Origin of the sequence: Clostridioides sp. GD02404 (genome assembly GCF_045898275.1) — a bacterium.
In the GTDB taxonomy this organism is placed as follows: Bacteria; Bacillota; Clostridia; order Peptostreptococcales; family Peptostreptococcaceae; genus Clostridioides; species Clostridioides difficile_A.
Genome location: NZ_JBJOCA010000007.1, coordinates 1 through 57,671 on the forward strand (window position 1 = coordinate 1; position 57,671 = coordinate 57,671).

At 28.0% G+C, this 57,671-nt stretch carries 46 protein-coding genes (1 of these 46 running past the window's edge); 5 read left to right on the forward strand and 41 right to left on the reverse strand.

Annotation, left to right across the window (positions count from 1 at the left end; translation table 11 throughout):
- Positions 1-224: 224 nt before the first annotated feature.
- Positions 225-1,094, forward strand: coding sequence for a LysR family transcriptional regulator (locus tag Q3287_RS05975; protein WP_054271311.1), 870 nt, complete (start codon positions 225-227; stop codon positions 1,092-1,094).
- A gap of 192 nt (positions 1,095-1,286) precedes the next feature.
- Here Q3287_RS05975 and aspS read toward each other — a convergent pair whose 3' ends face one another.
- The 14 genes from aspS to Q3287_RS06045 form a co-directional block, all read right to left on the reverse strand.
- The gene (gene aspS, locus Q3287_RS05980; RefSeq protein ID WP_054271313.1) at positions 1,287-3,074 is read right to left on the reverse strand and encodes an aspartate--tRNA ligase; all 1,788 of its coding nucleotides are present in this window, start codon (positions 3,072-3,074) and stop codon (positions 1,287-1,289) included.
- A gap of 73 nt (positions 3,075-3,147) precedes the next feature.
- Positions 3,148-4,410, reverse strand: a complete 1,263-nt coding sequence (gene hisS, locus Q3287_RS05985; protein WP_407963671.1) for a histidine--tRNA ligase — start codon at positions 4,408-4,410, stop codon at positions 3,148-3,150.
- Complete coding sequence (locus tag Q3287_RS05990; protein ID WP_223152577.1) at positions 4,400-5,959, reverse strand: coproporphyrinogen III oxidase; 1,560 nt, start codon at positions 5,957-5,959, stop codon at positions 4,400-4,402. Before Q3287_RS05990 ends, hisS begins: the two co-directional genes overlap by 11 nt.
- A 90-nt stretch (positions 5,960-6,049) precedes the next feature.
- Positions 6,050-6,664, reverse strand: coding sequence for an MBL fold metallo-hydrolase (locus Q3287_RS05995; protein ID WP_054271316.1), 615 nt, complete (start codon positions 6,662-6,664; stop codon positions 6,050-6,052).
- Positions 6,665-6,678: 14 nt separating this feature from the next.
- On the reverse strand, positions 6,679-7,128 hold the full coding sequence (dtd, locus tag Q3287_RS06000; protein ID WP_021385652.1) for a D-aminoacyl-tRNA deacylase: 450 nt from the start codon (positions 7,126-7,128) through the stop codon (positions 6,679-6,681).
- 24 nt (positions 7,129-7,152) lie between these two features.
- Positions 7,153-9,360 (reverse strand): bifunctional (p)ppGpp synthetase/guanosine-3',5'-bis(diphosphate) 3'-pyrophosphohydrolase, encoded by a 2,208-nt coding sequence (locus Q3287_RS06005; RefSeq protein ID WP_054271318.1) that lies wholly within the window; start codon positions 9,358-9,360, stop codon positions 7,153-7,155.
- A gap of 73 nt (positions 9,361-9,433) precedes the next feature.
- Positions 9,434-9,946: an adenine phosphoribosyltransferase gene (locus tag Q3287_RS06010; RefSeq protein ID WP_054271319.1), complete on the reverse strand. Its 513-nt coding sequence runs from the start codon at positions 9,944-9,946 to the stop codon at positions 9,434-9,436.
- Positions 9,947-9,958: 12 nt separating this feature from the next.
- Entirely contained in the window at positions 9,959-12,409 is a 2,451-nt protein-coding gene (gene recJ / locus Q3287_RS06015; protein WP_407963672.1) for a single-stranded-DNA-specific exonuclease RecJ, read from the reverse strand.
- 12 nt (positions 12,410-12,421) lie between these two features.
- Positions 12,422-14,086 (reverse strand): AarF/ABC1/UbiB kinase family protein, encoded by a 1,665-nt coding sequence (locus Q3287_RS06020; RefSeq protein ID WP_054271321.1) that lies wholly within the window; start codon positions 14,084-14,086, stop codon positions 12,422-12,424.
- 299 nt (positions 14,087-14,385) lie between these two features.
- On the reverse strand, positions 14,386-14,883 hold the full coding sequence (locus tag Q3287_RS06025; RefSeq protein ID WP_407811430.1) for a gamma carbonic anhydrase family protein: 498 nt from the start codon (positions 14,881-14,883) through the stop codon (positions 14,386-14,388).
- Between the two features lie 28 nt (positions 14,884-14,911).
- Positions 14,912-16,291 (reverse strand): thioether cross-link-forming SCIFF peptide maturase, encoded by a 1,380-nt coding sequence (scfB, locus tag Q3287_RS06030; RefSeq protein WP_407963673.1) that lies wholly within the window; start codon positions 16,289-16,291, stop codon positions 14,912-14,914.
- Between the two features lie 289 nt (positions 16,292-16,580).
- Positions 16,581-16,727, reverse strand: coding sequence for a cyclic lactone autoinducer peptide (locus Q3287_RS06035; protein ID WP_054271324.1), 147 nt, complete (start codon positions 16,725-16,727; stop codon positions 16,581-16,583).
- Positions 16,728-16,730: 3 nt separating this feature from the next.
- A complete protein-coding gene (locus Q3287_RS06040) occupies positions 16,731-17,336 on the reverse strand; it encodes an accessory gene regulator ArgB-like protein (protein WP_054277345.1) in 606 nt (201 codons plus the stop codon).
- Between the two features lie 243 nt (positions 17,337-17,579).
- On the reverse strand, positions 17,580-19,010 hold the full coding sequence (locus Q3287_RS06045; protein ID WP_407963674.1) for a DUF4116 domain-containing protein: 1,431 nt from the start codon (positions 19,008-19,010) through the stop codon (positions 17,580-17,582).
- A gap of 344 nt (positions 19,011-19,354) precedes the next feature.
- Between Q3287_RS06045 and Q3287_RS06050 the strand changes: the two genes are divergently transcribed.
- On the forward strand, positions 19,355-20,020 hold the full coding sequence (locus Q3287_RS06050; RefSeq protein WP_054271327.1) for a hypothetical protein: 666 nt from the start codon (positions 19,355-19,357) through the stop codon (positions 20,018-20,020).
- A 425-nt stretch (positions 20,021-20,445) separates the two neighbouring features.
- Here the strand turns inward: Q3287_RS06050 and Q3287_RS06055 are convergent, their stop codons facing one another.
- The 9 genes from Q3287_RS06055 to Q3287_RS06095 all read right to left on the reverse strand — a co-directional run bounded on the left by Q3287_RS06055 (position 20,446) and on the right by Q3287_RS06095 (position 31,433).
- Positions 20,446-21,711, reverse strand: coding sequence for a DUF4830 domain-containing protein (locus Q3287_RS06055; protein WP_407963675.1), 1,266 nt, complete (start codon positions 21,709-21,711; stop codon positions 20,446-20,448).
- A gap of 198 nt (positions 21,712-21,909) precedes the next feature.
- On the reverse strand, positions 21,910-23,622 hold the full coding sequence (gene ptsP / locus Q3287_RS06060) for a phosphoenolpyruvate--protein phosphotransferase (RefSeq protein ID WP_054271329.1): 1,713 nt from the start codon (positions 23,620-23,622) through the stop codon (positions 21,910-21,912).
- 258 nt (positions 23,623-23,880) lie between these two features.
- Positions 23,881-24,141: an HPr family phosphocarrier protein gene (locus Q3287_RS06065; RefSeq protein WP_003422895.1), complete on the reverse strand. Its 261-nt coding sequence runs from the start codon at positions 24,139-24,141 to the stop codon at positions 23,881-23,883.
- 191 nt (positions 24,142-24,332) lie between these two features.
- Positions 24,333-25,544, reverse strand: coding sequence for a patatin-like phospholipase family protein (locus tag Q3287_RS06070; protein WP_054271331.1), 1,212 nt, complete (start codon positions 25,542-25,544; stop codon positions 24,333-24,335).
- 231 nt (positions 25,545-25,775) lie between these two features.
- Positions 25,776-27,509, reverse strand: a complete 1,734-nt coding sequence (locus Q3287_RS06075) for an Eco57I restriction-modification methylase domain-containing protein (protein ID WP_407963676.1) — start codon at positions 27,507-27,509, stop codon at positions 25,776-25,778.
- A gap of 39 nt (positions 27,510-27,548) precedes the next feature.
- Complete coding sequence (locus Q3287_RS06080) at positions 27,549-27,947, reverse strand: Rrf2 family transcriptional regulator (protein WP_054271333.1); 399 nt, start codon at positions 27,945-27,947, stop codon at positions 27,549-27,551.
- Positions 27,944-29,497 (reverse strand): putative bifunctional diguanylate cyclase/phosphodiesterase, encoded by a 1,554-nt coding sequence (locus Q3287_RS06085; RefSeq protein ID WP_407963677.1) that lies wholly within the window; start codon positions 29,495-29,497, stop codon positions 27,944-27,946. Before Q3287_RS06085 ends, Q3287_RS06080 begins: the two co-directional genes overlap by 4 nt.
- 320 nt (positions 29,498-29,817) lie before the next feature.
- Positions 29,818-30,642: an N-acetylmuramoyl-L-alanine amidase gene (locus tag Q3287_RS06090; RefSeq protein WP_079740405.1), complete on the reverse strand. Its 825-nt coding sequence runs from the start codon at positions 30,640-30,642 to the stop codon at positions 29,818-29,820.
- Between the two features lie 146 nt (positions 30,643-30,788).
- Positions 30,789-31,433, reverse strand: coding sequence for an undecaprenyl diphosphate synthase family protein (locus Q3287_RS06095; protein ID WP_407963678.1), 645 nt, complete (start codon positions 31,431-31,433; stop codon positions 30,789-30,791).
- A gap of 138 nt (positions 31,434-31,571) precedes the next feature.
- On the opposite strand from Q3287_RS06095, the gene Q3287_RS06100 reads away from it, so the two are divergent.
- Entirely contained in the window at positions 31,572-32,042 is a 471-nt protein-coding gene (locus Q3287_RS06100) for a DUF4358 domain-containing protein (protein WP_054271336.1), read from the forward strand.
- Positions 32,043-32,146: 104 nt separating this feature from the next.
- On the opposite strand, the gene Q3287_RS06105 is transcribed toward Q3287_RS06100, so the two are convergent.
- From Q3287_RS06105 to Q3287_RS06120, 4 genes are all read right to left on the reverse strand, one after another.
- Positions 32,147-33,409, reverse strand: coding sequence for an MFS transporter (locus Q3287_RS06105; protein ID WP_407963679.1), 1,263 nt, complete (start codon positions 33,407-33,409; stop codon positions 32,147-32,149).
- A 74-nt stretch (positions 33,410-33,483) separates the two neighbouring features.
- Positions 33,484-34,857: a M20 family metallopeptidase gene (locus tag Q3287_RS06110; protein ID WP_407963680.1), complete on the reverse strand. Its 1,374-nt coding sequence runs from the start codon at positions 34,855-34,857 to the stop codon at positions 33,484-33,486.
- A gap of 213 nt (positions 34,858-35,070) precedes the next feature.
- Positions 35,071-37,194 (reverse strand): sigma-54 interaction domain-containing protein, encoded by a 2,124-nt coding sequence (locus tag Q3287_RS06115; RefSeq protein ID WP_407963681.1) that lies wholly within the window; start codon positions 37,192-37,194, stop codon positions 35,071-35,073.
- A 21-nt stretch (positions 37,195-37,215) separates the two neighbouring features.
- On the reverse strand, positions 37,216-38,004 hold the full coding sequence (locus Q3287_RS06120; RefSeq protein WP_054271341.1) for an HAD family hydrolase: 789 nt from the start codon (positions 38,002-38,004) through the stop codon (positions 37,216-37,218).
- 368 nt (positions 38,005-38,372) lie between these two features.
- On the opposite strand from Q3287_RS06120, the gene Q3287_RS06125 reads away from it, so the two are divergent.
- Positions 38,373-39,329, forward strand: a complete 957-nt coding sequence (locus tag Q3287_RS06125; RefSeq protein ID WP_054277355.1) for an LCP family protein — start codon at positions 38,373-38,375, stop codon at positions 39,327-39,329.
- 285 nt (positions 39,330-39,614) lie between these two features.
- Positions 39,615-40,580: an LCP family protein gene (locus Q3287_RS06130; protein ID WP_054277356.1), complete on the forward strand. Its 966-nt coding sequence runs from the start codon at positions 39,615-39,617 to the stop codon at positions 40,578-40,580.
- A gap of 191 nt (positions 40,581-40,771) precedes the next feature.
- Here the strand turns inward: Q3287_RS06130 and Q3287_RS06135 are convergent, their stop codons facing one another.
- The 14 genes from Q3287_RS06135 to Q3287_RS06200 form a co-directional block, all read right to left on the reverse strand.
- The gene (locus Q3287_RS06135) at positions 40,772-42,886 is read right to left on the reverse strand and encodes a cell wall-binding glycosyl-hydrolase Cwp19 (RefSeq protein ID WP_407963682.1); all 2,115 of its coding nucleotides are present in this window, start codon (positions 42,884-42,886) and stop codon (positions 40,772-40,774) included.
- A 300-nt stretch (positions 42,887-43,186) separates the two neighbouring features.
- Positions 43,187-43,891: a C40 family peptidase gene (locus Q3287_RS06140; protein ID WP_227832281.1), complete on the reverse strand. Its 705-nt coding sequence runs from the start codon at positions 43,889-43,891 to the stop codon at positions 43,187-43,189.
- Between the two features lie 201 nt (positions 43,892-44,092).
- On the reverse strand, positions 44,093-46,006 hold the full coding sequence (locus Q3287_RS06145; protein ID WP_407963683.1) for a polysaccharide biosynthesis protein: 1,914 nt from the start codon (positions 46,004-46,006) through the stop codon (positions 44,093-44,095).
- Between the two features lie 83 nt (positions 46,007-46,089).
- The gene (locus tag Q3287_RS06150; protein WP_407963684.1) at positions 46,090-47,181 is read right to left on the reverse strand and encodes a glycosyltransferase; all 1,092 of its coding nucleotides are present in this window, start codon (positions 47,179-47,181) and stop codon (positions 46,090-46,092) included.
- A 5-nt stretch (positions 47,182-47,186) separates the two neighbouring features.
- Positions 47,187-48,482 carry a UDP-glucose/GDP-mannose dehydrogenase family protein gene (locus Q3287_RS06155; RefSeq protein ID WP_054271348.1) on the reverse strand — a complete coding sequence of 432 codons (1,296 nt, stop codon included), beginning with the start codon at positions 48,480-48,482 and terminating at the stop codon, positions 47,187-47,189.
- Between the two features lie 26 nt (positions 48,483-48,508).
- Positions 48,509-49,261, reverse strand: a complete 753-nt coding sequence (locus Q3287_RS06160; protein WP_054271349.1) for a glycosyltransferase family 2 protein — start codon at positions 49,259-49,261, stop codon at positions 48,509-48,511.
- Positions 49,262-49,308: 47 nt separating this feature from the next.
- Complete coding sequence (locus tag Q3287_RS06165) at positions 49,309-50,217, reverse strand: glycosyltransferase family A protein (protein WP_407963685.1); 909 nt, start codon at positions 50,215-50,217, stop codon at positions 49,309-49,311.
- A 21-nt stretch (positions 50,218-50,238) separates the two neighbouring features.
- Positions 50,239-50,988: a glycosyltransferase family 2 protein gene (locus Q3287_RS06170; RefSeq protein WP_054271351.1), complete on the reverse strand. Its 750-nt coding sequence runs from the start codon at positions 50,986-50,988 to the stop codon at positions 50,239-50,241.
- Between the two features lie 28 nt (positions 50,989-51,016).
- Positions 51,017-52,192 carry a CDP-glycerol glycerophosphotransferase family protein gene (locus tag Q3287_RS06175; RefSeq protein ID WP_407963686.1) on the reverse strand — a complete coding sequence of 392 codons (1,176 nt, stop codon included), beginning with the start codon at positions 52,190-52,192 and terminating at the stop codon, positions 51,017-51,019.
- Positions 52,193-52,206: 14 nt separating this feature from the next.
- Positions 52,207-53,046, reverse strand: a complete 840-nt coding sequence (locus Q3287_RS06180) for a glycosyltransferase family 2 protein (RefSeq protein ID WP_074178800.1) — start codon at positions 53,044-53,046, stop codon at positions 52,207-52,209.
- Positions 53,047-53,048: 2 nt separating this feature from the next.
- On the reverse strand, positions 53,049-54,206 hold the full coding sequence (locus Q3287_RS06185; RefSeq protein ID WP_054277364.1) for a hypothetical protein: 1,158 nt from the start codon (positions 54,204-54,206) through the stop codon (positions 53,049-53,051).
- A gap of 15 nt (positions 54,207-54,221) precedes the next feature.
- Positions 54,222-54,944 (reverse strand): glycosyltransferase, encoded by a 723-nt coding sequence (locus Q3287_RS06190; RefSeq protein ID WP_054271355.1) that lies wholly within the window; start codon positions 54,942-54,944, stop codon positions 54,222-54,224.
- Between the two features lie 11 nt (positions 54,945-54,955).
- The gene (locus Q3287_RS06195) at positions 54,956-56,029 is read right to left on the reverse strand and encodes a mannose-1-phosphate guanylyltransferase (RefSeq protein WP_054271356.1); all 1,074 of its coding nucleotides are present in this window, start codon (positions 56,027-56,029) and stop codon (positions 54,956-54,958) included.
- Positions 56,030-56,050: 21 nt separating this feature from the next.
- Positions 56,051-57,671 carry the 3' portion of a phospho-sugar mutase gene (locus Q3287_RS06200; protein WP_407963687.1) on the reverse strand. It continues 86 nt past the right edge of the window, so only the last 1,621 of its 1,707 coding nucleotides appear in the window; its start codon lies beyond the right edge, outside the window; the stop codon is at positions 56,051-56,053.

Here is a 57,671-nt window from a genome sequence, read left to right on the forward strand (position 1 = left end):
ATATATTTTTATATAATTAAAATTTTCAGCATTATTTCTTTAATTAATTATATATTGGACTCATTTTTTTTAATTAGATTATGTATAATACATAAATAACTATGTGATTAACTTTTTGATATACTATAGTTTATTATACAAGCTTTATATTATAATGTATAATATATAGTTAATTATCAAATTGATATAACTCAAGTCATATTAAAAGAGGTGTATTTTATATTATGGATTTATTGCATCTTAAGTACTTTCAAACAGTTGCTAGAATGGAACACATAACAAAAGCATCACAAAAACTAAATATAGCACAACCAGCTTTAAGTAAGACCATATCTTCTTTAGAAAGAGAACTTGGAGTCAAGTTGTTTGATAGAAAAGGAAGATATATTGTATTAAATGAATATGGAAAATTATTTTTAAAAAGAGTGGATAGTATTTTAGATTTGGTAGAAATGTCAAAAAAGGAATTACGAGATACTTCTTTAGAGAACTCAGGAGAAGTAAAAATATTAGCTACTGCAGCAGCTAATGTACTACCTTCACTTTTAAGTAATTTTAGAAAACTATATCCTAACATTACTTTTAATGTCTCACATACTCTGCCATCTTCTTACAAGAAAAGTGATTTTGATTTGTATATATCTTCTTCATTTACAAAAATAAATTCAGAAAATAATATAACCTTAACTTGTGAAGAGATATTACTAGGTATTTCAATTAACCATAACTTATCTTTAAAAGATGAAGTCTACCTAAGTGAAGTTTCTGATGAAAACTTCATAGTTATAACTAAGGGTGAGAACTATAGAGAAATAATAGATATACTATGTGAATCTGCTAATTTTAAACCAAAAATAGCCTTTGAATGCGATTCACCATATACAATCTATGCACTCATAAAATCACTTCAAGGTGTTGGATTTATATGTGGAAAATCATGGGGATTATCTAAAGACCCAGAAATTAAACTATTACATATAAAAGATATTGAATTTAAAAGATACTTAAATCTATCATGGTTTAATGAAAATTACACATCTAAAGCTGTGTTATTATTTAAAGACTTTCTTATTAACTATTTTAAAAATCTTTAAATAAAAGCTATAATTATAGTCTTTTCATATTAAATAAAAATACAAGGGGGATGTATAAAAATATGGCTAGAAGACCAAAGATAAAGATAACCTTAATAGATAAAAAAGAAAAAATAGATTAACTAAAAAAGTCTGAATATAAATATGCTTTATATCCAGACTTTTTACATTTTAATTTCTTATAACTATATATTATTCGTTGTCTTTTATATCAACTTTTATACTTAATTCTTCTAATTGCTCATCTTCTGCTAATGTTGGAGCATTTGTCATAGGACAAACAGCATTTTGATTTTTAGGGAATGCAATAACCTCTCTTATATTGTCAGCTCCTGCAAGTAACATAACAAGTCTATCAAGACCAAAAGCTAAACCAGCATGAGGAGGAGTTCCATATTTAAATGCTTCTAATAAGTATCCAAACTTCTCATTAGCTCTTTCTTCTGTAAAACCAAGTGCTTTAAACATTTTTGATTGTACATCAGAATTTGATATTCTAACACTTCCTCCACCTATCTCATAACCATTCAATACGATGTCATAAGCTTTAGCTCTTAAAGATGCTTTATCACCTTCTTCTAACTTGTCTAAGTCTTCATCCATAGGTGATGTAAATGGGTGATGCATTGCTGAGAATTTTCCTGTTTCTTCATCTTCTTCAAAAACAGGGAATTCAGTTACCCATAATAGATTATATACATTTTTATCTAACATGTTAAGTCTATTAGCTACTTCAAGTCTAACTTGTCCTAAAGCATCAAATACTACTGAGTTTTTATCAGCTACAAATAAAAGCAAATCTCCTGCTTCAGCATTCATTCTTGTAAGTATAGCATTCATTTCTTCTTCATTAAAGAATTTTGCTATTGGAGAAGTTACTCCTTCTTGTCCTACTTTCATCCAAGCAAGACCTTTTGCTCTATATGTTTTAGCATGTTCCTCTAATGATGATATTTGCTTCCTAGTAAAATCATCAGCTTTACCCTTTACATTTATACCTCTAACACTTTTACCTGGCTGTGTAGCATCTGCAAACACTTTGAACCCACAGTTACAAACAACATCAGATATATCTGTTAATTCATATCCAAATCTAGTATCTGGCTTATCTGAACCATATCTAGACATAGCTTCTGCATAAGTCATCTTAGGAAGTGGAAGTGTTAATTCTACATCTAAAACTTCTTTAAATATAGCTTCAAGCAATCCTTCAATCATATTCATAACATCTTCTTGCTCAACAAAAGACATTTCACAGTCTATTTGTGTAAACTCTGGCTGTCTATCTGCTCTTAAATCTTCATCTCTAAAACATTTAACTATTTGGAAATATCTATCCATACCACTTACCATTAATAACTGTTTATATAATTGTGGTGATTGTGGTAATGCATAAAATTTACCTGGATTAACTCTACTTGGTACAAGGTAATCTCTTGCTCCTTCTGGAGTTGGTGCAATTAAAAATGGTGTTTCTATTTCGCAAAATCTATTATTCGATAAGTAATTTCTTGTAATATTCATTACTTTATGTCTTAATTTTAAGTTTCTTTGCATAGATGCTTTTCTTAAATCTAAGTATCTATATTTTAATCTTAATGCTTCTGAAACATCATCATCATCTTTTATATAAATAGGTGGAGTTTCTGACTTGTTTAAGATTCTAAGTTCAGTGGCAAATATTTCTATATCCCCAGTTGGCATATTAGGATTTTTAGATTGTCTTTCGCATACTTTTCCTTTTGCAGCTATTACAAATTCAGCTCCTAATTTTTCAGCTTTTTCAAAAGCTTCTTTATCTACATCTGTATCAAAAACTATTTGACATAATCCACTTGTATCTCTTAAATCAACAAATACAAGACCACCTAAGTTTCTTTTTTTCTGTACCCATCCCATAAGTACAACTTCTTCATTTATGTTCTTTTCTCTCAACTCTCCACAGTAGTGAGTTCTCTTTAGACCCTTTAAAGTTTCCAAGATACTACCTCCATTTTATTTAATTTTAATGCTATATTATTATCTAATATGCAAAACATCATACTTTCTTATTTTACAGCTTTTGTTTTAATTCTTCAACTAATGTACTTAATTTTACAGTAATTTGCTCTGATGTCTTCATATTTTTTAATGTTGCAGTATCATTTTTAAGCTCATCATCGCCAATTACTATTGTAAATTTAGAATTTATCTTATCTGAATATTTAAATTGTGCTTTGACACTTCTCTCTATATGGTCTTTATCTGCACTTATATGATTTTTTCTCAATTCTTTTAATAGGTTAAAGCTTTTTGTATTTGCTTCTTCTCCTATTGTTACTATAAATATGTCTGTAGACTGTGGATTTTCTATTTCAATACCATTGTTTTCAAGTGTAAGTAAAAGTCTTTCAATTCCTAATCCAAATCCAATCCCACTTATACCTTTTGGTCCTCCTAGTTGCTCAACAAGACCATCATATCTACCTCCACCACATACAGTACTTTGCGCTCCTATATCATTAGATATAATTTCAAAGGCAGTTTTTCTGTAATAGTCTAGTCCTCTAACTATTGTTTTATCAACTACAAAGTTTATATCCATTTCATTTAAATATTCTTGTAATTTCGTAAAGTGAGTCTTGCAATCATCACATAAATGGTCTGCAATAAATGGTATATCCTTAATATTTTCCTTACATGTAGGATTTTTGCAATCTATAACCCTCATTGGATTTTTTTCTCTTCTTTCATTACAAGTTTCGCATAATACATCTGCTTTTGAATCAAGATATTCTTTTAATAAAGCATTGTATTCTTTTCTACAAGCTGGACAACCAACTGAATTTATGCTTACTATTAAATCCTTTAGCCCAACTTCATTAAAAAATTGAACAGCTAATGCTATTATTTCAGCATCCATTGAAGGAGTGTCACTTCCAAGTGCTTCTATACCAAATTGATGAAATTGTCTTTGTCTTCCAGCTTGAGGTCTTTCGTATCTAAAACAAGGTGTAACATAAAATAACTTAGTTGGCTGAGTATCTGCATACAATTTATTTTCTATAAATGCCCTTACTACACCTGCTGTTCCCTCTGGCTTTAATGTAATTTCTCTGTCTCCTTTATCTTTAAAAGAATACATTTCTTTTTGAACTATATCTGTAGTATCTCCAACACTTCTTTTAAAAAGTTCTGTATGTTCAAATATAGGTGTTACCATTTCTTCATATCCATATAAAGCACATATTTCTCTAAATTTATTTTCTACATAACTCCATTTATAAGCCTCTTTTGGAGTTATGTCTTTAGTTCCTCTAGGAGCTTTAGTCAACATTTTTATATACCTCTTCTTTCTTCCTTTTTATCATTTCATCTACTCTTGCAATGTATTGTTCAACGTTTTTTACATTTTCTACTCTTTCAATTCTATCTTCATCTACATAAACAAATTTTGATATAGCACCTGCACCTAATGCATAGTTACTTTGCTTTTCCTCCATAATTTGTATATTATAAATGCACTCATATCCTTCTTTAGCATAACCTATATTTTCTAAATTGCCTAACATATGTTTTTGTCTGTACATATAATATGGGTTTAATCCCATATCTTTTGCATACTTCATTGATAAATCTATCATTTTTACCATTTCTTCATACTGTGTTAGGTGTTCTTTATACATATCCATATTTATATTCAAGTTAGATGCTCTCTTTATAGCTAATGTGTGAACTGTAAGACTTTCAGGAGAAAGTTTTTTTATTTCTTCCAATGTATTCCTTACCATATTTAAGTCCTCATCTATAAGACCTAAAATTATATCCATGTTTATATTATCAAATCCCATTCTACGAGCCATATTAAAGCAGTCTACTAAGTCAGAAACCTTGTGTTCTCTTCCAATTTTAACTAAAGTCTCATCATTCATAGTCTGAGGATTTATGCTAATTCTACTTACATTGTGTTTTTTTAATACTTTTAGTTTTTGCTCTGTAATGGTATCTGGTCTACCTGCTTCTACAGTGAATTCCTTGATTTTAGTTAAATCTAATTCACTAAACAATGAATTTATAAGCAAATCTAACTCTTCCTCATCCAATGTAGTAGGAGTTCCTCCACCAATATATAAAGTTTCAATTTCTTTATTAGTATCCTTAATAAGCTTGGCAAATCCCTTGATTTCTTCAATCAATTTATAAACATATTCTCTTTTCAAATGCCCAAATTGCTTTAATGAGTTTGAAGGAAATGAACAATATACACATCTAGTTGGACAAAATGGAATACTTACATAAAGAGAAATTTTATTTTTATCTATAGGATACATAAATACTCGCTCTCTTTTGGCTATTTCAAGAGCTAAATCTATTTTCTCATCTATTATAAAATAATTATCTTTTAGAATGGTTCTTATGCTATTATCATCTAGGTTTTTATCCATTAGATTGTGGACAATTTTGACTGGTCTAATACCAGTCAAAATTCCCCATGGAACATAAGAATTAAATATTTGCTTAAGCACTATAAACATGCTTTTTTTGATGCTTTCTTTACATAGTTTTTTAAAGTTTCTCTTACTTTCATTATCTAACTTATTCAAAAACTCTTCAATTGATTTGCTATTATCAAATCCATTTAAAAATTCAAGATTTATATTTTCTATATTTTGTATTGATTCATACTTCAAGTTTTCATCTTCATAATACTCAGTACTTGAAAACAAGACTCCATTTTCATAAATCAACCTATTTATTAAATACATTGACTCCATGTTATTACCACATTTATCAGAGTCATTAAATTTAAATTCATTAGTAAACAATTTTATAAGTTCTGCTACTTCATACTTATAATCATGTCCTTTTAAAAAAACATATAACATCAACTTAACTCCTTCTATTTAACAGTAGAAGAACCCCATCTCTAATACAGTTATTAAATATTTGATACATTATTTAATACTAATATAAAATTACATATAAGGATTTGTCTTCTTCTCAACCCCTAGAGTACTAGCTGGTCCATGACCAGGATATACTCTAACAGCATCTTCATATTTACATAATTTCTTAAGCGATTTTTCCATTTGATGAAAATCTCCACTATACAAATCAGTTCTACCAATACTTCCAGCAAATAAAGTATCTCCTGTAAACAATTCATCTTCAACTCTTATACACATACACCCTTGTGTGTGTCCTGGAGTGTGTAAGAAAGTCATTTTTAATTCACCAAGTTCAAGCTTGTCTTTATCATTTACATATATATCTGCATCAAACTCTTGTGCTCCACATCTCATTGTATAACTTAGATTTTTATTTTTATCATTTAATAATTCTTTTTCATCAATATGTGCAACTACCTTAGCACCAGTTTTATCTTTAATATCTTTAACATATCCTATATGGTCTCCATGTCCATGAGTAAGAATTATATATTCGATATTTAATTCATTTTCTTTTACAAAACTTAGAGTATCTACTAAACTTCCACCTGGGTCTATAACTGCACATTTTTTAGTTTTTTCATCACCTAATACATAAGTATTTACTCCAAAATAACTATCTACAAATTTTTTTATAACCATTAAAGTTTTCCCCCTTAAAAAGATTTACTTGAGTCTAATAGTATTGTTACTGGACCATCATTAGTTAATTCTACCATCATATGAGCCGCAAATTGACCTGTACCAACTGTTACACCTTTATCTTTTGCTTTTTTTATAAACTCTTCATACAGATTATTTGCAAGTTCTGGTTTGGCCGCATTACTAAATCCAGGTCTTCTTCCTTTTCTACAATCTCCATATAAAGTAAATTGAGATACTACTAAAAGCTCTCCACCTATATCCATTAGAGATAAATTCATTTTGTCATCTTCATCTTCAAAAATTCTCAGATTCAATATCTTGTCAATCATATAATCTACATCACTTGATTTATCATCATGAGTCACTCCTAATAATACTAGTAACCCTTTATTTATTTGACCTATAGTGTTTTCATCTACGGTAACTTTAGATGAAGATACTCTTTGTACTACTGCTCTCATAGTTTCCTCCCTATTATTTTAACTCTAATTTGTCATTCTATAAATACTTTCTACACCAGGAATTGCTTTTAATTTTTTCATTAGAATTTTTAATTCCTCTGTGTCATTAACTTCTACAAGTAAGTTTATACTTACAATGCTATCTTTACCTTTTCTTGCATTTATTCCATTTAAACTAAGTTTATCCATTGCAACAATATGAGTTATTTCATTAACAATTCCTCTTCTGTCAACAGCCTTTATTTGAATCTCTGCTTCAAACTTACCTTTGCCTGCTGAACTCCATGAAACTTCTACCAATCTATTTTGGAAGAAATCCCCATTATTATTTGCATTTGGACAATCAGCTCTGTGTATAGCTACTCCCCTACCCTTAGTAATATATCCTACAATTTCATCTCCTGGAAGAGGATTACAACACTTAGCAAATCTTACTAAGATATTATCAAGCCCTTTTACTATAATTCCTTGTGATGCGTTTTTCTTTCTCTTTTTACTGTATTCTGTTTCACTTATATTGTGTTTATTTAAATCTTCTTCTTGTATTTGTTGTTCTTTTTTAACTTTTTTAACTTCTTTTAAATATAAGTCTTTTACTTTAGATACAACTTGAGATGACATTATACCACCATAACCTACAGTAGCAACTAAATCCTCAACACTTGGCTGATTAAATTTCTTAGCAACTAATGCCATATATTTTTCAACAAGAGGGTCTTTCTGTGGTATATCATGCTTCTTAAATTCTCTTTCTAATATTGTATTTCCACGGTCGACATTTTCTTCTCTTCTTTCTTTCTTGAAAAATTGTCTAATTCTACTTTTAGCATTTGGTGTCTTTACTATATTAAGCCAATCTCTACTTGGCCCATTAGAATTAGATGATGTAAGTACCTCTACAATATTACCATTTTGAAGCTTATAATCAATAGGAACTATTCTTCCATCAATTTTAGCTCCTACACACTTATTCCCTACATTTGTATGAACTCTATATGCAAAATCTATAGGTGTTGATTCTGCTGGTAATTCAATTACATCTCCTTTTGGAGTAAATACGTAAACTTGACTATTAAATACATCTTCTTTAAGTGCATCCATAAACTCTTGTGGGTCTTTCAAGTCTTTTTCCCACTCCATCATTTGTCTCAACCACTGAAGTTTCTCTTCAACTTTTGATTCTTTACTAGAAATACCTTCTTTGTATTTCCAATGGGCTGCGATACCATTTTCAGCTATGTTATGCATTTCATGAGTCCTTATCTGTATTTCTAAAGGCTCTCCATCAGGACCTACAACAGTAGTATGCAACGATTGGTAGAGATTTGGCTTTGGCATTGCTATATAGTCCTTAAATCTGCCTGGAATAGGTCTCCATAATGTGTGAACTATACCAAGAACTGCATAACAATCCTTTACATTATCTACTAGTATTCTTACAGCTGTTAAATCAAAAATTTCTTCAAAAGTCTTGTGTTTTTTTTGCATCTTTCTATAAATACTATAAAAATGCTTTGGTCTACCATATACATCACATGGTATACTTAAATCTTTAAACTTATCTTTAAGAAGTTCAACAATTCCATGTATATAATCTTCTCTTTGACTTCTCTTCATTGATACTCTATCAACTAAATCATAATACCCTTCTGGGTCCATAAATCTCAGTGCTCTGTCTTCTAATTCCCACTTTATCTTAGAAATCCCTAATCTATGAGCTATACCTCCATAAATTTCAAGTGTCTCTTTTGCCTTATATTTAGCTTTCTCTGGAGGCATATATTTTAAGGTTCTCATATTGTGCAATCTATCAGCAAGTTTTATAAGTATAACCCTTATATCTTTCGCCATTGCCAAAAACATTTTTCTTAGGTTTTCAGATTGAGTTTCTTCTTTTGAACGATATTTTATTTGACCAAGTTTTGTTACTCCATCAACTAAATCTGCTACTTCTTTGCCAAATTCTTTTGTTATGTCTTCATAGGTATATTCCGTATCTTCTACAACATCATGAAGTAAACCAGCTGTTATAGTTTCAATATCTAATTCCATCTCTATCAAAATGTTTGCCACTGCTAATGGATGAATAAAGTATGGTTCCCCAGATTTTCTATATTGTCCTTCATGCGCTTTTTTTGCAAGATTATAGGCTTTTTCAACCATCTCAAAATTTGCATTAGGTGCATAAACTTTTATTTTTTCAATTATTTCTTGTAATTCTTTATCATGCATATAACCACCTATTTTGTATAAAATTTTAATATATATGAAAATAGTTGGTGCTATACCAACTATTGTAAAAGTACTAGTATTTTATAAGAGAATTAACATTATAGTTAGATAATTTTTCTCTCCCATTTAAGAATTCTAGCTCAATTAAAAATTGCATAGAAACTACTTCTCCACCTAATTTTTCTACAAGCTTAGCAGCAGCTTCCATAGTTCCACCAGTAGCCAATAAATCGTCTACTATTGCTACTTTTTGACCTTTTTTAATTGCATCTTTATGTATTTCTAAAGTATCCGTACCATACTCTAAGCCATACTCATAACTTTCAACTTCTCCTGGTAACTTTCCAGGTTTTCTAATTGGAACAAATCCTACTCCTAAAGCATACGCTACAGGTGTACCCATCAAAAAACCTCTTGCTTCTGGCCCTATTACTAAATCTACACCTTTATTTTTTAGTTCTTCAACTATAGAATCTACTGCATATCTAAATGCCTCTCCATCTTTAAATAGAGTAGTAACATCTTTAAAATCTATACCTGGTTTTGGGAAATCATCAATATTCCTTATAAAGTTTTTTAAATCCATGGGAAACGCCTCCTAATAACTGCTATTATATTGTTTTTCTAAATTTTTTAGATTATTGAGTATTAAACTCTCATTTAAATCTAATTTTTTCTGTGGTTTTGGCAATATTCTTATGAGTACAGAATTTTTTTCATAATTTAAATTAAAGTCAAGTAAATTTAATTCTCTAAACACATTCAATATCGTAAAAAACTTTAATGGAATTACATTAAAAGTTCCCTTTATATTTACCATATCCAAATCAATTTCTTTTTTTGTGAGTGCTTGTTTATAAATTGTTATAAATTCATCTCTTGATGGAACTATATTACTAACTACATTCTTTAAATATAATAGGTCTGTTTTATTATAATATTTTATAATTTCACTTTCTTCTCTTTTATTCTCATATATATACGAATATTCGCCTTTATTGTATAAATAATCATAAAGAATAATATTATTATATCTTTTTAAGTCTATTTTATCAATATTAGGAGAAAATATAAGCTCTAATTTATCAGTATTTTTGCTAATATCTTCAATAATATTGTAATTTATCTTAAAATCTAAATCTACAAGTGATATATCCGAAACTGCTCTATAAAATCCATTTATGGAATTAGATATTATTAATGTACCTTTTTCAAAATAATCAAATATATTTATATCAGTATTTCCATCGAATAAATCAAAATCAGATACAGATATATTATACAAGCTTTGTGTATCTTTGGGTATTATTTTTGACATTAATTTCAGTGAAAGTTTGTCACTACTTGCACTTTTAGGTCGAGCTAATCTTATATCTTTAAGTAAAAACTGTACTTTTCTATTTCCCATATAGTTATTTTCATCTAACTGAAACAATACATCTACTTTATCTCCTACCTTATACAATGATTTTAAATGACTCATGTTAAATCCTATACATTCATAGCTTTTTTCTTTTTCTATACTTAATTTTAGATGTTGTTGGTTTTTTCCTATAACCTTTAAATCTTTTAAAATATAATTTCTAACTATAAATCTAGGATTTGGATTATTTAATCCAAAAGGCTCTAACTTATGTAATTCTTCTACAAGATTTAGATTTATTACATTTTCTTGTAGTTCAAATTCAACATTCACATTCTCTATCATATCATCTTCAGTTAAATTATAATTTGCAAATTTGTTTATTTCATTTGCTAAAGCTTCCACATTATCTGAATTTAAAGATAGCCCTGCTGCTTGCTCATGACCACCAAACTTAGTCATTAAGTCCTTACACTTTACGAGAGCTTCAAATACATTAAATCCTTTTATAGACCTTGCTGAACCAGTAGCTTCTCCATTTTCTATACCTAAAAGAATTGTAGGTTTATAGTATTTTTCAGTTAGCTTAGATGCTACAATTCCTATTATTCCATGTTGCCAACCTTCTTTAGCTAAAACTAAAACTTTATCATCATTATATCTGCTATTAGACTTTAACATTTCTTCAGCTTCATGATACATCTTAGCCTCTATCATCTGTCTTTCATTATTTTTCTCTTCTAATATATTGGCTATTTCTACAGCTTCTTCTTTAGATTGAGTGGTAAACAACTCAACACCTAAATAAGAATATCCTAATCTACCTGAAGCATTTATTCTAGGTCCTATTGCAAAACCTATATGAGAAGAACCTATTTTATCACTTTCTACACCGCAAACTTTTATAAGCTCTCTTAATCCAATATTTTTGCCTTCTTTCATTGATTTTAAACCATTTTTTACAATTATTCTATTTTCGTCTATAAGTGGTACAATATCACAAATAGTTGCCAATGTTACTATTTCTAAATAATCATACATACTAGTTTTAAATTCTTCTTTTGGAGTTAATGCTTGAATCATTTTAAATGCTACACCACATCCACATAATGAATCGAATGGATAATTACAGTCTTCTTGTTTTGGATTTATTACTGCAAAAGCTGGTGGAATCTCGTTTTGACATTCATGATGGTCTGTTATTATAACATCTATACCCAAATCATTCGCTATATTAACCTCAGATACCGATGTAATCCCACAGTCAACACTTATAATCAAGTCACAACCTCTAGAGCTTATAAGCTTAATAGCTTCTTCATTTATACCATATCCTTCTTCTAATCTATTTGGGATATAGTAATCCACATGATACTCTATACTTTTAAAATATATACATAAAATAGAAGTAGATGACACACCATCAACATCATAATCTCCATAAATCCAAATTTTTTCGTTATTTTCAATAGCTGATTTTATCCTATCAACAGCTTTCTGCATATCTTTCATTAAGAAAGGGTCCCTTAAATAATCCAAAGATGGATTCATAAATATTTCTGAATCTTTTTCAGTACATATTCCTCTATTTTTTAAAATTTGGCAGATTTCCGGGGAAATATTAATTTTTTTGCTAAATTCACTTTCCTCTATCTTACCTTTATATTTCAATATCCATTTTTTCAAATTCAACTCCCCCTAATCCTTTTTATATTTTGACCTAACACTCCTTATAACTAGACAAAGTCCTATTATAAAAGATATAAAGAAACCTCCTATAGCAGTAAACTTTATCCAAATATTGTTTTCTATATTTGGAGATGCAATTATAAGGGAAGAACCCACTATAATTGATGCTAACACTAAACTTAGTGATATTTGAGACGTTAACTCTAATATACAATTTTCTAATTTTGTCATTTTTACGTCTTCAATTTGCATTTTTATATTATTTCTTTCTACATTCTTTAAGATTGCTTTTAGCTGTTTTGGAATAGTTTTTATATCGAGTAATATTTCTTCTACATTTTGTCTTGAACTTAAAACGACATTTTTAGGATTAAATTTACTCTTATAATGATGTTTCATAAACTCTTTTCCCATAGAACCAAAAGAAAAATCTGAATTTAAAGTTCTACTTGTTCCTTCTAATGTTATAACAGTCTTAGCAAGTGTCACAAACTGTGCAGGCATGACTATCTTATACTGCCTAAAAAATCTAAACAGTTCATTTAATATATCTGTTACATTTATTTTTTCTATAGAAATATCATAGTAATAATGTATTAGATAAAGTAAATCCTGTCTAAGACCTTTAATATCTGCCTCTCCATTTAACGCATCCATTTCTATTAACAAGTATATTATCTTGTCGACATTCTTTTCCACTCCTGCTAATGCAATTTCATTTAATTGATTCAGTGTTTTATTGTCAATAATTCCAATCATTCCAAAATCTATATATGCTATCTTGTTTTTAGCAACTACAAATATATTACCTGGATGTGGGTCTGCATGAAAAAATCCATGAGACAATACTTGTGTAAAAAAAGACCTTACTCCTATTTCAACAATGGTTTTTGTATTATAACCTAACCTATTTATTTTTTCTACATCACTTAATTTTGTACCATTGACCTTCTCCATTACTAAAATTTTCTTAGTATTATATTCTGGATATATTTTAGGTATATATACCTCATCACTATTTTTAAATATCCTAGAGAATTTAGTTGCATTTATAGCTTCAAAAGTATAGTCAAGCTCTCTCATTAATTGAGTTTGAAATTCTTCAATCATTTGTACTAAGTCTAAATTAAAATCCTTTTTTAAATCCTTTAGAGTATTTGCAATCGTTCTAAGAATTTCTAAATCAGATTTTATTATTTTCTCTATATTTGGTCTTTGAATTTTTACAATTACTTCTTCTCCAGTTCTAAGAACACCCTCATAAACTTGACCAATCGAGGCTGCTGCAATTGGTTCTTCTTTAAACTCTAAAAATATTTCTTCTATACTTAATCCTACTTCTTCTTTAAATATCTCAATAGCTATATTTGAATCAAATTTCTCTACATCATCTCTAAGTTTTGATATTTCATCAATTATATCTTGGTCTAATAAATCTTTTCTTGTACTTAATATCTGTCCTATTTTTATATATGTAGGCCCTAGCTCTTCTAAAACTCTTTTTATTCTCTCACCAGTTGTCATATTTTTTATTTCTTCTGGAGGGTCAAACAGTGGTATTTTATAAGCTATTCCTTCTATATTTAATCTTTCTACAATAAAACTAAAACCATACTTTATTAAAACATATCCAATTTCTCTATATCTTTTTAAGTTTCTATAACTTATTCTCAAATATTTTCACTCCTAAAATAGGTATACCCGAAAACTTACACCTTAATTTATCTTATATAAGACATTATTTTACCAATTTATATACTAATGTCTTATATCCTCTTTAATATTTAATTTTATCACATATACTAGTAATTTTATTAAAATTATTTAACTCAGTTAATTTTTATTTTTGACATTTTATACCTATCTTAATCAAATACTTTTTGAAAACTAAAATATCAGCTAACTTTAATAAAATAAATTAGTGGTTGCCTCAAAACAGATTTAAGTATGTTTTGAAACAACCACTCTTTAATTTAATATTTTTGATTTTGTGCTGCTTCTAGATACCATTTATATGATTCATCAATATATCTTTTATCTTCCTCTGTAAGTTCTCTAACAACCTTACCAGGAGAGCCCATTATTAAAACACCTGGCGGGAACTTCTTATTAGATGTAATTAGTGTACCTGCTCCTATCAAAGTATATTCTCCTATTTCAGCATTATCCAATATTATTGAACCCATACCAATCAAAACATTGTCACTAATTTTACAACCATGAACTATTGACCTATGTCCAACCGTTACATTGTTACCAATTATAGTATCTGCATCTCCATGTACTATAGAACAATCTTGTATATTAGTATTTTCTCCAATAGTTATTGAACCTTCATCTCCTCTAACTACTGCATTATACCATACACTTGAATCCTTACCTATTTTGACATTTCCAATTATGTCTGCTGATTTTGCCACAAATACACTTTCATCAATTAAAGGTTTATCTTCCAAATAATCTCTAATCATATATAAACAACTCCTTTAAAATATAAATTTAGTTAGTTGCTCCTTCTAACATTAACTTTGCTTGTATCATTATAGAGCACTCTGTACGTTTTCTTTGCATTTCACATCCTAATTCATATGGCTTTGATATGTCATTATTAAAGTTTATTGCATTTGCATGACATCCACCTGAACAGTAAAACTTATTCCAACATTGTTTACAATCTTCTTTAGTATATACATGAGCTTCTCTAAACATATTTTTTAAACTTTCTGGAAGTACAATTTCTTTATCAAATATATTTGCCATTTTAAATTCTTCATTTCCAACAAATTGATGACATGGATATATATCTCCATTTGGAGTTACAGAAAGATATTCATTTCCAGCTCCACATCCAGTTATTCTTTTTATTACACATGGTCCTTGATTTAAATCTATCATAAAATGGAAAAACTTAAATCCATCGCCTTGTAATTGTCTATCTGCATACTCTACAGCAAACTTTTCGTACTCTTCAAATATCTTAGGTAAATCCTCTTCTCTAAGTGCATATGGATTACTTTCATCTCCAACAACTGGCTCTACAGATGTTAATTTAAATCCTAAATCTGCAAAATGCATAACATCCTTAGCAAAATCCAGATTATCTCTTGTAAATGTTCCTCTTATATAGTAATATTTATCTTTTGCTCTTTTTTCCACAAGTTTTTTAAATCGTGGCAATGTAATATCATAACTTCCTTTGTCATTTAAAGTTGGTCTCATATTATCATTAATTTCTTTTCTTCCATCTAAACTCAAAACTACATTGTGCATATTTTCATTTATATAGTCTATAATCTCATCATTTAATAGTACACCATTTGTAGTTATTGTAAATCTTATATTTTTATTATAATCTTTTTCAATACTTCTACCATAATCAACTAACTGTTTTACAACTTCAAAATTCATCAAAGGCTCTCCACCAAAGAAATCTATCTCTAAGTTTTTTCTAGTGCCTGAGTTAGCAATCAAATAGTCTATTGCTGCCTTACCTACCTCAAAGCTCATAAGCTCTTTTTCTCCTCCAAAGTCACCTTGAGCTGCAAAACAATATTTACATTTTAAATTACAATCATGGGCTACATTTAAACATAAAGCTTTTACCACAGGTTCTCTATGTACAAAACTTGGATGATATTGATATGTATCTTCTGTATATAAAAGACCTTCTTTTTCTAAGTTTGATATTTCTTCATATGCTTCATTTATTTTTTCTTCTTGATATTTAGATTTTAATATATCTAATACTTCTTCTTTACTTTTTTCTTTATAAAAGTCTAATAAGTTGTATGCAACATCATCTAACACATGAACAGCTCCACCATTCACATCTAAAACGATATTATATCCATTCATAGAAAATTTATGTATCATACTCATAACCTACCTCCTAAATTACTATCTATACTAAAGTTTTTTATTGTTTTAATTAAACTTTACCCTTCATTATATCATAAGTTTATCTAAAATACATACAATACAAAAATGACTTACTACTCGTAAGTCATTTCATTGGATACACTACATCCCCCTAAATTGGCACAATAATACACCATCAAATGTATATTATATGCCTTAAAATAAAATTTATATCTAATCTTTATATAGTTTTAACCTTATTAAAATATAATAATTTCTTTTTATAATAATTTTATATAATTGCTTCTATTTAATTTATCTTCTTTAAATTCTTAATTTCTTTAGGAACTTTAGGTTGATGTATAATCCATGGACAAGTACTATTAGCTGACAAGATGGCAGTGCTAAGTGCTAATGAACTAGCAAACTTCATAAATTTTACAAAAAACTTCTTCATAACTTAATTCTCCCCCACACATATTTTACTTAAATTCTTAGCTTTTAATTTCCCTAATACCAACATTATAAAAATCCAAAACATAGCAAATGCGCTATATATGAAATAATCTACAAATACATTCAATAAAAAGCTTAAAACTGTCATTAATAATATTATTGTAGATACAAATACAGCAACTTTTTTGTAAGTTAACTTTTCTCTATCACTTATAGGATTACTTCTATGTTCTATTGGACAGAGAATACAAATCCCAACCCAACTAATGCTTGCAGTAACCATAATGATATTTTTAAATAAGTATAAATCTAGATTTTCTATAATTAATATTGTAGACAAAATTATAAAAACAAAAGTCAATAGGCACCTAAAATAATTGTCTGCATGATACCCACCTGAAAATTGTCTTATTGGACAGTAACACATTAAAAAAAACAATATATATGTAAATTTGCCAAATAAAAAACCTATGAGCAGCATGGTCGTTACATTAACTATAAAAGCTATCAATATTTCAAATCCATAAGAATAAACTTTTGATTCATTATTATCTATCATATTATTACAAATTAAAACAGATGTCATTTTATCAGCAGATTTCTTAAACATTTTTACCTCCAAAAAAATTTTACATACATAGAATACCTTCTTTTTTGAGAAAATTCAATATACTTTACAAAACTAGTTGCTAAAATTGTAAAACTGGTCAAAAAAAGACCTATATAAGTCTTTAGATATTCTTTATATAACAAAATAATTATAATAAAATACTTTTACTATTTTTTATATACATAAAAACACCTAACTTATTACTATAAGCTAGGTGCCTTTACATATATTTTTCTATATATTTCAACTTTGTTTTTGTTTTACATATTGTAGTGCTTTTCTATTCTGCTTTACTGCTTCCAAGCAAATTTTTTCTGTTTGATTATCAACAAATTCCAAAGCTCTATAGTTTTGTCTTACTGCTTCTAAACATACTTCTTCTGTTTGTTTATTTACATATTTCAACATTCTGTAATCTTGCTTCACTGCTTTTAAACAAATTTCTTCTGTCTGCTCTTTCACATATTTAAGAGCTTCATAACTTTGATTTACTGCTTCTAAGCAAACTTTTTCTGTTTGTTTACTTACATACTGTAAAGCATTATAATTTTCTCTTACTGCCTCTATACACATTAATTCTGTCTGATTTTCTATATATTTAAGAGCCTTTCCATTTTGTTTTACTGCTTCTACAAAAACTCTTTCTGTTGGAACTTTTACATAGCTTAATATTTCTTTTATTTTAAGTTCTTCAAATGAATCTTTTATTGCCTCTATACATATATCTTCTGTCTGTTTTTTTACATATTGCAGGACTTTCCCATTTTGTCTAACTGCTTCTATACATATATCTTCTGTCTGTTCTTTTACATATTGTAGTGCTCTTCCATCATTTCTAACTGCTTCCATACATATATCTTCTGTCTGTTTTTTTACATATTGTAGTGCCATATAACTTCTTCTAACTGCTTCTATACATATTTTTTCTGTCTGTTCATTTACATAATACAATGCAAAATCATTCTGTTTTACTGCTTCTATACATATTTCTTCGGTTTGTTCTTCCACACAAGGTAGAGCACTATAGTTTTCTTTTACTGCTTCTAAACATATAGTTGAAGTTTGTTCTTTAACATAAGCTAAAGATTTTCCATCTTTTTTTACTGCTTCCAAACATATAGTTGGAGTTTGCTCTTTTATGTCTTTAAGTATTTCTGCAACATCATTTTTTGATGCCATTTCTATAAATGCTAGACATACATCTTCAGTCTGCTCTTCTACAAATTTAAAAACTTCCATAACATCATGAGTAGATGCATGTTTTATAGCCTCAATTAGTACATTATCAGTCTTATCATTTATGTAATATAAAGCTCTGTAGTTCTGTTTAACGGCTTCTATACAAATATCCTCAGACTGATTTGTTATATACTTAAGAGCTTTGTATGTCTGTTTAACGGCTTCCATACATACCTTATAAGTCTTATTTTTTACAAACTCAATTATAGTCCCATCCTGTTTTACTGCTAGTAAACACATTTCTTCTGTCTGATTTTCTATGTCTTTTAATTCTCTGTAATCATTTTTTACTCTGCTTAAGTCATTTAAATGTACTTTATTGTCTTGCTTTAAACTCTCCTCATTATCCTCTATATCATCCTCAAATTCTTCATCATCTAAATAGTCATCTTTTTCTGGTAAAAATATAGATTTAATTTTATTTTTTATATCCATAAAATTAACCTCCTTTAATACGATTTTATCATTAAAGTAAATCGTTTTTAAGTATTTATTTAATTAATTTTATATTAAGTTCCTTTAAAAGTCTATTCATTGTCGACAGATTATATTTTACATTAATAAATTTATTTTACATATGTGGGGTAATAAAGTTAATAGTGGACATTTTCCATCCCATTAGTATACACTATTTATATTTATCACTCATTTATAGTGATTTTTTTCAATTTTTTTATCATTTACTATATCATAATTATCCAATTTATGATATTATTTAAATATAATATAAGTTTTATAAAGTATATTAAATATATTATAAAGATGGAGGTCGAGTAATTTTGAAAGGAAACATAGTACAATTTAATTTTGCAGATATAGAGGAAGAAGTATATTCGTTAGATTATGCCATAGCATGGAATACAGACGAGGAAAACGTAAGCATAATCCCATTTACAAATAAATTCTGTAAAGAATCTATAGAATCTTTTTGTCTAGGTAAGATTGACAACTTTGTTGAAATATTAAATGAAGGATTTGTTGAAAATCATCATTATGTGCATTTAGATAAAATAATCAATGTCCCTAAGAAAAAGGTTAATCTAGTTTATCAACAAGACACACATGGTTATCTTTTAAGAGATGATAATAATGACCTTATTCCTGCAAAAATAACTTCAGAACAATCTAAATCCATATCAAATAAGATGGAGTTATTCTGTGCTGGTGAAGAAAAATGTTTAATCAATATATTACTAAAGGCTGACCCATCATATATTCTAGATGTAGATAGTATAAAGGATAAGAACATTTTAAACTTAGGTTATGAGTCTATTGATAGATACAAAGAATACAATTTTGACGATGATAAAATTTTAATATTTTTTATAAATAAAAAGCGTTACTCAGTAATTATGAAAAAAACAAATAATTCTAATAATGATTTAACTGCTAGAAATAATGCTATTAAAGAATTATTTACTACTAATGCAGCAAGTCTTAACTAGAATTACAAGTTTAGCTCATATTACCAATTAAATTAATAATAGTATACAAAATGGGAGTAGATAATTCTACTCCCATTTATTTATAATAAACAAATAAATCCATAAACCCATTGAGTGATTATAATTTTTAGATTGTGTTATCTTGCATTTTTAAATTTAAGGTAACTTTCTATTCTAAACTTTAATCTCTATATCAATATCATCAACTGTAACCACTTACAATTAAATCTTTAATAATCAAACTTTAGACTATCTATATTAAAACTCAAATTAGATTCAGGATTTATTTGGATATCACATTTATTTTATTAACTTTTATTTAATTATCCTTTATTTATAAACTTAGTCTTCCCTTAATTCTATTATTAAATACTTTTAATTATTTTTCAATACAATATTAATTTTTAACAATATTTATTTTAGATTTATTTTGTAAAGCCAGACACTTTCCACACTCCCTTTTCATTTACAATATCAATATTGATATCTGAGAAAGTTCCTCTTCCAGTGTCACTCATTATATCATTACCCCCAAATATAACATTATAACATCTCTTATCATTTTCTTTTAAATCAATCTTTTCCATATATACAATTTTATCATTATTAATATAATCTGGTAAATTCATCCCAAACTTAGTATCATTAAAAAGCTTATGATTATCCAAATTAATGAAGAGAGTACTTATCTTACTTTCTACATCCATAGTAGTTAATAAAACCTTTGTATTATTTTCTTTTATAGCCTTTATATACATTTTTATTAAATCCTCATTACTTAACTTTGATACCTCTATATATAAAGAATTTGACTTATCTATACAATTATCATCTACCCATGTATTTAAGTCTTCTTTTGTCACTTCCTTAAAACTATGTCTTTTTAAGCTAATAGCATTCCCTTCATGCCTTCCAGAATCAATATACGCACCTACAATTTTTCCTTCATATCTTATTATTATACCTCTAGTACTTAATAGAGTATCTTCAAGTTCATCTGATAACGGTTCATTTAAATTGTATATCTCAGCAGTAATCTCTTTTGATTTTAAGTTTGAAAAATCTAACCCTATATCTTTAGATAGCTCTATATTATATGCCCAGTACATCTTCTCTACTGTATCTTCTGATGAATACTTAAAATTATTTGGAATTGTTTTTTGTTGAGATGATATTAGAAAACTTGGCGTCCAGTTATACTTTTTAAAAAGTTCATTTACATCATTAGGTACTTTTGAATATTGAGGTCTAAATTCTTCAAGTGATGATATTAACCTAAAAAAATCATGTGGTACATTAAATTTTTCATTATCATATTCAATCTTTCCAATATTATGTATACTATCATATGAGTAATTTATAATTTTTTGTTCTCCATCACCATTATAAAAATTTATACTCTGACTTTTTAATGTAATCTCATTCCTATCTTCCCCATCATAATACTCTACATTATTTAAATAGTTTAATATTTCATTTATTAAATGTTTATCTGAAATTAAAATTGGCTTATGCTCTTTTTCTTGGCTAATCTTATTGTAAATTTCTATTTTTTTTGTATCTTTTAAATCTAAATATACTTTTTTATCATGTTTGTTACTTATTAGGTTGTTTTGTGCATTTAAATATAATATTATAGAACTCAAAATAAGTATAGCTATGATAAATACCTTTGTGTTTTTACTTTTCAAATTGTATACCTCCATTAAATATTTATTAGATGCAGACTATATTATTAATACCAAACCATAAATATTATAATATCTTAAATTATACAATAAAAAAGCCATAGTATATAGGATAAACTATGGCTTTTACTTATTCATTAAATAATTTTTTACTATCTATAATCTACCTAAATAAGTATTTCTATAGATATAATTTAATAATTACATATTAAAACTAGTTTCAATATATTTCTTTATTTCTTCAGCAGTACCCATATTAAGTACCTCATCAGCTAATTTTTTCATATCGGCTTCTTTAACTGAAGTTATTAATTTTCTAGCAGGAAGTATTGATATTGGAGACATAGAGAACTCATCTAATCCCATACCTAAAAGTATTGGTATCATTTTTTGGTCTCCAGCAGATTCTCCACACATACCTGCCCATTTACCTTCTTTATGTGCATTGTCTATAACAGTCTTTATAAGTCTTAAAACAGCTGGATTAAATTGATTATAAAGATAGCTTATTTTTTGATTCATTCTATCAACTGCACAAGTATATTGAATTAAGTCATTAGTTCCTATAGAGAAGAAGTCTACATGTTTAGCTAGTACATCAGATATTACAGCAGCAGATGGCACTTCTATCATCATACCAATTTCTACATCTTTAGCATAAGTTATACCCTCAGAATCAAGTTCTGCTAAAACTTCTTTTACAACTTCTTTAGCTTGTAATAATTCTTCTAAAGAGGAAATCATAGGGAACATGATTCTTAGTTTTCCATGAACACTTGCTCTGTATAAAGCTCTTAATTGAGTCTTAAATATATCTTTTCTGTCTAAGCAAAGTCTTATTGCTCTATAACCTAAGAATGGATTCATTTCAGGTTCCATGCTTAAATAACTTAATTCTTTATCTCCACCTATATCCAATGTTCTTATAACTATAGGTTTTCCATCCATTCCTTCTAGTACAGCTTTGTAAGCTTCATATTGTATTTCTTCAGTTGGGAAAGAATCTCTATCCATGTATAAGAATTCTGTTCTATAAAGACCAACACCTTCAGCATCATTCTTTATTAGACCTTCTATATCATTAGGAGTTCCTATATTACCAGCTAATTCTACATGCTTTCCATCTAAAGTCACAGATGCTTTTCCTTTTAATAACTGTAATGCTTTTCTCTCTTCTTCATATTTAGCTTTTAACTCAGTATATTTATTTATAGTATCTTCATCTGGATTAACGATTACTTCACCAGTATCTCCATTGAAGACTACAAAATCTCCATCCTTAACATTTGAAGTTATATCACTTAATCCAACGATTGCAGCTATTTCTAAAGTTCTAGACATGATAGCTGTATGAGAAGTTCTTCCACCTATATCAGTTAAAAATCCTAAAACCATTTTTTTATTCATAGTTGCTGTATCTGATGGAGTTAAATCATGTGCTATTAATACTACTTCTTCACTTAAAGCAGATAAATCAACAACTTTAATTCCTAATATATGTCTAAGTATTCTATTTGTAACATCTTTTATATCTGCTGCTCTTTCTTTCATATATTCATTGTCCATAGACTCAAACATACTAACAAACATTTCTTTTATTTCATTTAAAGCGTACTCTGCATTTACATTTTCAGTTTTAATCTTGTCTATTGCAGAACCAATTAATTCTGGGTCTTCTAAAACTAATAAATGTGCTTCAAATATTTCTGCCTCTTCTGCTCCTAATTCTTCAGAAGCCTTTTCCTTAACCTTTATTAATTCTTCTTTAGAAACTGCAACTGCATTTTCTAATTTAGCAATTTCCGCTTCAACATTATCTATAGATTTTTTTTCAATTACTAATTCACTATGCTCAACTACTAACGCTTTCCCTAAAGCAACACCTGGAGAAGCACCTATTCCTTTGTAAGCCATAACCCTACCTCCTAAAAAATATCTTCTGTATTTTCATACTAAATTTATGATTAAAAATATCTTATTTCATATTCTAAAATATTTGTATTTTCATACCCAGTTAACAATAGTCTTAATCTTCTGATTAAATAAACATGAAAGTAACAAAGAAATTAAATATCTACAAATGTCAATCTGTATATGTTTAATGCTTCTCTGTTACTTTTACTTTAAGTAATGATTAGATTATAAATATCAAACTTAAAAAAATTATTATATCTACTCTCCAAATCCACTTTCAACTAATTCAACCATTGCAGCTAAAGCTACTTCTTCATCTTCTCCATTTACAACTAACTTTAATTCTTCTCCTTGAGCTAAACCTAAACTCATTATTCCCATTATTGATTTTGCATTTACAGTCTTGTCTTTTGCTACAACCTCTACTGTTGATTTGAACTCAGCAGCCTTCTTAACAAACATTCCTGCTGGTCTAGCATGTAATCCACTTGCATTTTTGATACTAACTACTTTTTCCATTTTTTAAATCCTCCTATAGACTTTACATTTTATATTTTTTAAAATTGTTTTCCTATTTTTTACTTTAATGGTACTTAGTGGTACTTTTTTGTCCTATGGTCATTTTTTGTTCCCACTAGTGCTACAAAAATATTATACTACTAATATACACTTTTTTCGAGTATAATTACAAATTTTTTTTTGTTTTTTATTTAACTTTGATTTTTTAAGTCTTTTATAATACAATTTGTCAATAATTTTGTATTTTTGTTCTTTTTAATACTAATTTTAGGTCTAATTTCAAAATTAGAAGCTAAATTTTTATTAGAATCAATATTTGTATTTACAACATCTATAACTTTGTTAAAATCATATAATTTTATTCTATTTATGCTATTTTCTTCAAGTTTTTTTTCATATATACAGTAAAATAAATCTTTGTATGAAAAATTTTTGGGTAAGCCAAGTACTTCACCAAGTTTTGGTATTACACTTTCCATAATAGTTCTTAAAGAAACATCTCTCTTTATATTTAATAAATTACAAATAAATTGCACAGTTTCATTACTCATACTTCTAAACTTATCAAAACAATATTCTTCATTGTATTTATATTCTACATCAAAATAATATTTAATCCCATTACATCTTTCATACGCTTTCATAGTATCTAAATAACCCAATCGAATATTTTTTTCTACATTGTCTCTGTCTTTATTTAGAGAACCTCCCAAATACTCTGATGGTATTATAGTTTTTATATTTATATTCTGATGTTTATTTAAATTCATTTTTCCAAGAAAATCATCAATCAGCCTAATTACAACAACATCTTCATACCCTTTGTCTTCTAAAAGTCCTATTGGCATATTGTCACAAAACATTCCATCAAGATATAATTTATCATCCATCATATTTGATTGAAAAATAGGCAAGCTAGAACTAGCAATTAAATAATCAATCAATCTCCCTTGTGGCATATCTTCTATATACATTGGATGTGGATTAATCTTTTTATCCCACCACACTGTAACAAGTCCAAAGTCTTTTTTTGATTTTCGTATTATATCTTCATTTAATGTAGTTTCCATTAGTTGTCTCATAGGGCTTATATCTATGCCTTCATTTTTTCTAGCCTTATTTATAAGTTCAATAAGTGCATTGATATTTTTAGTAGTGAAATCTACATTTTTAAATTTCTCATAAGTATCTTTATCCATATTCATAAAGTGAGTATAATCGTAGTTTAACCAAATATCTTCCATTACTTCAATATCATTTTGAATTATATATGCTCCATTTAAAGCACCAATTGATGTCCCAGTTACTCCTTGGAACTCTATTCCAAGCTCTCTTAAAGCCTTATATGCCCCTATTTGATAGGCACCTTTTGTTCCTCCACCTTCTAAAACTAATCCTTTCATATTATCACCTACTATATTAAAAACGTTTCTGATTTCTATTTCTCAGCAAATATTAATTCAAAAAACTATTTTTAGTTATTGGAGAAAAATAAAATTGTACAAATTTATTTTTATTTTATCAAAAAACCATTTAAAAGTATATATCTTTAATGTTTTTTATATGGTTAACTTTTTATTCAAAATTTAGATAAATAATTAACATTCCGTGATTTTCTTTATATCTACAGATGCTTATATACCCAAAGAATTCATTATTAAGTTATCCATTTTTATCTGCAATCTTTCTACCTTTTCTTTATCCACAGAGTTGTTTAATAAAATTGATATTATTTGTTTTGACAAACTTTCTATCTCTTCATAATTATTATCTCTAAAAATTCTTATCTTCATAACCTTATTAGGATAGTAATCGTATATGTTTTTACTCATCTTTTTAGCAGTTATTTTAAAGTATTTATCATAAATGCTAGAATTTAAGATTCCAACTAAATATTCATATGAAAATTTATCTAAATATTCTTCTTTTATGAAAAAAGAATATACATCTGCACTTGAAAAGTTATTATCATAATCTATAGCAAATCTATTTTCTTTTGATTTATAAGGATACATTATTTTTTTTCTTTCGAAGAAAAGCTTTTCTCTTCCCCATTGAAGTTCATACCATTTCCTTATTCCATTTTTACATTCTCTTCTGTTTTCTAGCTTTGACTTGTATATTCCTATAATCTCATCAAGTATTTTCTTATTTTTTTCTTCATCTTCTATATCATTTGAATATATTAACCTATATTCACTTTTATCTACTATATATTTATTTATATTTTTACTTTTTATCCAACACTTTAAAAATTTATCATCCACAAGGTTCAATTTTACATCATTTTTACTTAAAATAAATGCCTTATCACAACCTGTGATTATTCCTTGAAAACTTATTGCTATATCTTCCAAACTATAGTTGCATTTTTCTTGTATCTTATTATAAAAAACTCCATCAGCTTTATTTACAAGTATCCATTCATCAGACAACAAACTTTGATTTATACTAAAATAATCAAAGTTACTACTATTTAAAAGTTCTTCTAGTGTTTCAAATTTATTTATACATATATCCTCATTTTTTATTTTAAATACATCTATTGATTTCTCTTTTGATTTTTTCTTATCAAAAGTAAGTATACAACTAGATACCCCTATATTTTTAAATATATTTGCACCTAAAAAATCTACTACTTCTTTAACTCTAACATTTGATTTAATATATTCTCTTAAATCTTTACCCGATAGACTTTCTAAAAAATATCTTGGAGTTATAACGCTACCAGTTCCTCCTTGTTTCAAAATGTCTATAATCTTTTTATAGAAACAAAAATACAAATCAGCTTTATCTTTATAAACTTCACTGTATTTTTCTAGGAGAAATTTTTTATATTTCTTTTCAAGTTTTTTATGACCAATATATGGCGGATTACCAATTATATAATCAAACTTATATCGCCAGTTCTTTTTAAGGCTATCACAACAAAATAGATTAATCTTTATATCAGATTCCTCTAAGTCATTTACTGCCTTTTTGTTTATTAAGCTGTCTTTTAATATATTTATAGCTTTCTCATCAATATCAGCACCATATATACAATAATTTAATATATGACTGTGTATATTATCAACAGTCCAATAAGTCTCATCATACTTCTCTTTTAATTCATAGATATTTTCCTCGAATAAGTCATATAAAATATCGTATACTTCCAAAAGAAAATTTCCACATCCACAAGAAATATCGAGTATTCGTGGGTATGGATTTTTAATTATATCGTGATTTTTTAAAGTTTTTTTTACAATATAATCGACAATGATTTTAGGAGTATAGTATATTCCACTTGCTTTTTTAGTATCTACATCTAAACTATTCTCATACTCTTTAGACAGTAGAAAATTATCTTGAGATATATCATCCATAGCTGAAAACCTCCAATTATTATCATAGCTGAAAATTTATTATTCTAGTATTTGTCTTATAGATTTTCTTGATAAAAGTTTATAGATTTCTTTTTCTATTTCTAGTAACTCGCGATTTACTTTGCAACCTTTTAAGCAATTACTGCAATTGGATACATATCTCGTACATTTATTTATATATATTTTTCCATCAATTAATTCTACAATAGTTCTTAAACTTATTGTATCCAATGATACATTTAACATGTATTTCTTGCCATCTTCTTTATTAAGAGTAAGTACATTATTTGCACAAAGTTTTCTAAGAAGTTTATACAGTGTTAGTATTGGTATATCTTCACTTTTTAATATTGTTTTAACATCTATTGGATTATCTTCCCCATTATTAAATATAGCTCTTATAATTCTTATTGAATAATCTACATCTTCTGAAATCATTCTTCCGCCTCCTCAACTGCCATGTATCTATCTAAAAGAGTATCTTCTAGATTTACATAATTTCTGTCAGTAAGAATTCTTTTATAACTAATCTCATCTAAAGGTTTAAAATATATGTAACCTTGTATTAAATTGCATCCCATTTCGTTTAAAACTTTAACCTGCTCCATATCCTCTACACCTTCACATATAACAGTTAAGTTCAAATCTTGTGAAAGATTAACAATTGCTTTTACCATAAACTTTGTCTTTGTATTTGTAACTATATCCATTATAAGTGACCTATCAATTTTTATAACATCTAGTGGTATCCCCTTAAGATTAATAAAATTCGAGTTGCCTACTCCAAAATCATCTAATGATATGTCTATACCTAAAGATTTAATCTCATAAAGCCTCTCACTTATAAATTTTACATCTCTTAGTGCTGTTGTTTCTGTAACTTCTATTTCTATGAGTTCTTTAGGCACATTATATGTATTAAACATTGATTTAAAAAAATCTACTAAATCATTTTTGTATAGTTCCACCCTGGAAAGATTTATTGAAACTGGTAAGACATTTATACCTTCTGAAATCCAATTATCAATAGTAACAAATACTTCTTGAATTAGCCATCTACCAATATTATTTATCAGACCACTTCTTTCAGCTATAGGAATAAACTTATTTGGTCCAACCATACCTAAAGACGGATGTATCCATCTTATTAATGCCTCTGAACCTATAATTTTACCTGTACTCGAATCAACTTTGGGTTGATAATGGATTACAAATTCCTTGTTCTTTATAGCTAAGAATAAATCTTGCTCTATTTTCATAAGTGATTGTATTTCTTCTTCCATTGCAGAATCAAATTCTACATATTCTATATGCTTTAATCCTTTTGACTTAATCCTTGCCATATCAGCATTGTCCATAGCTTTTTTTATATCAATTTTATCATCATTAAATCTATAAATTCCAATTGATGCCTCAACATTTATATTCATTTTAAAACTATCAATCTGACTTAATGTCACAATTTTATTCCTAATGAGATTTACCAAATAAGGAATCTTTTGTTCTCTATCTTCAAGCTTTATTATTAATATAAAAACATCGCTTTTTAGTTTTCCATAAATAGCTTCTTCACCAAAATAACTTTTTAGATTGCTTGAAATATTATCTAATACTTCATCCCCTAACTCATAACCATATATATCATTTATAAGTTTAAGTCTACATAAATCAAAACAAGCCATAACACAGTTTTCTTTCTTATTGCTAATAATATAATTTTGAATATGTTTTAAAAAGTTCTCATCCTTAGTAATATTCATAATCTTATCTGAATTATTTACTATTTCTAAATTAATTTTATCCTCATATAGCTTGATTTTAAGATACGAAATAAATATATTTATAGTAAATAATATTAATAAAAGTAAAATTAATACCTTTATATATATCCCAACATGCCTTGTGAGTAAAACTATTCCCAAAATTCCGATTATGATAAAAATTATTTTATTTAAACTGCAAATTTTTGTCATACTATTCTTATTCATATAAATTCCCCTATATTATTTTTAAATTATCTTACAATCAAACTTTTTCTATATTAATTATAAAGCACAATTGATAGTAAATCAATGTAAGTTAACATCACAAATAAATAACTATGTTATATTAAATTTGCTTTCTTAAATTTCATAAATATTTACTTTTTTAACAAAAAAACTATGAGATTAGATATATGTAAGATAGTTTCTAATTTCATAGTTTTTCAATTCAAATAGTATTTTTTGATACAATTCAACAGAATAAATTTAATCCAAAGTATACAGTTCCATATTTAAGTAAATCCATACATAAACATGAACTTAATTTACTTTTTCCCTTTAGAATCTAAGTATGAAAGTATACCTTGAACAATACCCTCTGTAAGTTGGTCTTGATATTTTTCATTTATTATTTTTTGTTCTTCTGATGGTGTCGTTAAAAAACCACACTCTATCAATATAGCAGGCATATCTGATTCTCTAAGTACTTCAAAGTTGTTTTCAACTATACCCCTATCCTTTACTTTAACATAGGATGCTATAGTACTTTGCACTGACTGTGCAAGATCTTTTGAGCCATCTGTAGCTTTATTCCTATACCAGGTTTCTATACCTGTTGCTGTATTTCCATTTTTCTCTGCATTTAAATGGATAGAAACAAGTACATCAGCAGAACTATTTTTCGCTAGATTAACTCTATCCATCAGCGATACATATGTATCATCAGTTCTAGATACTACAACTTGAATATCTTTCTGTTTAGCTAATTTATTTGCTAATTTCTTTGAAATTTGTAAATTTAGGTCTTTTTCATATCTGTTACTAGTCTTACTTTGAGTCCCTTTATCATTTCCTCCATGACCTGGGTCTATGAATACAGTATATTTTTTATTTTTATTTTCTTCTTCATTGCCAAGGTCAAATTGCTCTGACTTAACGTTTTGTTGTTGGTTAGTTTTATTGCTTTTATCCATCCCTTTTACTAAAGCTACTACACCTTGAGTAACTTTAAATGCAATAAATAAAAATAACATCGTAAAGCAAACCAACACTACTAATTTTTTCTTATTTAATTTTCTTTTTTTTCTATTCAGATGGCTGGTATTTTTAGATTTGTTTCTTGAATTACTGTTATTATTGCTTTTTGACATTTTTTCACCCTTCTTGGTATAAATTTTCACATTTTTTTATAATATTAGTGTTATTTTTTCATAATATTAGTGTTATTTTACCACCAAGAAGGTTTTTTTTCAATAATTTAAAACATTCTACAACCTAAAACATCAAAATTCTCTAATTATCCACCTAAAGTAACATCTTGTGTATCATACCAGCTAAAGGCATCTTTTATATCATCACCTCTAAAATCTGGCCAATAATTATCTATAACATAAAAGTCTGCATAAATCGATTGCACAGGTAAAAAACCGCTTAATCTCCTTCTTCCACCCCATCTGATTATCAAATCTAATCTTGATACATCAAATGACTGTATGTAATCTTGTATGTTATTTTTATTTACATTTTCTACTCCTGATATATTATTCAGGTCCCAATACCAACCATAATTTACCAATAGATTTGCTTTTATCTGACCTTCCCTAGCTTGGATTCTATTAGTATATGGTAATAATTCTTTTGGAAACATTGGAGATTTCGTATTTCCAACAACTAATAAAGCTGCACCCTCATCTATTAATATATTTGCAGCATCAATACATGCTTTTGTAAAAGCTTTTGTCTGCACTGATGGACGTCTTGTATTATCAGTTGTAAATCCATAAAAAGTTACTTCTTCGCAACCTAAATCTCTACATAATCTATAAGATTCCAGTCCAGGATTTATTCCACTTTCATATCCTCTATCTTTTGTCATACCATTTTGACTCGCCCATCTTCTATTTCCATCTGGGATAATTCCTACATGTTTTGGTACTCTCATTTCTAATCACCTCTTAATAGGTATTATTATCAAAATATTACATTATTAATCAAAACTGTAACATTAAATACATTTATTTTTATATAATTATGTAGTAAACTAATTTAAGATAGAGTTTAAAAAACTTGGAGGTTTATCATGAAAAAAATTTTAATATTGTTTTTTTCGATAATCTTATCATTTGGAATGGTTAGTTGTTCTTCAAGTGGTGATTACAAAAACGTTTCTACATCGAAAATTGAAAAGTCATTAAAATCTTCTGATTTACTTGTAAAAGAATCAAAAGTCTTTGATGCAAAGGAATTTAACTATTTCAATGATGTGGAAGAGGACATCATTCAAGGTTTTGTAATTAATTCTTCTGAAAAATTATCTCTAGAAGATATTATCGTCATAAAAACTGACGATGTAGATAAAATCTATAAAACTCTAGAAAATTATAAAAAAGACATGATACAAGCACCTTTTGGAGAAGGACATGGAGAAAAAAGCAATTCTGAAATAGCAAATAATACTATAGTTGAGAAAGCAGGCAGATATGTTTATCTAATTTCTGCTGAAAATGCCTCTCAAATAGAAAACAAAATACTGAGTATAATAAAAAAATAAATATCATTATTGATGTTTATTAAATATCAATGTAATTTTTATATAAATAAATTTATTTTATTAAAAATTACATTGATATTTTTTATTTGTTTAATTAGTATAATTTAAACCTCTTTTAGCTTTTTCTTTTTTCCTAAAACTAGACTTATTAATATCAATCCAACCATAATTACAGTCAATACCAAGTATGTCATCCATGCTAATGTATATCCTCCAGACATATCATATAGTTTTCCAGTAACAGCTGAACCTAAGGCTGCTCCCAATAAAACTACTGCATTTACTACACCAACTATTGTTGAATAATCTCTTTTGCCAAATATCTCTGATGTGATAAGAGCAGGTACAATAGTTCCCATACAGTTTCCAATTCCCCAACATATAATAAATACTATTATAGCTGGATACTTACTAGCAAATAATAGAGCCAATACCCCTAGAAATACTTGTAATCCAACAAATATAACACCTTTTTCACATCCAACTTTATCAAATACATATCCTAGAAGTATTTTGCCTAATATAACTACTCCCATGTTTATAGATATAACACTTGCTGCAAAAGTTGGAGAATACCCTATATCAGTCAAATAAGATGCAATATGCATTTGTACTCCCATAGCTATTATTGTAATCAAAATTAATCCTACAACCATAATCCAAAATATTTTAGTTTTTACAGCATCTCTAAGCATGATTCCTTTTGCAGAATTGTCTAAAACGTTTTCAGAGGAATTGCTATATCCATATGGCAATAAACCTTTATCACTTGGTTTTTCAGACATAAATATCAAAACTGCTGGTATAGTTGTGACTAAGATTATTATTCCCAACACTAAGTAGGATTGTCTCCAACTGTAGTTTAATATTATATAGTTAGCTATAGGATTAAATATCATACCACCTACTCCACTTCCCATAAAAGTTAAACCTAATGCTAGACCTCTTTTTTCTACAAACCAATTGCTTATTATTATTGATAGAGGAGTTAGAGTTGTCATACCTAACCCCAAGCCTGAAAATATACTCATTAAATAAAAAACATATATACTGCTTGCATATGAATATCCTATATAACCAATTCCTGCTAACACACACCCTACAAGCATTATATTTTTTAGTTTAAATTTCTTTGCTAATTTCCCCATAAAGAGTGCTATTACCATGGTAGACAAAGCAATTACTGTATAATAAAGAGAAAACTCAGACCTAGAAAAACCTAGGTCTTCTGTTACAGGTTTTATAAATAAACTTGCACAATTATTTACTATTCCATAAACAGATATCATTAGTATTAAGCCAGCAAATACAACTAACCATCCTCTAAAAAACCCTTTTTGTGAATTAGATATATTATTTGATTCCATTTTTTACCCTCCAATTTTAGTGAATTTAAGATTAATTTATTATTTAAGGTATAGTTCTATTTTTAAAATAAAGATTATACCAATGGTTTATATTCAAATCCATCCAAAGATTTTGTAAACTCTTCTTTTGATTTTTCAAGCTTTTCTCTGTCCATCAAGATATCATATGCAGAACAAGCAAGCACTTTCGCTGCACTTAACATTGCTTCAAAACCTACATTAGAACCAGATGATGAACAAGCTTGCCAAGTATGGGCTGCTGTACCAATAGGCCATGCCGCCATAGCAAATTGTGCAGTTGGTACTATATAGCTTATATCTCCTACATCAGTTGAACCAGATACATTTTTGTATTTATAATCTTCAAAGTCAGCAATATCATCATGTAGATATTTTTCTACTATATTAAGATTTCCTTGAAATGAAGTTGCTACATTTCGTCTTTCTTCTTTTGTAATTGTATTTGCTAATTTGTGAGCAAAATCTAAATCTTCATCTTTAAAGTTCGGTGCTCCTACCAACCTCATATTCTCAGATACAACATCTGTCAAACTTTGATTAGGTAAATAATCATACATTGCATCTATAACTTCATATTCCATTTCTGTTTCTGTCATCATCGCTGCACCTTTAGCAACTTTTACCAATCTATCAAGAATACTCTTTACATCTGATGCTTTTTTACCTCTTAAGAAATACCATGACTCTGCATAACCAGGAACTATATTTGGTCTTTCCCCTCCATTAGTTATTACATAATGCATACGTATAGAGTCCAGTATGTGTTCTCTTAGATAATTAGCACCTACATTCATAAGTTCAACTGCATCAAGTGCACTTCTACCAGTATGTGGAGATTGTGCTGCATGAGAAGTAATTCCTTTAAATCTAAATTTCATAGAGAAATTTGATAAACTAGTTGGTCTCCAAGGACTATTTACATCAAAAGGATGCCAGCTAAAAGCACAATCTATATCTCTAAAACATCCTTTTTTATACATATTACATTTTCCTACTCCACCTTCTTCAGCTGGACATCCAAAATATTTTATAGTTCCTTTGATATTATCCCTCTCCATAACTTCTTTTAATGCTACTACTGCTCCTACTCCTCCTACTCCCAACAGATTATGACCACATCCATGACCTGGGGCAGATTCAGTTATAGCTTCTTTAATTAAAGATACTTTCTGAGATAATCCTGGTAAGGCATCATATTCTCCCAATATCCCTATGATAGGTCTACCTTCTCCAAACTCTGCTACAAAGGCAGTTTCTATTCCTTGAACAGTATTTACTCTAAATCCACTTTCTTCTAAGTACTTCTTTTGTACACCGCTTGCAAAATATTCTTCATATGAAGTCTCAGGATTTTCCCAGATTCCTTTTGCCATTTCTACTAAATCTTTTTTATGTTTATCAACACAACTAATTAAATCATTTTTCATATTTAAAACCCTCCTAGGAATAATTATTTTTTACTTGTGACTTACTATATAAGCAATGATTGTGCCAAGTAAGTAGATTTTAATCTCAGTAAGTCTTGTAAGACTTACAAACACTCTTTTTTAAAATTTTAATTATCCTGATTAAATAAATAATATTGTAAACAAAAAAAATAAATGGGATATCATTAAATCGATATCCCATTTACTTTCTATTTATAAGTTTTTAGTAACCCATTTCTCCCCTTTTTCTTCAAGATGACTCCCATTTCTCCCAATACTCTTTCCGATATATCCCTCTGACTCTAAAAAGTTCATAATTACTCTAACACTATGTTCACTTGAATTTACATTGTTTGATTGTAATTTCTTTACTATCATTCTTCTTCCACAATTTTCTTTATATAATATCCTCATAATCTCACATGCTATAAGATTATCTCGATGGCTTAAGTTCTCAAAATATACATTATAAGATTTTTCTATATTATCATTAACTTCAGAATCTGTATCATTAAGCATGTTATTTTCATATGCTCTGTTTTGATTATTGTCATATGTATTTAAAGTAAATTCTTTATCTTCAATATACTTATTTTGGTAAGAATCTTTATATATCATAGGCAAATCATCTATTGTAAGTAATTCACCACCAAAGTTTCCAACATATTCAATACAATTTTTTAATTCTCGTACATTTCCATCCCAGTTGTATTTGTACAGAAACTTTCCTAATTCGTCATCGATTTTTTTATAAGGATATCCCATATTTGCTAAAAAATAATTACATAGCACAGGTATATCTTCCTTTCTCTCTTCAAGTGGAGGTATACTGAGTATACAAGTACTAAGTCTGTAAAATAAATCTTTTCTAAAATTACTGGAATTTCTAAGTTCATCTATAGTCTTATTAGTAGCAGCAATTACTCTTATATCCAATCTAATTTTTTCATATCCACCAATTTTAACTATTTCCTTTTCTTGCAGTACTCTTAAAAGCTTTACTTGAAATAATTGACTTGTATCTCCTATTTCATCTAAAAATATAGTTCCACCATTAGCTATTTCAAATAAACCTTTTTTACCCTGAGACCTAGCCCCTGTAAAACTTCCACTTTCATACCCAAACAATTCACTTTCAAGTAGTTCATCTGGTATTGCTGCACAATTTATAGATATAAATGGTCGATTCCTTTTATCTGAATAATTATGAATAGAGTGAGCATATAACTCTTTTCCTGTTCCTGTCTGACCTAATATCAGTACTGTTGAATCTATTTTAGCGTATTTTTTAGCATATTCTATAACTTCTTTATTCTTCTTAGAGTTTCCCACTATATCATTAAACGTATATTTAGCCAAATAAGATTTATTTATCTTTCCAGTATTTCCTTTATATGCTTCAAACACTTCATCTATAAAAATAGATTCTTGATAATTTTTACCCATAAAGTTTATATTGTTTTTACTGACTATAAATTCCTTATTTAAAGTTTTATCTGAGTAATATATATTCTTTTTAAGATTTGTACGTTTAAATAAGTTGTATATATTTAGTAGTGGCTTAATTGTACTTAAATTTTTTCCTATATTACTTTCCTTTATATTAAGTAATTTTCTTGCATAGTCATTATATAGCTCTATAGTTTTATCTTGATTTAAAATAATCATCCCTATTGGTATTGAATCAATTAAATGTCTTACTCGATTTTTATATTTCAAATCTTCCATTATAGATTTAATATCAATCTTATCTTCACTATATACATTTTCTTTCACTACTTTTAACTTAGATGATACTACACTTGGGTCTATTTCTAGTCTTTCCAATATTTCTAAATATCCATTATATACAATTTCTCTCCAGCCAATATCAATAAAATTTGTAACAAAATCTGGTGTATAAAAAACTTCTCCCAAATAAACTGCTGTATCTACATTTTCTATATGCACACCAAACAACTCTTTGTTATATGGTATAAATTCAATGTGATTTATCCCTAACTTTTTTAGTATTGCTATACATTCTAATGTATATATCCATTCAGGAGTTATAATGAGAACCCTTTTTCCTTTTGGAATTTTACTCAACTTTTCCACTGCATCTTTAGTATACATAGTTTTTACTAAAACTAATTTTTCTTTATTTCTCTTTATCCATTTATCTACTATCTGTTCATCTAAATAATTCATCGCTACTATAACATCACAATTTGACAAGTTTGAATCTTCTATATCATAAGCTTCTACTTTTGCAACATCTCCCAATACCTTTTCAAGTTGCAATTTATATGCTACTTTTAACTTATCATTTATACCAGCCAAAATAATCTTTTTCATTTAGACCCCCACTATAAATGGCTATCCTATTTTCATGACCTCTTTTATCTTATCTACAACGCCATTCTCAGTATTTCTTTTTGCTCTAAATCTAGCAATTTCTTTTAAATACTCATTTGCATTTTCCATGGCATAACTATGATAAGCACTCTTCATCATTTCTACATCATTCAATTGGTCGCCAAATACCATAGTTTCTTCATATTTTATATCTAGCATTCTTTGTACTTTTTTTATGGCACTTCCTTTATTTGCACCTTTTGCAGTTAAATCAAGCCATTCTACTCCAGAAATACACACCTGAGCTCTATCAGAAAACTTTTCAAAGTAGATACTATTATTATGTTCTGCACCTTTGAAGTCAAATACGGCTATCTTTAATATATCTCCTTCTACTTTAGTCAAGTCATCTACAACTTTAAACTTTGCATAGTAAGTACTAACTTCATCTATAAACGCTTCATCTTTACTTTCTATATAAGCGTATTTTTTACCACTCATTACGATTTTCTTACCTTCTATACTTCTTGTTGTCTCTATAATTTCATTTACTAATTCTTTGTCCAAAGGATTTGATAATATTTCTTTTCCTTTATATACTACCAATGTTCCATTTTCTGAGATAAACATCATATCATCTTTTATATCTTCAAATTTCTTTATAAGATTCTGATACTGTCTACCACTTGCAGCTGAAAACATTATCCCTCTCTCTCTTAATTTTTCAAATACTTTATAAAACTCTGGATTTATTTCGCTCTTCTCATCTAACAAAGTTCCATCTAAGTCTGTTGCTATTAATTTTATCATACATTTCCTCCCCCAAATTATATAATTTATGATTATTTTTTATTATTTTTTATCAGTTTAAATTTTCAATTCCTATTATACACTAAAAATTCTAAATTACAATTTGCTCATTTTGTAAGTTGATATAAGTACATCTAGGAAAATATTTTTTTCAATATGTACATCCATTTATAAAAATTTAAGTCATAATATAATTATATTCCAAGGAAATTAATAATAACTACACACTTTCTTCTTTAAAATATTATAAAAATAATTATATTATGACAAACTTATGCTAATTTATTGTGTTTTTTATTGCTTATGTAACAAATTTTTAATATAATTAACTGTGTGTAATTAAAAAATTTAGAAAGTAGGGGATATTATTGTCAGGACTCAAAAAGTTCGTTATATTTCTAGCCCTTTTAGTTATAGCATTTCCTGTTAGCATATATGGATATGTTTTTACTAAACTAAAAACTATCCAAGATGATAGTATAAATACAGAGGCGCTTAGTAGTAATGACTATAAAAATGAAGAAAGTATCACAAATATATTATTATTAGGTACAGATGCAAGACCAGGAGAAGAAGTTTCTCGTTCAGATGCCATGATGATACTGACTATTGATAATAAAAATAAAAGCCTTAAATTGACTTCATTAAATAGAGATACTTATGTTAATATACCAGGGCATGGAGAGCAAAAACTAACACATGCTTATGTATATGGACAAGCTAACTTATTGATAGAAACTATAGAGGAGAACTTCGAAATTGATATACAAAACTATGCTGTAGTTGACTTTTTCTCTTTTATGGATATAGTCGATGCTTTAGGTGGAGTAACTGTTACTGTTGATAAGAGTGAAATAAGAGAATTAAACAAGTTTATACCTGAAACTTATAAGTGGAATAAAAGTGACGACAAAGGTTCTCTTAAATATATAAGAAACTCAGGTGAGCAAAAACTAAATGGATACCAAACACTTGCATTTTCTCGTATAAGAAAAAATGATAGTACAGACCAAAGAGATAGAAGACAAAGAAGCGTTATACAAAGCTTAATAAATGGTATTAAGGATTTACCAGTTACTAAATATCCTAATCTAGTTAATACAATACTTCCATATGTAAAAACTAATATGAATCCTAATGAAATAATATCTTTAGGAAAAGATTTGTTGAGCATAGGAAATTTAAACCTTAAATCTATGGAATTCCCTCTTTCTACTGAAAATGGTAGAAAAATAGGTAATGCAGGCTATGTAATTCCTTTTGAAGAATATGAATTAGACGCAATGCATGATTTTATATTTGAGGACATTATGTTGGAAGAATAAGTATTTATCTAAAACAAATCAATAATTTTATAGTAAATACATACCTCTCAAATGCAAATTTCTTTGCAATTGTGAGGTGTGTTTTTATTTTAAAATATAAATTAAATTTTTTTAATATATTACATATACTTTTAATTATATATAAATTGACAAATTTTCTTATAAATTATGTCTTTGTCTTTTTTTTGTAACTCAAACAAGTATTGAATATATCTCAATACTTTAATATAATTAAGTGTATGCTATTAAAAAATATACAGGAAAAAGAAGAAAGAAGGGGTACTTTTGTCAAAATTAAAGAAATTTGTTATACTACTGGCTTTCTTGGTAGTAATATTCCCTATAAGCGTCTATGGATATTTTTATTATAAATTATCTGCTATTCATGACTCGAGCATAAATAGTGATTTGTTAAATAATAATGACCATAAAAATGAAAATGGAATAACTAACATACTACTTATGGGAACAGATGCTAGACCGAACGAAGATTCTTCAAGGTCAGATGCTATGATGATACTTACTATTGATAACAAGCACAATGATATCAAACTTACATCATTAGCTCGTGATAGTTATGTAGACATCCCTGGTCATGGTAAACAAAAACTTACTCATGCTTATGCTTATGGACAAGCTGATTTATTAATACAAACAATTGAAGAGAACTTTAATATCGATATTCAGAATTATGCTTGTGTTAATTTCGAATCATTTATGTATATAATTGATGCTATTGGTGGCGTTGAAGTTACCATTGAAAAAGGTGAAATACGAGAATTAAATAAATTTATTCCTGAAACTTATGGTTGGAATAAGAGTGATGATAAAGGTAGCATACAATACATTAAAAAATCAGGAGAACAAACTTTAAATGGATACCAAGCACTATCTTTTGCACGTATCAGACACAACGATACAGCTTTTGCTAGAGATGGCAGACAGAGACAGATTATACAGGCTATAATCAAGAAAACAGAAACTTTACCTGTCACTAAATATCCAGGTTTATTAGATGCTGTTCTTCCATATGTTAAAACTAACATGAAACCTAATGCGATACTTTCTTTAGGAGCTCAAGTTTTAAAAATGGGCGACTTGAATGTTAAGCAATTTGAATTCCCTATTGATGATGAAATTCACAGTACAGGTGGTATATATGGAAAAGCTGGATGGGTTCTGAGATTTGACCCAGATACATTAGACATATTACATGATTTTATATTTAATGATATAGAATTTAAAGAATAAGAAATTTAACATAAAGTTTATTGTAAATATAAGATTAAACATTAAAAAAGAACTATATCACATAATTATCTTCAAGTCATTATGATGCTTGATTATAAAGTGTATATAGTTCTTTTTTATTTTCTAGTTTATATCTATAATCCTCATTTTATCTTTATAAAAATAGTCTATATTTCAAACAAATTTTTCTATTACTTAACTAAGTTTAAGAAAGTATTTAATGAAGTTTGATTTATACCATCACCTGCTTCATATACTAGAGTTGTTTTCTTAGGCTCTAAGGCAGTTTTCTGAGCAGATGTTACACTATTTCCAAGCATAACTACTGGTGATTTCAATTTAGCTGCTAAAGGACCTGATGTTAAAGCATCTACTAACTGATTACTTTTACTTACAAACATTGATGGATATTCAGCATTTGGATAGAATTTTTGTATTACTTTTCCATTTGTTTCTTCTCTATTTTCTCCAGCTATTCTATTTTTAGATACATCATTTGTAATAACCTTATCTAATTTATTTATTACTGAATCAGATATACTTAGATTACCACCTATAAAATAAGCATCCTTTACTTTTAAGTCTGATATCCAGTTGTAAACATCATCACTTACATTATCTTTTGATACTAATACTATTGGTTGCTTTTCCTCTCCTGCTTTTGAAGCTATAGAAAGAGAATCGGCTTCACCTGTACCACTTGTTATATATAATTTTTCTACTGGATTAGTTTTTACTAATTCCTTTGCTATTAATAAAGATGTACTATATCTATCTGAACCGCCAACTCTATTTATTGACACGTTTGATAGTGTATCCTTTATTTCATTCTCAACTTTATCTCCAATAGAGTTATTTCCTCCTATTAGGACAACTTTGCTTGGATTAAGTCTTTTTATCTCATCCTTAGTAGATGTTGGTATATTATCCTTATTTACTAATAATATAGGAGCATCATTTGCTGTAGCAAGTGGTGTTGATGTTATACCATCAACTATAGAATATCCATTTACTAATACTACTGTATCTGAATTTGTAGCCCAACCTTTTTTACTTATTGCTACTGCTGTATCATATCTTTCATTACCTCTTAATTTTTCCACTTTAACATTTGATGGTGGAATAACTGGTTCTTCATTACTACTAGAATATAAACTCTTTAAATCATTTTGTATAGAAGTACTATTTGCTATATCTTTAGCTGAAAAATACATACTACCTTTTATTTCACTATATTTTCTATTTAATGTTACTTGTTGTACTATTTCTTTTGCTATATTTTGTCCATTATAACTTGATTGACCTTGCTTATATATACCTTGTCCTATGTATAAGTCTACGTTTGTTCCTTTTACTTCATTAGCCCACCATGCCACTAATTTAGAGTAATCTGCAGCTTTAAGACCAATTGGCCAATAAAGTTGTGGAACTACATAATCAACTAATCCTTGTTTTATCCAAGCTCTTGTATCTGCATATGTACCTACATAACTTTCATTACCTGATGTGTCTGAACCTGTTGGGTCGCTACTCTTATTTCTCCATATACCAGCTGGACTTACACCAAATACAACATTAGATTTTATACTCTTTATAGATGCTTTTACATCTCTAAGTAGAGTATTTACATTTTCTCTTCTCCAATTGTCTTTATTCTGTCCATTTCCATATTTTTGATATGTTGCATTATCATTGAAACTTACTCCTGGATAGAAGTAATCATCAAAATGAACACCATCTATGTCATAATTCTGAACAACTTCTGCTATACTATCAACTATGTACTTTCTAACTTCTGGCAAACCTGGGTCATAGTAATACTTATTTCCATGTTTAATTACCCAACTTGGATTTTTCTTTGCTGGATGGTTAGCTGGTAATTTATCAATACTCTCATCTGCCATAGTTATTCTGTATGGATTAAACCATGCATGAAATTCCATACCTCTTTTATGTGCTTCTTCTATTAAAAATGGTAATGGGTCATATCCAGGGTCTTTACCTTGTGTCCCTGTAAGATATTCAGACCATGGATTTATATTTGATTTATATAAAGCATCTGATTTTGGTCTTACTTGAACCACTGCTGTATTTATCCCTGAACTTTTTAATTTGTCTAATAAATCTGTGTATTCCTTTTTTTGCTTGGCTTCATTATTTTTAGTCTTAGGCCAGTCTAAGTTATAAACTGTAGATATCCAAGCAGCTCTCATTTCCTTATCATTTGATGAATCAGCAAATGAACTTACACTACACATTGTAAGTGTCATTATAAGTGATAATACTAATATACTTATTTTTTTCATTTCATCCCCCTTAATTTCTAAAATTTATTTTTTTTTACAATATACTCCTTACTAAGTATATCTAAAATTCATATTATCTGTCAAATATTGAATAATATAGTTAAAATTTATATTTAATATTTGATTATAATATGAGATAATTTATTATAAAAAAAACAGCAAAGAAATTTATCTTCTTTGCTGTTTTTATAACGTTCATTGCTATTTTAATATTACTAACCGTTTCAATATTTATGTAAAACATTAAATGTAACTCTACATACTTAATGTTAATATTCAATCCTATGTAAATCTATATTATTATTGTAAAACACGTGTAGCAGTTATAAGTCTTCTTCCATAATTTGTTCCTGGAGCCATGCTAGTAACTTTTACTACATCTCCTGTTTGTGGTGAATGTATGAATTTAGAATCTCCTACATACAATCCAACATGATTAATTGAACCACCTGAACCAAAGAAAACTAAATCTCCTGGTTTTAATTCTGCTCTTGATACTTTCTTTCCTACTGTTGCTTGTGATCTTGATACTCTTGGTAAATTAACTCCTGCTCCATTTTTATAGACATAAGAAGTGAACCCAGAACAATCAAAAGAGTTTGGTCCAGTTGCTCCCCATCTATATGGCTTACCTTGTTGCTTAAATGCTAAGTTTAAAACATTTTGTACCTTTGCATCTACATTTCCACCTTCAATAGTTAAATAGTCTCCATTTACCCATCCTGTAACATTGTCAACTGTTTTTATTTTAAGCCATCCATTTGAATGTAATTCTAAAACCTCAACTTTGTCTCCTGTGTTTATCTTTCCTACTACTGAGTCATTTGCACTAGCTCCACTTCTCATATTTAAGAAATCACATTGGTCTACTGTTGCAGTCATAGGTGAATTAGTTAGCTCTGCCGCACTAGCTGTTATTGCTCCTGCTTCTACTGTGACAACTCCTGCTATTAACACCATAGCTATAAATTTTTTTAATATATGTTTTTTATTTTTAATATTCATCATAATCTCAAATACCTAATCCTTTCGAAAATTTAACATTTTGTTCCTTCGTTTCCAATTCCTAATTAACATTCTAACTTACATCAAAATAAATTGCAACCTTTTTTGTAATCTTTTTGTAATCTTTTTGTAATCTTTTGTTTCTTTTTCTTATATATTTGTTTCTTTTTGCTCCCCCTGGTTACAAATTAGAAATATATTCTACTTCTCCCGAGTTATTGCAATTTCCTTGACATTAGCATCTTCTGGTTTAATGTAAGTTGGCACTAATTTTCTCATAACACTATCTATTTTTTCAATTTCTTCATTGTTAGTAATTTCTCTTAAAAGTTTTAAGTATTTTGTTATTTTTTCTCTATCAACATCTATTGGTCTCCCAATAAAAATCTTTTTATGCTCTGTATCCAATAGACCTTCTTCTGACATAAGTAGTTCTTCATATAATTTTTCTCCTGGTCTAAGACCAGAAAATTCAATTTTTATATCAACATCTGGCTCAAATCCACTGAATTTAATCAAATTTTTCGCTAAATCCAATATCTTTACAGGCTCTCCCATATCAAGTACGAATATTTCTCCACCTTTAGCCATAGCTCCAGCTTGTATAACCAATCCTACTGCTTCTGGTATTGTCATAAAATATCTAATGATATCTGGATGTGTAACTGTAACTGGCCCACCATCTTCTATTTGCTTTTTAAAGAGTGGAATTACACTTCCATTACTTCCAAGTACGTTTCCAAATCTAACAGCAACAAATTCAGTCTCACTTTCAGCATTAATAGTCTGTATAATCATTTCAGCTGCCCTTTTAGTAGCTCCCATTATGTTAGTAGGATTTACAGCCTTATCTGTAGATATAAGAACAAATTTCTTAGCTCTATATTTTGAGGATAAGCTTGCTATGTTTAAAGTCCCAAATATGTTATTCTTTATAGCTTCACCAGGACTTGATTCCATAAGAGGAACATGTTTATGTGCTGCTGCATGAAATACTACTTCTGGCTTATATTTATTAAATATCTCATCCATTCTTTTTTCTTCTCTTATTGATGCTATTATTGTCTTTAAGTCCAATTTATTTCTATATTTTCTAATCAATTCTTGTTGTATCGCATAGGCATTATTTTCATAATTATCAACTATAATAAGCTCTTTAGGATTAAATCCTGCAATCTGTCTGCAAAGCTCTGAACCAATTGAGCCTCCACCTCCAGTTATTAGAATTACTTTTCCTTCAATATAATTGCTTATCTCTCTTAAATTTGTTTTTATTGGCTCTCTCCCCAATAAATCTTCTATATCTACTTCTCTAATCTGTTTTATATCTACTTTTCCATCTATAATTTCGTAAATTCCTGGTATTGTCTTTATCTTACAATTAGTATTCTTACATATATCAATAATTTCTTTTTTTCTATATTTTTCTATATTTGCAATTGAAAAGATTATTTCATCTATATTGTATTTTTCGACTACATCTTTTATATTTGAAGTTGTCCCTACAATCTTTACATTATGAATTATTCTTCCAACCTTATTTTCATCATCATCTATTATAGCCACTGCTACCTTTTTAAGTTCTGGATTTCTTTTTAACTCCTGTATAACCATTTCTCCAGCATCCCCTGCACCAATTATAAGGATATTTGAAACCTTTCCTCTAGAATAAGTCTTATTCATGACTATTCTTATAGCTCTATACGCTATTCTTGCACCACTTGTAAACATTATAATAAATATTGTATTTAATACATAAAACATTATGGGATAGTCAAAGCCCAATAATTTATTGATTATATAAGCTGGTATTAAATATGCTAAAGTTGCAATAAAAATAGAGACAATTTCTTCTTCGCCTGCATATCTCCATAATGTGTTATAACACTTAAATAATCTAAATGATACTATATGAAGTACAATATATATACAAACTGAAATTATTACATCATTAATAGTAAATACATTTAAATTACCTGTAAGACTTAAAGACATTCGAAATGCTACTAGCACGCTACAAATATCTAGAATTAATAATGTTAATTGTCTAAATTTATATTTCTTAAAAAGCTTATTAAAAAAGCTTTCTTTCTCTAAATCTATACCTTCTCGCATAACTAGAAGCCCTCCATTAAACAGCAAAAGCTACGCACCTAAGCATAGCCAACAACATCTATCTTTTGCTGTATTTTTTAATTTTATTTTTTATGTTTATCTAGTATAGAGTCATAAATTTTTTCTATATCATTAAAGTTTAGATTAACTTCATAATTTTCTTTAACAAACTGACGTCCTTTTGTACCCATACTAAGTCTAAGTTCATCATCTTCCATTAATTTTATTATCGCATTTTTTATTTCTTCTGGTTGTTTTGGTTCTACAATTAAGCCAGTTTCATTTTCCCATACAGATTCTGGATGTCCACCTACATTCGTAACTATTACAGGTACTTGACAGGCTTCTGATTCTATAGCTGCCACACCAAATCCCTCTCTTAAAGAAGGAAACACAGTTACATCAAAAGAATTAAAAGTCTTGCTGACATTTTCTGGAGATATTCTTCCTAAGAATTGAACATCTTCTTCTACACCTAATTCCTTAGCTAGATTTATTAGGTTGTCCATCTGGCTCCCAGAGCCTCCTATTTTAAGAATTATTCTCTTATCTTTATATTCATCTTTCAACATCTTAAAAGCTTGTATTAAATATTCTATTCCATATTTTTTTTCTAGACTTTTTATAATTCCTATTACAAAAGCATCTTCTTTTTCTACTTCCATAGGTTTAAATCTATCCATATCTACTCCGAAAAAGGTTACATCTACATGTTTTGCTGTATATTTATTAGCCTCTTTAGCCATATCTCTACTATTTGAAAAAATATAGTCTGCTTTTCTAAAATTATGCTTTATAATTTGTTTTTGTATAAAACCATTGTTAGGGAAATCGTAAATATCAGTACCCCAAACAGAAATAATATATGGATGATACCCAAGTAAACTTCCTATAAATCCATAACTACTTGCATATTGTGCATGCAATATATCTGGCTTTATTTCATTCACTAACTTCTTTATTTTTTTTATTGAGCCTAAATATCCTGTTTTTTTAGAAATTTTTTCATTCTTTAGTTCTTCTACATTAGAACCAAAGTCATAAATTTTTATCCCTTCCATGTGACCTCCATTTAGAGAGATTACATGAATATCATATCCTTTATTTTTAAAAAAACTACACCATTTTAAAGTATGAGGATTTGACCCATCAGCTAAATAACAAACAGTCTTCATAATCTTTACCTTCCTATCGAATAATACTCAATCCCAAGTTCTTCCATGTCTTTAACCTTATAGCAGTTTCTTCCATCAAGAACTAAAGGATTTTTCATCTTTTCCTTATACTTATGTATATCATAATTTAAGACATCTTTCCATTCTGTCATTATAAAACATATCTCTGCATCTTCTATTGTATCATCTATAGAATTGGCATAAAGTATAGAATCGCCAAATATTTTCTTAGTATTGCTGACACCAATTGGGTCATACACTGTTACTCTTGCTCCTCTTTCAAGCAAATATTTTATATTTGGTATAGATGGTGCTTCTCTTATATCATCAGTATCAGGTTTAAAAGTAAGACCTAGTACAGCAACCTTCATATCTTGAAAACTCTCAACTAACTTTGATGCTTTTCTAACTAATTTAAGCTTCTGACTTTCATTAACTTCGATTGCGGCCTTTACTGTTTTTAGTTCATAGCCATTATGTTCAGATAACCAATGAAGTGCTTTTGTATCTTTTGGAAAACAAGAACCTCCATACCCGATACCTGCCTTTAAAAACTTACTTCCAATTCTATCATCATAACTCATTCCTAAAGCCACATCTTCTACATTAGCTCCAGCTATTTCACAAAGATTTGCAATATCATTCATAAATGATATTTTAAGTGCCAAGAAATTATTTGATGCATACTTTATCATTTCAGCACTATTTCTATTTGTAACTATTATAGGTTGATTAAAAGGCTCATAAATTTTCTGTAATATGTCTCTAGCCCATTCACTTTCTACACCTATAACGATTCTTGAGGCATGTAAAGTATCTCTTACTGCTGTTCCTTGTGACAAAAACTCTGGATTAGATGCCAGTTCTATTTTTACATCATTTTTTAAATTTCTACTTATATAATCTTCTATTTCTTCATTTGTACCAATTGGCACTGTAGATTTTATTACCACTAGAGTATCTTTCGTTACAGTTTCAGCTATTTGCTTTGCAACTGCCTTTATATAATCTAAATTAGCTGAACCATCACTTCTCTCTGGTGTACCTACAGCTATTAATATTACATCTACATCTTCATAAGCTTTTTTATAGTCAGTAGTGTAATCTATTCTTCCTCTATTGTAATTTTTAACCATAAGTTCTTCTAGGCCTTCTTCATATATAGGAGCTATTCCTAGCTTCATTGATTTAACCTTTTGTTCGTCTACATCAACACAAATTATATTCTCATTACCTACTTCTGCTAGACAAACGCCTGTAACCAATCCTACATATCCAGTCCCAGCTATAGCTATTTTCATTATTTTTACCTCCAAGTATATAAAACTTATACTCTCTTCTTTATAGCATTAAAGACATAAAAACAAAATACATATAGACTTTTTGGCAAACTTAAATTTTCAACATTTCTATAAGTATTCCAAGTTCTTTTTAATGCTTTTATTTTATTACTAGATATAGAATTTCCAACTAATCTGTAATTTACTAAATCTTCATAAATACCATACGCATACTCTTCTTTTTTAAGTAATTGTAACCAAGTTGCAGTATCTTGTCCTCTTCTTACCAAAGGCATATTAAATTCGCCTACGATATTCTTATCAATGACTACGGTAGAGCACCCTATTATAGTATTTCTAAGTAGTCCTTCATAGTCAATCTTTTTAGGAGCTCTTGCAACTTTACTTGTTTTTGTTCCATCTTCTCTCATATATCTATAAGATGTAAAAGAAAATCCGATATTTTCTTTTAACATATATCCTATCTGAATTTCTAACTTTTTACTATCCCATAAATCATCACTATCTATAAATGCAATAAATCGTCCTTCCGCATTTTTAATTCCTACATTCCTAGATACTGCAGCTCCAGAATTTTTTTCAAGCTTTATATATTTTATTCTAGCATCTTCTTTTTGAAAACTTTTTATAATTTCACTTGAATTGTCCTTAGAACAATCATCCACTAATAAAAGCTGCCAATTTTTATAAGTTTGATTTTGGATTGACTTTATTGTCTCTGATAAAAACTCTTCTGAATTATATACAGGAGTAATTATCGATACTAAAGGCTCATTCATATTTTTACTCTCCTTATATAGCAACTAGCAGTACTATACCAACAAGTTTACTTAGATACTAATTTTCTTTGTCCAATATATTTGTAATATCCTAATGGGAATAATACTAAATACAACAATTTATCAGATATTTTATTGATTTCTCCAAAATAATGGCTATCAGACAATAACGAATATCTAGCTAAATTTATGTAATTTTTTATCCACATATATGGATATCTACCTAAAGGATATGTATTTTGATTTATCAAATATAAAAATTCTAATGCTCTACCTCTTAACGAATTTTTACTTAAGATATTTTTTGTTAAACCATCATCCAAATAATCTCTTATTATCATAGGCTTGTTTACACATTTAACTTTATAGTATTTAGACATTTCATTCCATACTACACTTTCTGGTAAAAATCTCACTTCTTTTCTTTCTGGAAAAGGAAATTTTATAAGTTCATCAGTTACAAATACTATACTTTTATCTCCCTTAACACCGTACTTAAAATATAGGTCTGCAAAGTGACATATTTTCTTATCTTCAGGCATTTCTGTCCCTATTAAATCTCCACTTGGGTATACACAAAGTCCAACAACTCCACTAAATCCTTCTTTATTCTCTACAGAATTCCATTCAGCATTAGCAATTTCAAGAGAATCTTTAATTAAACCATCATCACTATCTACAATGAAAAATAGTTCTCCATCTGCATTTTTTACACCTAGATTTATTGCAGTATGTTTTCCTCCATTTTCTTTGTATATATATCTTATATTTAATTTATTTTCTGATATAAATTTTTCAACTAATTCTTTAGTACCATCTTCACTTCCATCATCAACAATCAGCCATTCAAAATCATTGAAGTCATAAGTTTGAGCTTTTAAATCATCGTACAAATTTTCAAGTAAATGAGCTCTATTATATGTTGGAGTAAATACAGTAAATTTATATTTATACATTAATTAAATCTTCCTCTCTATCTAACTTTTTTTGATTCCATTTATTCCATAATTAATAAAGTAGTATACAGCTTTGTATAGAGGTATTTTTTCTATATTTCTATATATATTCCAAGTCCACATGGCAGCTTTTATTTTATTACCACTTAGTGAATTACTAGACTTTCTATATAATGCTAAAACTTCGTTTATTCCGTGGGCAATATGCCCTCTTTTCAATATAGATAACCATAAAACATAATCTTCATGTCTTACACCACTCATTTTTATTTCAAAATCTAGTTTAGACTTATCAATTACAACAGTAAGACATCCTAAGATATTTCCTTTCAATAATCTCCTATAATCTACATTAGGTGGTACTTTTATTACCTTGTTTAATTTTTTGTCATTTTCATCCATCAGTTCATATGAAGTAAATGATATTACATAATCATTTTCTAACATAAAGTTTACTTGTTTTTCTAACTTACTACTATTCCATTGGTCATCACTATCTAAAAAAGCTATAAATTGTCCTGTTGCCTTACTTAGTGCTAAATTTCTAGCATTAGAGACACCCTTATTAGTCTCAGTCTTTATACATTTTATTCTGCTATCCTGTTGCATATAAGATTTGACTATATTAGGACTATTATCTGTTGAGCAATCATCAATAATTAACATTTCCCATTCTTGATAAGTTTGGTTTAATACTGATTTTATGGTTGCTTCAATAAATTTTTCAGAATTATACATGGGAGTAATTATAGATACTAAATTCTTCTTCATATTACCTTCCTCATCATTTATAAAATATTTATTTAATTTTACTTATTACACAATCATATATCCTCTTGCAGTTCTTATTGTCATTATATCTGAAAAACTTATTTCTCTCATTTTTTTGGTTACCCATAACCTCAAAATTATTTTCAATAATATCAATAAGTTTATTCACAGCTTCATCATTATTATAAGCTAAAGACCCAAACATTTCACCTTTCAAATCTATATATGAATCAACTTTTTCCATATATTCCTCCAAATCAAATTGGTAAAACAGTATAGGTCTATTCATATATAAAAAGTCTATAGCTACACTTGAATAATCAGTTATATTTGCAGCTGATTTTCTAATTTCATTTGCTAGAGTTACCCCTTTGTCTAAAAACACAATTCGTTTTCCCATTATATTTTCTTTTATGTCATCTATAAACTCATGCATAAGATGATGCATATAAATTTTTACATTTATATCTTTCTCATCTAGTATTTTATTTAACTTATCATCATTCAAAAAATTCATTATACTTTTAAAATAATCTGTATCTGTAAATTTTCCTGAACTAAATTTTATCCAATCTCTCCATGTAGGAGTATATAATATATCTCGTGTTTGTGCAACTTCATTTGTTGGTAAATTGTCATATCTTGCATTTCCAATTATATAAACTGAGTCATCTAACATTCCCCAATCATCTACCATAACATTTCTTTCAAACTCAGAACTTGCTGTAACTATATTATAGCTTTTATATAGATTGTCTATAATATTTTTGAATTTTTTATTCATTGGTTTTCTCTTTTTAAAACTTATAGTCCCATGATTTAAGAATACTTTTACTGTCTTTTTATGAAAATAATTAAGAACAGGTACAGCAAAGTTATATGGTGCTATATCTGCTGATGGCGCATGTGAAAATACTATGGCTTTTGAATTGTAATAATATAGATAGTTTTCTACACTTCCTCTTATTAATTTTTTGCCTGGAATTTTATCAAATACTTTACTGTCTTTATTTACCACCCAATAAGTCTCTACATCATTATGCTCCTTCAACATATACTCATAAAAGAACTTCGCATTATCATTGTATATATCTCCTGAATGTCCACCTATAAGCCAGATATTTCTATCATTAAACTTATGCTTACTAAATGGATACATAAAAAAAGCCAAAAGCATATTTATTAAAAATTTAACCTTGTCCATAAACACCATCCTCATTATAACTTATACTGTCTAAATCCATTAATTCTTCCTTTTATAGTGGCACTATGATAATCTCTGTTGGAACTCAATATAAGACCACCTATATTTCTTACAAGTTTCGATGCCATAACCTTTACAAACTTATAATTCTTTCTATAGACTATTTCTTTTTTACAAAGTGCTCCAAAACCTCTTCCATAGTTATAATCTTTTTGATACTTTTCTTTAGATTTAGAATGTTTTTTTGCAGGATGGTAAATTATATCATCTCCAAAGTATTTTCCTTTAAATCCTAAGCTCAATAAATTTAAAACATAATCTATCTCTTCACCAGCACCAAATTCTCCACCAACACCTAATTTTTCATCAAACCTTGTATATTCTTTCTCTTCAAAGTCAACAAAAAAAGTTATAGATGTTATAGTATTTAAAACGTTGGAACTTGTAATATCACAAGTTCCATCCGCCATTTTTTTAAATGCATCAATTTTATTTGCATCCATAGTCTTGCAACTGTATATTTTATAGTCTTTATTTTGATTAAAGAAGTTTATAACTTTTTCTAATGTATTATTTTCATAAACACAGTCATCATCAGGGAAACCTATAATTTGACCTTTAGCGTTATTTATTCCTACATTTCTATTATAACTTAATCCCAGCTTATCGCTTTTTATATACTTTATATCTAACTTATCAATGTATTTGTCAACTATCTCCTTAACTTTGTTATTATCGTTTTGATCCACTACTATAAGTTCAAAGTTTTTGTAAGTTTGACTTTCTAAGCTGTCCATAAGTAAGTATATATCATCATATCTATTTAATGTTGGCATTATTAATGATATTAACATTACTACCTCCTACTTTTCATTTTCCACAGTTCTACATTTCTTTTATCATTTAATATTACTTCTTTTATTAGTAATACTATTGCAAAACTAAATGAAGCCTCTAATAGTAAGTTTTCTGCAAAAGAGTATAATAAAAATATGAATAAAGCTACTAAATACTCTTTCTTATCTTTTTCTATAAAACTTCCTATGCCTTTATACATCAAATACATAAATAATATGCAAGCAATTACTCCTAATACACTAATTATATATATATAAGAGCTGTCTAATGGATTGGTTGCTTTTATAGCTGCGCTATATGAATTTCCAAAAGGTTTCATAAAATTTCCTGCTTCAGCTAAGTATACATGCCAATACTTAGGTCTACTTGCTAATAATCTATTTAATATACTACTCTTAGAAAACATCATACCAATAGCTACACTAGATAAAGTAAGTATTATTGGCAACATCTTTACAAGTGTTGGTAGACCTTTTATTTTTTTTATGTTTATCAATCTTATTATTTCTACAAATATTAATCCTGCTAATATAGTAAAAAATCCTGTTCTACTATATGTCGTTTGATAAACAAAAAATGCAGAACCAAATAAAATTATTCTATCCCATTTATTATAGTTTTTATATCTTAAGAATATATATGCTGCATATATAGTAACCATATGATAAAATACACTATTTGGATTACCAAGCCCAAAATCCATTCTTGTAACAAGCATATCTATATTTTCTATATATCTATAGTGGACTTCTTGATTAAATACTAATGAAGGAAATAAATTAAATAATAATATAGCTGCTATTAAAAAACATGCAGATATTATTAAGTAACTTTTAACTATATATTTATCATCTATTTGTTTAGCTGATACAGCTAGTAATACAATTAATAATATAGCTCCTTCTCTATTTAATACATAAAGTAAGACACAAGCTCCAACTAGAAACATTTCTGTTATACTTTTTCTCTTATCAAATAAAAAAAGTAGCATTAGTATTCCTATTGAAGAATAAAATAACGCTGATTTAATCATCCCTAGATTTATATTTGGGTCAATAAATGATATCATATACTTTCTAAGTACTATGATAAACAAAACAAATATATAAAGATATTTTTTCATCATAATATTTCTATCATCGTTTAAAGTCTTCATTTTACTTTCTCCCTTTTAGTTTCGTAAAGTATTACTTGCAAATATTTTACAACACTTCCATATCTTATTTGCACCTGTTAAGTGTTTGCTTTCTAAGAAATAATTTCTCTTTTTAGCCCAACTTTTTCCCCACCAATGTATACCAAAAGTGTTTTCTGTTATACATTCTGGTGTAAAGTCTTCTTTAAATCCAAAAGGATAAAAATATTCTTTATCATAGACACGAATGCCCTCTTCATAATTATTTGGGTCAATCTTCTTATAATTTTTTTCCATAAGATGAGTCATTATCTTTGGTATTGTAAACAATGAAGAAGTAAGTACTTCTTTTTCATAATACTCCAATAAGTCTTTTAAAAAAGGATGTCCTTTTTCTACACCTATTATAGCACCATTTATATATTCTCTATCATCTTCATACCCACAGATTAGCCTATTATTTTCTAAAAGAGGAGTTATATCCTTTAATATTTGCATATCTGTATCCATATAAACTCCACCTTGTTCATAGAGTACTTTTATTCTTGTATAATCAGATATGAATGCCCAAAGCTTTCTTTTATAACATTCTTCCAAAAACTTATTTCCTTTTATTTCCTTCTCTATATCAAAGTTTTTTTCATTCCACTCTACTATCTCATATTCTGGAAGCTTTTCTTTCCAAGAGTTTATACATATATTTTCTATATTTCCTTTTGGACCACCAAACCATACATAATGTATTTTTTTAGGAATCAAATGAACACCTCCTACATATATTCTTGTCTATCTTCTTCTTTTAATTGCTCTACTATCTTTTTAACATCTTGAGCTTTATCTTTTCTACAAACCATAACTGCATCATTTGTAGATACTACTATCAGATCACTAATACCTATTGTCGATATTAATTTGTCATCTGAATATATAATTGAATTTTTAGTGTCTATAGTAATATTTTCACCTCTTTTGATGTTACCTTCATTATCAGTTGGATATATTGCACCTAGAGAATCCCAAGACCCAACATCATTCCACCCAAAATCGCCAGGAACTACTATAACATCATTACTTCTTTCCATAATACCATAATCTATGGAAATTGATTGTATTGTTGGATATATTTCTTTTATTTTTTCTATTTCTTCCTTTGTACCTAAGTAATTGCTGATTTCCTCTAATTTTTCATATACTTTAGGTAAGTACCTCTTAAAATCTTCTAATATTTTAGATACCTTCCATACAAACATTCCACTATTCCATACATATTTTTTAGAGTTTACATATTCTTTAGCAATTTCATAATTTGGCTTTTCTACAAACTCCACTACTTCATATGCAACATTTTCTATTGTGTTTTCTCTATTAAAATTTATGTATCCATATCCTGTTGATGGAAATGTAGGTGTTATACCAATAGTTACTAGTTTATCATTGTTTTCTGCTATATAGATAGCTTTTTCTAATATAGATTTAAATTCTTTTTCATCTTTTATATAATGATCAGCTGGATATACACACATAACACCATCACCATATTTTTTCATTATGTTAAAAGCTGCAAAACCTATAGCTGCTGCTGTATTTCTGGCACATGGTTCTGGCAATATGTTGCCATCTAAACATTTATCTTTTACTGTATCCTTTAAAGCTTCCAATTGCTTCTCATTAGTTACTATAAATAAATCGTCTTTTTTTGCTAGAGAATCTATTCTGTTTATAGTTTCATTTATTAAAGCATCTTCTCCACTTAAATTTATAAGCTGTTTAGGTACTTCTTGTCTACTAAGTGGCCAGAAACGAGTTCCTCCTCCTCCAGCCATTATGACATTGTATACTTTCATTGTTTATCTCCCCTTAGCTTTTTATATAGAATCCACTACATTTAATATATAAGATATTAAATTTTTCAATTTTAATTCTACATCTTCTTGGTTGTCTGAGTTTGCTCCAAAGTAAAATTTAATTTTAGGTTCTGTACCTGAAGGTCTTATAGCTATCCAAGAACCATCTTCAAGTAAAAATTTAAGTACATCTGATTTAGGTAAATCATCTACTCCATCCTTATAATCCAAAATCTTATCTACTTTTACATCAGCCACATTATCTATTTTAACACTTCTAAAGTAAAGCATCATCTCTTTTATTTTTTTTATTCCATCTATACCTTTTAAAGTCACTGACTTTAATTCTTCCTTATAATATCCAAATTTATTATATGTATCTATCATAGCTTCATACAGGTTCATACCTTTTGAAGAATAATATGCTGCCATTTCACATATCATAAGTGAAGATACAACACCATCTTTATCTCTAGCATGAGTTCCAATTAAGTAACCATAGCTTTCCTCATATCCCATTATAAAGCTTCTATCATTACTTTCTTCAAATTCTTTTATTTTTTCTCCTATAAATTTAAATCCTGTTAAAGTATTTAAACAATCTACATTATAAGCCTTCGCTATTTTTGCACCTAACTCTGATGTAACTATGGTTTTTATTATTGTAGGATTGTTTTCAGAAAGTTTATTTTCTTCAACTAAACTCTCTATTATATATCTAACTAAAAGTGAGCCAACTTGATTTCCATTTAAGACTATATATTCACCACTTGAATCTTTTACAACAACCCCTACTCTATCACAATCAGGGTCTGTCCCTATTATCAAATCAGTATTATTACTCTTTGCCATTTCAATAGCTATATTAAATACTGACTTTTCCTCTGGATTAGGATACTTAACTGTTGAAAAATTAGAATCTGGTAATTCTTGTTCCTTAACCACCATCACATTTTCAAATCCACATTCATCTAAGACTCTTCTTACTGGCTTATTTCCAGTTCCATGAATAGGTGTATATATTATTTTTAATTTTTTACCATATTCATTTATTATATTTTGTCTTAACACTTGCTTCTTAATAGCTTTTATAAATTCGTCATCTATTTCATTATCTAATATAGTTATTAAATCTTTAGATAAAGCTTCTTCAAAATCTAAACTCTTAATAACACTGTAATCATCAATCTTATTAACTTCTGCTATTATATCATTTGCCATATCTATACAGATTTGACCCCCATCTGAGTCATATACCTTGTATCCATTGTACTCTTTAGGATTGTGACTTGCTGTTATTACTACCCCCATAGCACATTTTAAGTATCTAACAGCAAAAGAAAGTTCTGGTGTAGGCTTTAATTCTTCAAAAATATAAGCCTTTACACCATAAGCACTTAAGGTTTTTGCTACTTCTATACAAAACTCTCTCGACATGTATCTACTATCATGTGCTATAACTATTCCCTTTTGTTTTCCTTCTTCTCCTTGAGTCTTTATGATATAATTTAAAACTCCAAGTGTCGCACGTCTAACAGTATAAATATTGATTCTATTAGTTCCCGCTCCTATTATACCTCTTAAACCACCTGTTCCAAACTCTAAGTTTTTGTAGAATCTATCTTGTATTTCTTTTTCATCA

Bases quoted from the DNA above. Each gene is read 5' to 3' on its own strand.
- dtd (WP_021385652.1), bottom strand. From the start codon at position 7,128: ATGAGAGCAGTAGTACAAAGAGTATCTTCATCTAAAGTTACCGTAGAT.
- Q3287_RS06065 (WP_003422895.1), bottom strand. From the start codon at position 24,141: ATGGAAAAAGTAGTTAGTATCAAAAATGCAAGTGGATTACATGCTAGA.
- Q3287_RS06115 (WP_407963681.1), bottom strand. From the start codon at position 37,194: ATGAAAAAGATTATTTTGGCTGGTATAAATGATAAGTTAAAAGTAGCA.
- Q3287_RS05990 (WP_223152577.1), bottom strand. From the start codon at position 5,959: ATGTTATATGTTTTTTTAAAAGGACATGATTATAAGTATGAAGTAGCA.
- Q3287_RS06180 (WP_074178800.1), bottom strand. From the start codon at position 53,046: ATGTTAATATCATTAATAATGCCAACATTAAATAGATATGATGATATA.
- Q3287_RS06175 (WP_407963686.1), bottom strand. From the start codon at position 52,192: ATGGACAAGGTTAAATTTTTAATAAATATGCTTTTGGCTTTTTTTATG.
- Q3287_RS06155 (WP_054271348.1), bottom strand. From the start codon at position 48,482: ATGAAAATAGCTATAGCTGGGACTGGATATGTAGGATTGGTTACAGGC.
- Q3287_RS06010 (WP_054271319.1), bottom strand. From the start codon at position 9,946: ATGGATTTAAAAAACTTTATAAGGAATATTGATGATTTCCCAAAACCA.
- Q3287_RS06075 (WP_407963676.1), bottom strand. From the start codon at position 27,509: ATGGATGATATATCTCAAGATAATTTTCTACTGTCTAAAGAGTATGAG.
- Q3287_RS06120 (WP_054271341.1), bottom strand. From the start codon at position 38,004: ATGATAAAATTAATAGCAACAGACTTAGATGGAACTTTGTTAGATGAG.
- Q3287_RS06095 (WP_407963678.1), bottom strand. From the start codon at position 31,433: ATGAGAGTACCAAAACATGTAGGAATTATCCCAGATGGAAATAGAAGA.
- Q3287_RS06170 (WP_054271351.1), bottom strand. From the start codon at position 50,988: ATGAAGAAGAATTTAGTATCTATAATTACTCCCATGTATAATTCTGAA.
- Q3287_RS06090 (WP_079740405.1), bottom strand. From the start codon at position 30,642: ATGTCAAAAAGCAATAATAACAGTAATTCAAGAAACAAATCTAAAAAT.
- Q3287_RS06070 (WP_054271331.1), bottom strand. From the start codon at position 25,544: ATGAAAGGATTAGTTTTAGAAGGTGGAGGAACAAAAGGTGCCTATCAA.
- Q3287_RS06145 (WP_407963683.1), bottom strand. From the start codon at position 46,006: ATGCGAGAAGGTATAGATTTAGAGAAAGAAAGCTTTTTTAATAAGCTT.
- Q3287_RS06105 (WP_407963679.1), bottom strand. From the start codon at position 33,409: ATGGAATCAAATAATATATCTAATTCACAAAAAGGGTTTTTTAGAGGA.
- Q3287_RS06005 (WP_054271318.1), bottom strand. From the start codon at position 9,360: ATGCATGATAAAGAATTACAAGAAATAATTGAAAAAATAAAAGTTTAT.
- Q3287_RS06185 (WP_054277364.1), bottom strand. From the start codon at position 54,206: ATGAAGACTTTAAACGATGATAGAAATATTATGATGAAAAAATATCTT.
- Q3287_RS06025 (WP_407811430.1), bottom strand. From the start codon at position 14,883: ATGATTAGAGATTATTTGGAAGATAAACCTTTAATTGATGAAAGTGTA.
- Q3287_RS06165 (WP_407963685.1), bottom strand. From the start codon at position 50,217: ATGTATAAATATAAATTTACTGTATTTACTCCAACATATAATAGAGCT.
- Q3287_RS06110 (WP_407963680.1), bottom strand. From the start codon at position 34,857: ATGAAAAATGATTTAATTAGTTGTGTTGATAAACATAAAAAAGATTTA.
- hisS (WP_407963671.1), bottom strand. From the start codon at position 4,410: ATGTTGACTAAAGCTCCTAGAGGAACTAAAGACATAACTCCAAAAGAG.
- Q3287_RS06035 (WP_054271324.1), bottom strand. From the start codon at position 16,727: ATGAAGAAGTTTTTTGTAAAATTTATGAAGTTTGCTAGTTCATTAGCA.
- Q3287_RS06195 (WP_054271356.1), bottom strand. From the start codon at position 56,029: ATGAAAGTATACAATGTCATAATGGCTGGAGGAGGAGGAACTCGTTTC.
- Q3287_RS06140 (WP_227832281.1), bottom strand. From the start codon at position 43,891: ATGAATATTAAAAATAAAAAACATATATTAAAAAAATTTATAGCTATG.
- Q3287_RS05995 (WP_054271316.1), bottom strand. From the start codon at position 6,664: ATGGTTATAAAAAAATTTGTAGATAGTTATTTTGGAGTAAATACTTAT.
- Q3287_RS06080 (WP_054271333.1), bottom strand. From the start codon at position 27,947: ATGATTTCAGAAGATGTAGATTATTCAATAAGAATTATAAGAGCTATA.
- scfB (WP_407963673.1), bottom strand. From the start codon at position 16,291: ATGAGTATGATACATAAATTTTCTATGAATGGATATAATATCGTTTTA.
- Q3287_RS06085 (WP_407963677.1), bottom strand. From the start codon at position 29,497: ATGAATAAGAATAGTATGACAAAAATTTGCAGTTTAAATAAAATAATT.
- Q3287_RS06045 (WP_407963674.1), bottom strand. From the start codon at position 19,010: ATGGATATAAAAAATAAAATTAAATCTATATTTTTACCAGAAAAAGAT.
- Q3287_RS06135 (WP_407963682.1), bottom strand. From the start codon at position 42,886: ATGAAAAAAATAAGTATATTAGTATTATCACTTATAATGACACTTACA.
- ptsP (WP_054271329.1), bottom strand. From the start codon at position 23,622: ATGGCTTACAAAGGAATAGGTGCTTCTCCAGGTGTTGCTTTAGGGAAA.
- Q3287_RS06100 (WP_054271336.1), top strand. From the start codon at position 31,572: ATGAAAAAAATTTTAATATTGTTTTTTTCGATAATCTTATCATTTGGA.
- Q3287_RS06160 (WP_054271349.1), bottom strand. From the start codon at position 49,261: ATGAATGAGCCTTTAGTATCGATAATTACTCCTGTATATAATTCAGAA.
- Q3287_RS05975 (WP_054271311.1), top strand. From the start codon at position 225: ATGGATTTATTGCATCTTAAGTACTTTCAAACAGTTGCTAGAATGGAA.
- Q3287_RS06150 (WP_407963684.1), bottom strand. From the start codon at position 47,181: ATGAAGACTGTTTGTTATTTAGCTGATGGGTCAAATCCTCATACTTTA.
- Q3287_RS06040 (WP_054277345.1), bottom strand. From the start codon at position 17,336: ATGTTTAAGAAATCTGCTGATAAAATGACATCTGTTTTAATTTGTAAT.